Annotated in this window: 56 protein-coding genes, 1 tRNA gene and 1 pseudogene (1 of these 58 running past the window's edge); 30 read left to right on the top strand and 28 right to left on the bottom strand. The window is 63.6% G+C overall.

Annotation, left to right across the window (positions count from 1 at the left end):
* On the bottom strand, window positions 1–423 hold the beginning of the coding sequence (locus NJU76_RS02400; protein ID WP_254531215.1) for an AAA domain-containing protein. It extends 2,460 nt beyond the left edge of the window; 423 of the gene's 2,883 nt are visible here — the first part of the coding sequence; it begins with the start codon at window positions 421–423; the stop codon falls past the left edge of the window.
* A 205-nt stretch (window positions 424–628) separates the two neighbouring features.
* Here NJU76_RS02400 and NJU76_RS02405 point away from each other — a divergent pair, with 205 nt between their 5' ends.
* Window positions 629–1,204, top strand: coding sequence for an SPW repeat domain-containing protein (locus NJU76_RS02405; RefSeq protein ID WP_254531216.1), 576 nt, complete (start codon window positions 629–631; stop codon window positions 1,202–1,204).
* Window positions 1,205–1,421: 217 nt separating this feature from the next.
* Here NJU76_RS02405 and NJU76_RS02410 read toward each other — a convergent pair whose 3' ends face one another.
* Window positions 1,422–1,676: a hypothetical protein gene (locus NJU76_RS02410; RefSeq protein ID WP_254531217.1), complete on the bottom strand. Its 255-nt coding sequence runs from the start codon at window positions 1,674–1,676 to the stop codon at window positions 1,422–1,424.
* A gap of 142 nt (window positions 1,677–1,818) precedes the next feature.
* Here NJU76_RS02410 and NJU76_RS02415 point away from each other — a divergent pair, with 142 nt between their 5' ends.
* From NJU76_RS02415 to NJU76_RS02425, 3 genes are all read left to right on the top strand, one after another.
* Complete coding sequence (locus NJU76_RS02415) at window positions 1,819–2,370, top strand: hypothetical protein (protein ID WP_254531218.1); 552 nt, start codon at window positions 1,819–1,821, stop codon at window positions 2,368–2,370.
* A gap of 104 nt (window positions 2,371–2,474) precedes the next feature.
* Complete coding sequence (locus tag NJU76_RS02420) at window positions 2,475–2,888, top strand: DUF3225 domain-containing protein (protein ID WP_254531219.1); 414 nt, start codon at window positions 2,475–2,477, stop codon at window positions 2,886–2,888.
* A complete protein-coding gene (locus NJU76_RS02425) occupies window positions 2,885–3,112 on the top strand; it encodes a hypothetical protein (protein WP_254531220.1) in 228 nt (75 codons plus the stop codon). Before NJU76_RS02420 ends, NJU76_RS02425 begins: the two co-directional genes overlap by 4 nt.
* Before the next feature lie 88 nt (window positions 3,113–3,200).
* Here the strand turns inward: NJU76_RS02425 and NJU76_RS02430 are convergent, their stop codons facing one another.
* On the bottom strand, window positions 3,201–4,157 hold the full coding sequence (locus NJU76_RS02430) for a zinc-dependent metalloprotease (RefSeq protein ID WP_254531221.1): 957 nt from the start codon (window positions 4,155–4,157) through the stop codon (window positions 3,201–3,203).
* A 183-nt stretch (window positions 4,158–4,340) separates the two neighbouring features.
* Window positions 4,341–4,646, bottom strand: coding sequence for a hypothetical protein (locus NJU76_RS02435; protein ID WP_254531222.1), 306 nt, complete (start codon window positions 4,644–4,646; stop codon window positions 4,341–4,343).
* A gap of 314 nt (window positions 4,647–4,960) precedes the next feature.
* On the opposite strand from NJU76_RS02435, the gene NJU76_RS02440 reads away from it, so the two are divergent.
* The 3 genes from NJU76_RS02440 to NJU76_RS02450 all read left to right on the top strand — a co-directional run bounded on the left by NJU76_RS02440 (window position 4,961) and on the right by NJU76_RS02450 (window position 6,695).
* Window positions 4,961–5,188: an LSM domain-containing protein gene (locus NJU76_RS02440; protein WP_254531223.1), complete on the top strand. Its 228-nt coding sequence runs from the start codon at window positions 4,961–4,963 to the stop codon at window positions 5,186–5,188.
* A complete protein-coding gene (locus NJU76_RS02445; protein ID WP_254531224.1) occupies window positions 5,185–5,361 on the top strand; it encodes a 50S ribosomal protein L37e in 177 nt (58 codons plus the stop codon). The genes NJU76_RS02440 and NJU76_RS02445 overlap by 4 nt, the downstream gene beginning before the upstream one ends.
* A 140-nt stretch (window positions 5,362–5,501) precedes the next feature.
* Window positions 5,502–6,695, top strand: a complete 1,194-nt coding sequence (locus NJU76_RS02450; RefSeq protein WP_254531225.1) for a threonine synthase — start codon at window positions 5,502–5,504, stop codon at window positions 6,693–6,695.
* A gap of 40 nt (window positions 6,696–6,735) precedes the next feature.
* On the opposite strand, the gene NJU76_RS02455 is transcribed toward NJU76_RS02450, so the two are convergent.
* On the bottom strand, window positions 6,736–8,013 hold the full coding sequence (locus tag NJU76_RS02455; RefSeq protein ID WP_254531226.1) for an RNA-guided endonuclease InsQ/TnpB family protein: 1,278 nt from the start codon (window positions 8,011–8,013) through the stop codon (window positions 6,736–6,738).
* Window positions 8,014–8,257: 244 nt separating this feature from the next.
* Between NJU76_RS02455 and NJU76_RS02460 the strand changes: the two genes are divergently transcribed.
* The gene (locus NJU76_RS02460) at window positions 8,258–8,431 is read left to right on the top strand and encodes a hypothetical protein (RefSeq protein ID WP_254531227.1); all 174 of its coding nucleotides are present in this window, start codon (window positions 8,258–8,260) and stop codon (window positions 8,429–8,431) included.
* 250 nt (window positions 8,432–8,681) lie between these two features.
* On the top strand, window positions 8,682–9,383 hold the full coding sequence (locus tag NJU76_RS02465) for a phosphoglycerol geranylgeranyltransferase (protein WP_254531228.1): 702 nt from the start codon (window positions 8,682–8,684) through the stop codon (window positions 9,381–9,383).
* 368 nt (window positions 9,384–9,751) lie between these two features.
* Here NJU76_RS02465 and NJU76_RS02470 read toward each other — a convergent pair whose 3' ends face one another.
* Window positions 9,752–10,573 carry an SIR2 family NAD-dependent protein deacylase gene (locus tag NJU76_RS02470; protein WP_254531229.1) on the bottom strand — a complete coding sequence of 274 codons (822 nt, stop codon included), beginning with the start codon at window positions 10,571–10,573 and terminating at the stop codon, window positions 9,752–9,754.
* A gap of 61 nt (window positions 10,574–10,634) precedes the next feature.
* Between NJU76_RS02470 and NJU76_RS02475 the strand changes: the two genes are divergently transcribed.
* From NJU76_RS02475 to NJU76_RS02485, 3 genes are all read left to right on the top strand, one after another.
* Entirely contained in the window at window positions 10,635–11,012 is a 378-nt protein-coding gene (locus NJU76_RS02475) for an antitoxin VapB family protein (protein ID WP_254531230.1), read from the top strand.
* 212 nt (window positions 11,013–11,224) lie between these two features.
* The gene (aspS, locus tag NJU76_RS02480) at window positions 11,225–12,529 is read left to right on the top strand and encodes an aspartate--tRNA(Asn) ligase (RefSeq protein ID WP_254531231.1); all 1,305 of its coding nucleotides are present in this window, start codon (window positions 11,225–11,227) and stop codon (window positions 12,527–12,529) included.
* A 140-nt stretch (window positions 12,530–12,669) separates the two neighbouring features.
* Window positions 12,670–13,503 carry a pantoate kinase gene (locus NJU76_RS02485; protein WP_254531232.1) on the top strand — a complete coding sequence of 278 codons (834 nt, stop codon included), beginning with the start codon at window positions 12,670–12,672 and terminating at the stop codon, window positions 13,501–13,503.
* A gap of 393 nt (window positions 13,504–13,896) precedes the next feature.
* Here the strand turns inward: NJU76_RS02485 and NJU76_RS02490 are convergent, their stop codons facing one another.
* Window positions 13,897–14,595: a class I SAM-dependent methyltransferase gene (locus NJU76_RS02490; protein ID WP_254531233.1), complete on the bottom strand. Its 699-nt coding sequence runs from the start codon at window positions 14,593–14,595 to the stop codon at window positions 13,897–13,899.
* A 165-nt stretch (window positions 14,596–14,760) separates the two neighbouring features.
* Between NJU76_RS02490 and NJU76_RS02495 the strand changes: the two genes are divergently transcribed.
* From NJU76_RS02495 to NJU76_RS02510, 4 genes are all read left to right on the top strand, one after another.
* The gene (locus NJU76_RS02495) at window positions 14,761–15,540 is read left to right on the top strand and encodes a 4-phosphopantoate--beta-alanine ligase (RefSeq protein WP_254531234.1); all 780 of its coding nucleotides are present in this window, start codon (window positions 14,761–14,763) and stop codon (window positions 15,538–15,540) included.
* Between the two features lie 228 nt (window positions 15,541–15,768).
* Window positions 15,769–16,815 (top strand): hypothetical protein, encoded by a 1,047-nt coding sequence (locus NJU76_RS02500; protein ID WP_254531235.1) that lies wholly within the window; start codon window positions 15,769–15,771, stop codon window positions 16,813–16,815.
* 26 nt (window positions 16,816–16,841) lie between these two features.
* Complete coding sequence (locus NJU76_RS02505; protein WP_254532543.1) at window positions 16,842–17,822, top strand: tyrosine--tRNA ligase; 981 nt, start codon at window positions 16,842–16,844, stop codon at window positions 17,820–17,822.
* Between the two features lie 217 nt (window positions 17,823–18,039).
* The gene (locus tag NJU76_RS02510; RefSeq protein WP_254531236.1) at window positions 18,040–18,978 is read left to right on the top strand and encodes a biotin--[acetyl-CoA-carboxylase] ligase; all 939 of its coding nucleotides are present in this window, start codon (window positions 18,040–18,042) and stop codon (window positions 18,976–18,978) included.
* A gap of 198 nt (window positions 18,979–19,176) precedes the next feature.
* Here the strand turns inward: NJU76_RS02510 and NJU76_RS02515 are convergent, their stop codons facing one another.
* The 5 genes from NJU76_RS02515 to NJU76_RS26685 form a co-directional block, all read right to left on the bottom strand.
* Entirely contained in the window at window positions 19,177–19,557 is a 381-nt protein-coding gene (locus tag NJU76_RS02515; RefSeq protein WP_254531237.1) for a DUF7268 family protein, read from the bottom strand.
* The gene (locus NJU76_RS02520; protein WP_254531238.1) at window positions 19,544–20,467 is read right to left on the bottom strand and encodes an ABC transporter permease; all 924 of its coding nucleotides are present in this window, start codon (window positions 20,465–20,467) and stop codon (window positions 19,544–19,546) included. Before NJU76_RS02520 ends, NJU76_RS02515 begins: the two co-directional genes overlap by 14 nt.
* Complete coding sequence (locus tag NJU76_RS02525; RefSeq protein ID WP_254531239.1) at window positions 20,464–21,477, bottom strand: ABC transporter permease; 1,014 nt, start codon at window positions 21,475–21,477, stop codon at window positions 20,464–20,466. Before NJU76_RS02525 ends, NJU76_RS02520 begins: the two co-directional genes overlap by 4 nt.
* Before the next feature lie 50 nt (window positions 21,478–21,527).
* Entirely contained in the window at window positions 21,528–23,159 is a 1,632-nt protein-coding gene (locus tag NJU76_RS02530; RefSeq protein ID WP_254531240.1) for an ABC transporter substrate-binding protein, read from the bottom strand.
* Window positions 23,160–23,326: 167 nt separating this feature from the next.
* Complete coding sequence (locus tag NJU76_RS26685; RefSeq protein WP_278002476.1) at window positions 23,327–26,053, bottom strand: ABC transporter ATP-binding protein; 2,727 nt, start codon at window positions 26,051–26,053, stop codon at window positions 23,327–23,329.
* A gap of 81 nt (window positions 26,054–26,134) precedes the next feature.
* On the opposite strand from NJU76_RS26685, the gene NJU76_RS02550 reads away from it, so the two are divergent.
* On the top strand, window positions 26,135–26,626 hold the full coding sequence (locus NJU76_RS02550) for a DUF7529 family protein (protein ID WP_254531241.1): 492 nt from the start codon (window positions 26,135–26,137) through the stop codon (window positions 26,624–26,626).
* Between the two features lie 99 nt (window positions 26,627–26,725).
* Here the strand turns inward: NJU76_RS02550 and NJU76_RS02555 are convergent, their stop codons facing one another.
* Window positions 26,726–27,202: a universal stress protein gene (locus tag NJU76_RS02555; RefSeq protein WP_254531242.1), complete on the bottom strand. Its 477-nt coding sequence runs from the start codon at window positions 27,200–27,202 to the stop codon at window positions 26,726–26,728.
* A 162-nt stretch (window positions 27,203–27,364) separates the two neighbouring features.
* On the opposite strand from NJU76_RS02555, the gene NJU76_RS02560 reads away from it, so the two are divergent.
* Together NJU76_RS02560 and NJU76_RS02565 are read left to right on the top strand one after the other, a co-directional pair.
* Window positions 27,365–27,829, top strand: a complete 465-nt coding sequence (locus NJU76_RS02560) for a DUF5799 family protein (RefSeq protein WP_254531243.1) — start codon at window positions 27,365–27,367, stop codon at window positions 27,827–27,829.
* 148 nt (window positions 27,830–27,977) lie between these two features.
* Entirely contained in the window at window positions 27,978–28,268 is a 291-nt protein-coding gene (locus tag NJU76_RS02565; protein ID WP_254531244.1) for a DUF7545 family protein, read from the top strand.
* Window positions 28,269–28,397: 129 nt separating this feature from the next.
* On the opposite strand, the pseudogene NJU76_RS02570 reads toward NJU76_RS02565, so the two are convergent.
* Window positions 28,398–31,703: pseudogene (locus tag NJU76_RS02570) on the bottom strand (DUF7282 domain-containing protein); the annotation flags it as partial.
* 426 nt (window positions 31,704–32,129) lie between these two features.
* Here NJU76_RS02570 and NJU76_RS02575 point away from each other — a divergent pair.
* Genes NJU76_RS02575 through NJU76_RS02585 form a run of 3 tightly spaced genes read left to right on the top strand, consistent with a single transcriptional unit; the run spans window position 32,130 to window position 34,151 of the window.
* Window positions 32,130–32,714 carry a biotin transporter BioY gene (locus NJU76_RS02575; protein ID WP_254531246.1) on the top strand — a complete coding sequence of 195 codons (585 nt, stop codon included), beginning with the start codon at window positions 32,130–32,132 and terminating at the stop codon, window positions 32,712–32,714.
* 25 nt (window positions 32,715–32,739) lie between these two features.
* Window positions 32,740–33,453, top strand: coding sequence for an energy-coupling factor ABC transporter ATP-binding protein (locus tag NJU76_RS02580; protein ID WP_254531247.1), 714 nt, complete (start codon window positions 32,740–32,742; stop codon window positions 33,451–33,453).
* Complete coding sequence (locus NJU76_RS02585) at window positions 33,447–34,151, top strand: energy-coupling factor transporter transmembrane component T family protein (protein WP_254531248.1); 705 nt, start codon at window positions 33,447–33,449, stop codon at window positions 34,149–34,151. Before NJU76_RS02580 ends, NJU76_RS02585 begins: the two co-directional genes overlap by 7 nt.
* Window positions 34,152–34,696: 545 nt before the next feature.
* Here the strand turns inward: NJU76_RS02585 and NJU76_RS02590 are convergent.
* Together NJU76_RS02590 and NJU76_RS02595 are read right to left on the bottom strand one after the other, a co-directional pair.
* Window positions 34,697–34,770 (bottom strand) — tRNA-Thr (locus NJU76_RS02590).
* 125 nt (window positions 34,771–34,895) lie between these two features.
* Window positions 34,896–35,885: a class I SAM-dependent methyltransferase gene (locus tag NJU76_RS02595; protein ID WP_254531249.1), complete on the bottom strand. Its 990-nt coding sequence runs from the start codon at window positions 35,883–35,885 to the stop codon at window positions 34,896–34,898.
* Window positions 35,886–36,031: 146 nt separating this feature from the next.
* On the opposite strand from NJU76_RS02595, the gene NJU76_RS02600 reads away from it, so the two are divergent.
* The 4 genes from NJU76_RS02600 (at window position 36,032) to dph5 (ending at window position 38,628) form a co-directional block, all read left to right on the top strand.
* A complete protein-coding gene (locus NJU76_RS02600) occupies window positions 36,032–36,235 on the top strand; it encodes a heavy-metal-associated domain-containing protein (RefSeq protein ID WP_254531250.1) in 204 nt (67 codons plus the stop codon).
* 111 nt (window positions 36,236–36,346) lie between these two features.
* On the top strand, window positions 36,347–37,192 hold the full coding sequence (locus NJU76_RS02605; protein WP_254531251.1) for a DUF2182 domain-containing protein: 846 nt from the start codon (window positions 36,347–36,349) through the stop codon (window positions 37,190–37,192).
* Window positions 37,193–37,288: 96 nt separating this feature from the next.
* Entirely contained in the window at window positions 37,289–37,702 is a 414-nt protein-coding gene (locus tag NJU76_RS02610) for a Rieske (2Fe-2S) protein (RefSeq protein ID WP_254531252.1), read from the top strand.
* Between the two features lie 152 nt (window positions 37,703–37,854).
* The gene (dph5, locus tag NJU76_RS02615; RefSeq protein WP_254531253.1) at window positions 37,855–38,628 is read left to right on the top strand and encodes a diphthine synthase; all 774 of its coding nucleotides are present in this window, start codon (window positions 37,855–37,857) and stop codon (window positions 38,626–38,628) included.
* 30 nt (window positions 38,629–38,658) lie between these two features.
* Here the strand turns inward: dph5 and NJU76_RS02620 are convergent, their stop codons facing one another.
* The 10 genes from NJU76_RS02620 to NJU76_RS02665 form a co-directional block, all read right to left on the bottom strand.
* Window positions 38,659–39,768 carry an alpha/beta hydrolase gene (locus tag NJU76_RS02620; protein WP_254531254.1) on the bottom strand — a complete coding sequence of 370 codons (1,110 nt, stop codon included), beginning with the start codon at window positions 39,766–39,768 and terminating at the stop codon, window positions 38,659–38,661.
* 103 nt (window positions 39,769–39,871) lie between these two features.
* Window positions 39,872–40,852, bottom strand: a complete 981-nt coding sequence (locus NJU76_RS02625; protein WP_254531255.1) for an isocitrate/isopropylmalate dehydrogenase family protein — start codon at window positions 40,850–40,852, stop codon at window positions 39,872–39,874.
* 136 nt (window positions 40,853–40,988) lie between these two features.
* Entirely contained in the window at window positions 40,989–41,903 is a 915-nt protein-coding gene (locus NJU76_RS02630; RefSeq protein ID WP_254531256.1) for a DMT family transporter, read from the bottom strand.
* Between the two features lie 283 nt (window positions 41,904–42,186).
* Complete coding sequence (leuD, locus tag NJU76_RS02635; protein ID WP_254531257.1) at window positions 42,187–42,873, bottom strand: 3-isopropylmalate dehydratase small subunit; 687 nt, start codon at window positions 42,871–42,873, stop codon at window positions 42,187–42,189.
* Complete coding sequence (gene leuC / locus NJU76_RS02640) at window positions 42,870–44,291, bottom strand: 3-isopropylmalate dehydratase large subunit (RefSeq protein ID WP_254531258.1); 1,422 nt, start codon at window positions 44,289–44,291, stop codon at window positions 42,870–42,872. The genes leuD and leuC overlap by 4 nt, the downstream gene beginning before the upstream one ends.
* The gene (locus NJU76_RS02645; RefSeq protein ID WP_254531259.1) at window positions 44,288–44,584 is read right to left on the bottom strand and encodes a DUF7989 family protein; all 297 of its coding nucleotides are present in this window, start codon (window positions 44,582–44,584) and stop codon (window positions 44,288–44,290) included. The genes leuC and NJU76_RS02645 overlap by 4 nt, the downstream gene beginning before the upstream one ends.
* Before the next feature lie 15 nt (window positions 44,585–44,599).
* Window positions 44,600–45,664, bottom strand: a complete 1,065-nt coding sequence (gene ilvC / locus NJU76_RS02650) for a ketol-acid reductoisomerase (RefSeq protein WP_254531260.1) — start codon at window positions 45,662–45,664, stop codon at window positions 44,600–44,602.
* Window positions 45,657–46,319 carry an acetolactate synthase small subunit gene (ilvN, locus tag NJU76_RS02655; RefSeq protein WP_254531261.1) on the bottom strand — a complete coding sequence of 221 codons (663 nt, stop codon included), beginning with the start codon at window positions 46,317–46,319 and terminating at the stop codon, window positions 45,657–45,659. The genes ilvC and ilvN overlap by 8 nt, the downstream gene beginning before the upstream one ends.
* A complete protein-coding gene (gene ilvB / locus NJU76_RS02660; protein ID WP_254531262.1) occupies window positions 46,316–48,133 on the bottom strand; it encodes a biosynthetic-type acetolactate synthase large subunit in 1,818 nt (605 codons plus the stop codon). The genes ilvN and ilvB overlap by 4 nt, the downstream gene beginning before the upstream one ends.
* Before the next feature lie 314 nt (window positions 48,134–48,447).
* On the bottom strand, window positions 48,448–49,686 hold the full coding sequence (locus tag NJU76_RS02665; protein WP_425604308.1) for a LeuA family protein: 1,239 nt from the start codon (window positions 49,684–49,686) through the stop codon (window positions 48,448–48,450).
* Window positions 49,687–50,230: 544 nt separating this feature from the next.
* Here NJU76_RS02665 and NJU76_RS02670 point away from each other — a divergent pair.
* Together NJU76_RS02670 and NJU76_RS02675 are read left to right on the top strand one after the other, a co-directional pair.
* Window positions 50,231–50,686, top strand: a complete 456-nt coding sequence (locus tag NJU76_RS02670) for a ferritin-like domain-containing protein (RefSeq protein WP_254531263.1) — start codon at window positions 50,231–50,233, stop codon at window positions 50,684–50,686.
* A gap of 57 nt (window positions 50,687–50,743) precedes the next feature.
* On the top strand, window positions 50,744–51,034 hold the full coding sequence (locus NJU76_RS02675) for a DUF5779 family protein (protein WP_254531264.1): 291 nt from the start codon (window positions 50,744–50,746) through the stop codon (window positions 51,032–51,034).
* 144 nt (window positions 51,035–51,178) lie between these two features.
* On the opposite strand, the gene NJU76_RS02680 is transcribed toward NJU76_RS02675, so the two are convergent.
* Both NJU76_RS02680 and NJU76_RS02685 read right to left on the bottom strand, forming a co-directional pair.
* Window positions 51,179–52,522, bottom strand: a complete 1,344-nt coding sequence (locus NJU76_RS02680; RefSeq protein WP_254531265.1) for an arylsulfotransferase family protein — start codon at window positions 52,520–52,522, stop codon at window positions 51,179–51,181.
* A 172-nt stretch (window positions 52,523–52,694) separates the two neighbouring features.
* The gene (locus tag NJU76_RS02685) at window positions 52,695–53,387 is read right to left on the bottom strand and encodes a VOC family protein (protein WP_254531266.1); all 693 of its coding nucleotides are present in this window, start codon (window positions 53,385–53,387) and stop codon (window positions 52,695–52,697) included.
* Between the two features lie 206 nt (window positions 53,388–53,593).
* Between NJU76_RS02685 and NJU76_RS02690 the strand changes: the two genes are divergently transcribed.
* Together NJU76_RS02690 and NJU76_RS02695 are read left to right on the top strand one after the other, a co-directional pair.
* Complete coding sequence (locus NJU76_RS02690) at window positions 53,594–54,277, top strand: hypothetical protein (protein ID WP_254531267.1); 684 nt, start codon at window positions 53,594–53,596, stop codon at window positions 54,275–54,277.
* Window positions 54,278–54,346: 69 nt separating this feature from the next.
* Window positions 54,347–54,769, top strand: a complete 423-nt coding sequence (locus tag NJU76_RS02695; RefSeq protein WP_254531268.1) for a JAB/MPN domain protein-containing protein — start codon at window positions 54,347–54,349, stop codon at window positions 54,767–54,769.
* Window positions 54,770–54,825 lie beyond the last annotated feature (56 nt).

The raw sequence follows: 54,825 nt of genomic DNA on the forward strand, positions 1-54,825 counted from the left end.
GGGATAATTCAACGGCACCCCGGAGAGCTTGTTCAGGTAGTACAGCCGGGGGCACTGGACCCAGTTCCGGATCGACGTCACGTTGACGAGAAACGAGGGCTCCACGACGACGTAGGAGTCGCCCGTCGTCGCGAACTTCGTTTCACCCTGATACTCCTCTTCGCTCGCGTTCGTCACGACCAATTCCATCCCCGGTTCGAGCAACTCGGCCGACTCGGTCCACTTGTTCCAGAGTGTCACCGTCGTCGTCTCGCGACCGTCGACGACCGCTGACGCCCCCCCGTTTCCTCGAGTGGGGGGTGTGGGATCGGTTCGTGCGTCGTCGGCCAGCCGAAGCGGGACGTCGGCGAGGTCGGTTTCGCCGTAGCTCGTCGATACCGTCCGCACCTCGATCTCTCCCGCAACGGTTCCGCGTACGTACACAGCATACCGTCACGAGCGAGCGATCAAAAATGCTATCGGTCGCCGGAGAGCGCCCGAACGCGTTCCGTTAGACCCCAGATCGCGTCCGTTCGCATCGTCTCGGCCTGGTAACTCCGTCTTACCACCGTTTCGGAGGCACTCAACAGATTACGAGCACTGCAACGGACAGGGTGTTTTTGAGCGCGTAAAACGTATGCTCGGTGCCATGAGTGACCCCAACGGCGACGATCATCGGACGGGGGGCGGGTCCGAGACCGAACCCAATACTGGGGCTGAAACCGAGGACGGACCGACCAGCCGACCCGAGGAGGCGGCCGCCGAGATGGACTCCGGAGCCGGGTTCGGAGATCGAGCCGACGTCGGTCGCGATCCGCGCGACGAGTCGACACAGATCGCGATCGAGGAACGCCGGCGAAAGACGTCGGTTCTCAGCCTGCTCGTCGTCGGCCTCGGCGCGTGGGTCGTCCTGTCGGTCCTCGTTTTCGAGGCCATAGCAGCGCCGCTGTGGAACGACGTCCTCGTCGGCCTCGTCGTGATGGCGGCTTCCGGCTATAACTATTACCGGTTGACCAACGACATCCCGATCAGCACCGCTATCGCGTCGCTGATCGCCATACTCGGCATCTGGCTGGTCGTTTCGACCGCGTTGCTCGGGATGACCGGCGGACTGTTCTGGAGTACGCTCGCCGCCGGTCTGTTGATCACCGGCATAGCGGGATACAACGCCTACGAGGCACGCGAAGCGCGGACGGTTGCGACCGAACCCGGGCCGGGCGCGTAGTCTCCCTCGAGCCGGCTACACGGCAGTAGCGTCCCTTCGAGCCAGATGCACGGCAAGAGTAAGGGCGACCGTCTGTACGCTCGGCGAGCCGTCCGTCTGGATATCGCGTGCTCCTCGAACACTGATACGGTCTGCTGTACCGATGTCCCAGTGCAACCACAGGACAGTCGCGGTTGCACCGGCAATGACTTACAGTAGTCCGTATGATACCGTAGCCTCAGGCTTGCTCGACTCCGTGATCGGCCTCGAGCAAGCGAATACGGAGTTCCGCGGCGTGGTGTCTCATCGCGACGACGGCAAACGTCACCATGACGACGGCAAAGCCGATCGCGATGGCTGGCGAAACGCCGTTGACGTAACTGTTGCATAACTGGCCGAGAGCCAGCACGATCGGTGCGAGCGTCAGCAGCGAACTCTTCGCTGGTGCGGCGCGAAACAGTTCGACGAACGAGAGTTTGTGGCGGCCGGACATGGGGAAAGCGACTGTTACGTCACCTGGTGGGGGCCGTCGTATTCCTTTTGGTTCGAGCGCCCCGAGGCGGGCGTACAATTCGCCCGCGACATCTTTCGGGTCAATCGATACGTTCTTTCACCCGGCGTCCCAATCGACCCTTATGCGGATTCGCGAGTGGCAGGACATACTCGAGGACGTCACCGAACGGGACGTCGATCCCGAGGACTGGCGTGCAGTCGCGGGCGACCGAGCGGGCGGTGTCGGGGAAGACATGTACCTCGCGCATCCACGGGCCGGCGTCTTCTTCCTGAAAACGTACGCGAAAAACCCCTTCGAGGTTCGCGGCGTCGGGACGCACGTCGCACGCAACCTTGACGACGAGATCGGCTCGTTCCTTCCGGCACGGGACTCGGGCGGCCGCTTTGCGGTCCAGTCCCCGCCCGAGGACGAAACGCAGGCCGAGACGGTCTCGAAGCGTCTCCAGACCGTCCTCGAGACCCACGCGGACGCGCCGACCCGTCCGCAGGACCTGTTCGACGACGTGATGGAGGCCGTCGAGAGTCCCGCATTCGGCCCGATGGAGTACGATCAGTACGATCGACCGGACGAACTCGACGACCTCTCGGAGCGGTTCGAGGAGGCCGAGGAATTGCTGAATACGGAACTCGAGGACCTGATCGAGACCGACGAGGTCGATCGAGGGTTCATGTAAATCGGGACACGTCCCCCGAATCCGCCCCGGACGGGCGTGTTTGCGAAACGGTCCATGCGTCTGCGCCCGATGACTCTTTGCAATCGGCCTCCGACCACACGGCCATGGCACCGACCGAACGCGCCGAGGAGGTCGTCCACGACTACTACGACGCACTTCGCGACGGCGACCCGCTCGAGCCCTACTTTCTCCAGGACGAATCGACCGTCAAGTTCGGCATCAGCGAATCCCTGTTCGGTGGTGCGGACGTGGCCAACGCCCTCGAGGAGCAGACTGAAACGACCGAGAGCTGGACGGTCGTGAGCAGGCACCTCGTAACGAAGGAATGGGACGGGTTCGCGACGTTCGCCGACGAGGTAACGATGGCCTGGACGGACGCGGAGCGCGGCGATCAAAACCGATTCGATAGCCGATGGAGCGGCACGCTGATCGAGCGACTGTCGGACCCCGATAGTCAGAACGGTGGTCCGAACTGGCAATTTGCATTGATGCACGTTAGCGCCCCGCACGAACTATGAGCCGCGGTTCCGGTCCCCGTCGCGGTCCCTCACGATGGCGGAATCGAACGGACGGGGCCGATCAACTCAAAGCTGCGTTCGTCCTGCTGGTTGGTCTGTCGGGCGGGCTAATCGCCCTCCAGAGTGACGCCTCGCTGACGGTCATCGGCGCGGCGATACTAGGAGGTGTCGTCGCCGGTGGCGCGTTGCTGTGGTATCTGCTCAGAACTTCTACATATCGGTGATCGGATTTCGACACGGCACTCTTCGCACCGACGTCTCGGCACCGAGCGGTCGTCTCGAGAATCGAGTATCCGAGTATCCGAGTATCCGTTATCGGTCGACGCGCTGGATCCACGTCTCCGGCGCTTCGAGTTCGTCCTGTGACGGGAGGTTCTCCGGGTGCGCCCAGACCAGACTCGCCGTCTCGAGGCCTCGGACGGTGACGACGTGTTCGAAGAAGGTTTTACCGCGTTCGTACTGACGCTCTTTGAGGCCGAGACCGAGCAGGCGACGGACCAGACGCTGGAGCGGACCCCGTCCCTTGCGACGCTGGTCGAGTTTGCGTCGGAGGTCCTCGTACTCGTCGTCGAAGGCGTGATCCATCAGGAGTTCCGCGTACCCTTCCACGACGGTCATCGCCGCATCGAGGTCCCGGAACGCCTCCCGGTTGAAAGACCCCTCAGAAAGCGTCGCGATCCCGTCTTCCATGCGTTGCTCGAGGTGACCGGAAAGCCACGGTGCGGCGCCGAATTCGGCGGCGTGGGTCACCTCGTGGAACGCGATCCAGCGGCGGAACCGATCGGAATCGACGTCGAGTTTCTGGGCGGCCGCGAGGATGTTCGGCCGGACGAAGTACAGCGCGTGGTCGTCCGCTGGCGTCTCGGCGAGCAGCAGCGGGTCGTACTGGCCGAGAACGTTCCGTCCGAGAAAGGCGAGCATGATGGTCATCGTGCCGGTGTTGATCGTCCGGGCGATGCCGGGGAAGGTTCCGGTGTGGGTCTCGAGGGCGCTCATGACCCGCTCGAACGTGACGACGTTGGCGTCGATCCAATGGTGGCGATTCTGAATTTCGACGGTCTCGGGGACGTCGAAATCTACGCCCGAAACGGTCCGTACTGCGTCTCGAGCCTCCCGGACATCGCGGGCGTAGGCCTCCCGTTCACCGGGCTCGAGAGCGAGCGACCCGGGATTCGTGGCCGCCTTGGCGGCGTCGGCGGCCGACTGCCAGTCGATTGCGTCGGTCCCAGACGCCCCAGCAACGACCCGGGCGCTGCGATAGAGGTTCACGACTATGGATATGGGAAGGAAGCGCAAAAGCGTTCGGCTCGGTTCCCTCGCGTACGATGCCCCGACGCCGTCGGTCAGCTGGAGGTCGATACGTTCCTCGTCCAGGGCTGACTCTCGCGTCGATGGTGTGAGGAGTGCCGTTCGGCCCGACGTTGAGCCGGTCTCCCCTCGGACCGACGGGGCTCAGTTGACGATGACGTCCGGCTCCTCTTCGGTCTCGAGGCCCGGTTGTTCGTCGTCGCTGCGGTACTTTCTGGCGGCAACGGCGATGCCGACGAGAACGGCGAGCGCGACCAGCGCACCGACGGCACTCGTGCCAGTGCCGCCCGATTCTTCGTCCGCGACCGCGGTCTTCTCGGTGTCGGGTTTGCGTTCCGCGTCCGTGGATTCCGTGCCGCCGATCGGCAACGCGTTACCAATCGATCCCAGCTCGAACTCTGCCTCGCCGTCGAAGTGTAACTCGATGAGGGTGAATTTCCTGTCGCCCATGGGCCGACGGTCAACGAGTGCCTACTTAGCCGTTTGGTTGGTTCGATGGAACGTGAGACGGCCTTCGTGGAGTGGCGACTGTCGACGAGCGAGGGAGGGGGATTCTCCGGCCCGTCTCCCGCGACGGCTACTAGTATACCAATATTATTTCCGTTACAACCCGAGCCGTTCCGCCCGTCACGTTTCCAGTCTCCGTCCTCGTTCGCCCCCGCACAGTTCGACCCCGTGTAGCCGGTTCCTGACGTTCGCCGTGACCGACCGAGGCCGGATGCCGGACCGGTACGATTAAGTGTCCATCACCTGCGGTGTTTCGTATGAGTGGACGACCGCTGGATGTACTCGAGGCGTCACTCGGCGAACGAGTTACGGTACGACTTAAAAGTGGCGACGAGTACGTCGGCGACCTCGCTGGCTATGATCAGCACATGAATCTAGTGCTCGAAGACGTGACGATTCCCATCGAGAGCGGTGTCGAAGCGGAAGCGCCGGTCGAAGACACAACCATTATACGCGGCGATAACGTCGTTTCGATCACTCCATGACTGGTGCAGGAACCCCATCACAAGGAAAGAAGAACAAGACGACACACGTCAAGTGTCGTCGCTGCGGTGAGAAGTCCTATCACGTGAAGAAAAAGCAGTGTTCGTCGTGTGGGTTCGGCAAGTCCGCCAAACGACGCGACTACGAGTGGCAGTCGAAGACCGGCGACAACTGATCTCTCCGTTCTCTCGTTCGTATCCGTCGGTTGCCCGTCGCTTCTCGCACCCAGCGAAGCCGCTGGGTTGGGCCAACCGACTCGGCGGATGACCATTCGGCGATGGACAGCCATTAGTTCCGAGCCGCGAACAATCGCATATGGAGACGACAGACGCGTTCGCCGGACTCGAGTGTGTCGACTGCGGGGCCGTCGTCGACGCCATCGAAGAATCCCACCGCTGTCCGGACTGTGGGGGGGCACTCGAGCCGACCTACGAGTACGACGCGATCGTCATCGATCGCGAGGCACTCGCCGATCGCCCGTTCGACTCGCAGTGGCGCTACGCGGAGCTGCTGCCGTTTTCACGTGAGTCGGCCGTGACGACGAACGAAGGAGCGACTCCGCTCGTCGAGTGCCCACAACTGGCCGACGAACTCGGCGTCGGTCGCGTTCTCGTCAAAGACGAGGGCCGAAATTCGACGGGGACGAGCAAAGACCGTGGGGCATCAGTAGCCGTCACGGCGGCCACTCAGAGGGGCGCGACGGACGTTGCACTCCCGTCGACCGGGAACGGCGGTCAGGCCGTCGCGGCGTACGCCGGTCGAGCAGGGCTCAACGCGCACGTGTATCTCCCCTCCCGGTCCGGGTTTACGAACAAGGCGATGGTCAACGTCCACGGTGGCGACATGAACGTCGTTGGCGGCCGATTCGATGCGGCGGTCGGTGCCTTCGAAGAGGGACTGGCTGAACACGACGATTGGTACTCCCTCCGTGCGTCCGAGACCCCGTACCGCCACGAGGGTGCGAAGACGATTTTCTACGAGATCGTCGAACAACTCGAGTGGACCGTACCGGACGTGATCGCGTATCCCACCGGAGCCGGAACCGGGATCGTCGGACTCGCGAAGGGCGCGACCGAGTTCCGGGAACTGGGCCTGATCGACGACCGCCCCGCACTATATGCTGCCCAGGCGTCCGGTTGTGCGCCGATCGTGACGGCGTTCGACGACGACCGCGACGATCACGATTCCGTCGAGCACCCCGATACGATCTGCGGGGAACTCGAGATCCCAGATCCCGGCGCGAGTTCGCGCGTCCTCGAGGCGATCCGCCGGACCGACGGCGGTGCGGTCGCGACGGACGATCCGGACGTTCTCGAGGCCGCGGTACGGGTCGCCCAGGCGACCGGACTCGAGATGATTCCGAGCGCCGCTGCGGCGGCCAGCGGTGCGTGGAAACTCGCCGAGCAGGGGACGTTCGAGGGCGACGAGACGGTCGTCATCGTCAATACGGGGGCGGGAAACAAGGAGGCGGACGTGCTGCGCAGCCACCTGATGGGACAGGGTGTCTGAGTGTGCAGTCGGTGGTATCCCCCAGTGTACCGTGTGTGAACTACCCCGCCCTACTCGTCGCCTTCGGCGACTCCTTGAGGGCGGGGCTTCCTGCTTCGACGACGCGACTTGCAGATACGGGAACTGTATCCACAGCGGTCGCAGTCTCCACAGGCGTTGTTTCGGAGTGAACCACTCCTAGGTTCTCCAGACCACGCGACTGGATATTCAACGCCGCGTTCCAATCCCTGTCCAATTCGAACCCACACGACGGACACGAGTGTTCGCGGACCCACACCGGTTTCGCCGTCTCCACGCCACACGATGCACACTCTTTCGTCGTGCCACTCGGTTCGACTTCGATGACGTGACACTCGTTCTTCCGCCCGTGATGTTTCAGAATCGTACTGAAGTTTCGCCAGCCGACTTCGGCCTTGTTCCGCGCGTTGCCACTGCCTTCAAGCAGTGACGTCACGTTCAGGTCTTCGACGAACACGGCATCGTGCTCGGTCGTGTAATAGTGCGCGAGTTTGTGCTTATAATCTCGCTTCTTGTTCGACATGCGAGCATGGACCGTCGCGACTCGCCGCCGTTGCGTCTCCCAGTTGTTCGACTCGTATTGCTTGCGAGAAAGCGAACGCTGCTCGCGCTCGAGGCGCTCACGCTCCGCAGACAGGTCAAGACGTCCGACGGAGCGTCCGTCCGAATCGTGGACGAAGGTGAGAACGCCAAGGTCGATTCCGACGGTATCCTCCGCGTCGATGTCTGCTGGGTCTGGTTGCTCTGGTTCCTCAGTGGCGATACAGAACGAGGCGTACCACGCTCCTGTGGGTTCTTTCTTCACTGCGACTTCTTTGATAGCATCGTGGTCAGGAAGGTCGCGGTGAAGTCGAAGTGGGATTTCAAGGGTTTCGCCGCGTACTTTTGTGAGGCGGAGTATCGCTCGGTCTCTCGGGCCACTCTTCGTGTCGAGTTCGAAGCCCGATTGCCGGTACGTAAAACTCCGGTACTCACGCGGTGACTTCCAGTTCAACGAGCCAACATCGTAGCCCTTGGCTTTGAGTGTGCCAAGGTTGTTGATGTTGGTGCGGATACGCTCAACAGCTTTCTGCAAGACGGTGGAGTAGACCTGTTTGAGGTCAGTCCACTGTTGCTTGAGTTGTGGGAGTTCGTCGCGGACGTGCCAGACGCGCTGTCGAAGCGTCCCCTCGTCTTCTGGTATCTTGGTGAATTCGTGGAGGGCGTGGTTGTAGAGTTGTCGCACGGTGTCACGAGTCCAGTCGAGACTCTCCCGTTGGGTGGTCGTGGGAAAGAGCCGGTATCGTGGACTGTACTTCATGCGACTTATTCTCTACTAGTGGTTGTGTTTAGTTAACTGTTCTGGCTAGAGTAATTCGACACTCGTGCGGACGCTGTATCCCCGCCCTACTCGCTCGCGGCTAACGCCGTTCGCTCCTTGAGGACGGGGGCTTAGCGCCCCCTCTTTTAGCTAATCGATAGCAGGGCTGGCTGTCGCCCGCGTCGGCCGAACCTGTCCACCGACAAAGCCTTGACTGCGAGCCGAGTAGAGGAAACGAGCACCAATGTGTGAACATTCACCAGAGTGTTCGAACGGGGCCACGTGCCAGCTCGTCCTCGAGAACGGCAACACCGGGCTCGAGACCGCGGAGTACTACTGCAAGGCCCACCTCGTCCTGCGGATCTGGGAAGTCGAAAACGACAGTTCGCTCAAGGCTGTTAGCGCCGAACAACTCTGATCACCAGTCCGCACGACAGACTCACAGCGCGCTGGTCCCGTTAGGAACCAGCCGCTCCGCGCACCGGTTGCGTTGGGCGCCGATCCTCGGTCACGGCGGCCGATCGAATCGGTCCGATCGCGAACCGTCGTTGCCGTGAACACCAATCCGAACGGTCCTCGAGCCCACTCAGTTACGGTGAGCGATCGTGAGCGATCAGAGACGGGGCTGTTCCGTAGCGCTTTTGCTGGTTGTCGGGAAACGACGCGGTATGACTACCCCCTGGGAGGACTGGAATCACATTCTCAAGATCGACCCCGACAAGGAGTTACCCGAGGATGTGACCTACGGCGACCTCTGTTCGACAGGTACTGACGCGATCGAAGTCGGCGGCACCATGGGCATCACCCGGGAAAACATGAGAGCCGTTATCGACGCCTGTGCCGAACACGACGTCGCGCTCTATCTAGAGCCCTCGAGTCCGGACGTCGTCCTCGACGACGACGTAATAGACGGCTACCTCGTCCCAACCGTGTTAAACGCCGGTTCGCCGTTCTGGATCACCGAAGCACACAAGGAGTGGATCCGACTCGAGGGCGACCTCGACTGGGAGCGAACGACGACCGAGGCGTACATCGTGTTGAATCCCGAGGCTGACGTGGCGACGTTGACGGAAGCGAACTGCGACCTCGGCGCCGACGACGTCGCTGCCTACGCGACGGTCGCCGAGCGGATGTTCGGACAGGAAATCGTCTACGTCGAGTACTCCGGTATGCTCGGCGACGAGGGAGTCGTCGAGGCGGCTGCAAACGCGACCGACGAAGCGACGGTATTCTACGGCGGTGGCATCCACGACTACGATTCCGCGTATTCGATGGCCCAGTACGCAGACGTCATCGTCGTCGGCGATCTCGCACATGACGAGGGAATCCAAGCGGTTCGAGAAACCGTCGACGCGGCAAACGACGCCTAGATCCCAATCGGTCGTTCCGGTCCAGCACCCGGAACTGTTCTATCTCTTCTTGCTACGCCACCATGCACGAGGCTCCTCGCAGCGTCCGAGGCGTCGTCGCCGGCGCTCGTATTCGAACTGATCCTCAAGGCGACGAAGGAGGTTCCAGACGGGGCCGCGGGGTCTCGTTGATGGACGTCCAGTGAGAGACACTCACTCTGGCGTACGAATACGGATTCTTCGAGGTTCCCCGCGAAACGGGAGACGGCATCGCCGAACGGCTCGAAACTCGACACAGGTCGTCAACGAACGATTGCGTCGCGGTCAGTCACAGGTGATCCAAACCCGGTTACTCGAGAGAGCCGTCCGACCGGGGGGCGCGGTCCCGTTCACTCGCTCAGCCGCTCGAGGCGGTCTCGGAGCCGCGGGAGAACGGTCGTCACGTCATCGTGGATGACCACGTCGGCGGTATCGTCACACGGGGTCGACTCGAGATTGACGAGTCCGACTGTCGCCCCCGAGGTCGCGGCGAGTCGCGGTAGCGAGGCGGCAGGTTCGACGACGAGCGAGGAGCCAATCGCGAGGAAGACGTCGCTCTCGCGGGCGAGCGAGCGGGCGCGCTGGAAGACTGCTCCCGGTAGTTGCTCCCCGAAGAGGACGACGTCGGGTTTGAGCACGCCGCCACACTCGCACATCGGCGGGCGTTCGCCCCCGACAACGCGCTCGAAGATCGGATCGAAGTCTCTGCGGGTCCCACACTCGATACAGCGTACCCGTTGGGCGTTACCGTGAATCTCGAGGATGGTCGCCTCCTGTCCGTCTGCGGTGTCTGTGTCTATCCCGTCCCCCTCCGTCTCCGATCCGTCGCGACCCGACGCCGCGGCCTCGGCGTGTAACCCGTCCGTGTTCTGCGTGAGGATGGCCTCGAGATTGCCGTTTCGCCCCATCGAGGCCAGCGCCTCGTGGGCCGCGTTGGGTCGGTACTCCTCGCCGAACATCTCGCGCTGTAACTCGACGCGATCCACCCAGAATCCCTCGGGGTCGCGCTGGAACCGACCGTAGGCGAATTGCCCTTCGTCGAAGTTCTCCCAGACGCCGTCGTCGCCGCGAAAGGTAGGCACGCCGGAGGGTGCCGAGATGCCCGCGCCGGTGAACGCGACGACCGTCTCCGCGCGCTGTACCTCGGTCGCGAGTCGCTCAAGTTCGTCCATATCGAACGGCTGTCGTCGAAACTCAAATACGGTATGGTCGGTAGAGGGGTAGCAGCGAAATATGCATACGCACAAAAGAGAAACAATAGATGCACAGATAGGAAGCAAGACGGTTAGCCTGAAAGATGAAACCTACCGCCGTCTCGATAGGGAGAAACGAGACGGTGAGAGCTTCAGCGACGCCATCGATCGACTGCTCGCCGACGATGACACGAATCCGCTTCGTGAACTGATCGGTCTCCTCGATGACGACGAAGCAGCGGCCGCAATTTCGAAACCGGATGAATTCGACTGGCGAAGTGCGTCAGTTTCGACGCTCACCGTTTCGGAGGTCGGATTCGGCCTATCAGCCACCGACCAAGACCGATTCAAGTCGATTGCTCAGCAAGTAGATGTCTTTCCGTATGGCCTTGCGGAGTCCCGTCGAGCGATGGAATAACAGCGGGAACTCAGAGACCGGGGCCGACAGATCGGTGCGATCGACGTTATGATCGCGGCGACAGCCATCGAGGTGAATAAACCGGTGGTCACCAGAAACGTCAGCGAGTTCAGGCGGACGAACGCCTCGGTGACGCCGTACTGAACGAACCGTCGGCGAACTCTCGAGTCGGAACGACTGCGCTTAAGTCCCGGCTACGATAACCGGGAGGTATGCAGGACAGAACCTACACTGCCGACGCCGAGCCGGGCGATCAGGTCACCGTCGCCGGCTGGGTCCACGAGATCCGCGACCTCGGGGGCATCGCGTTCCTGATTCTCCGGGATACCACCGGCAAGATCCAGATCAAATTCGAGAAAGACGAGATGGATGACGAGCTAGTCGAGACGGGCCTCGACGTATCCCGCGAAAGCGTCGTGACAGTTTCCGGTTCAGTCGAAGAGGAACCGCGCGCGCCGACGGGCGTCGAAATCACGCCGGAGTCGGTCGAGGTCGTCGCGCCCGCCGATCCCGAACTGCCACTCGACCCGTCTGGAAAGGTCGACGCCGACCTCTCGACGCGTCTGGACAACCGCACACTCGATCTGCGCAAGGACGACGTCCAAGCAGTCTTCGAGGTCCGCGCGGAGATCCTGCGCGCAGTCCGCGAGCGGTTCCGGGAGTTCGACTGTACGGAGATCAACACGCCGAAGATCGTCGCCACCGGGACCGAAGGCGGCACGGAACTCTTCCCGATCACCTACTTCGGCGAAGAAGCGTTCATGAACCAGTCCCCGCAGCTGTTCAAGCAGCTCATCGCGGGCTCGAGCATCGAACGCGTCTTCGAGATCGGACCAATCTTCCGCGCGGAGGAGCACAACACGCCGCGGCACCTGAACGAGGCGACCTCGATCGACTTCGAGGGTGCGTTCTGCGACCAGAACGATGCCATGGACGTCGTCGAGGGTGTCGTGACAGCCGCCTACGAAGCGGTCGAGGAAAATTGCGGCCGCCAACTCGAGGCGATGGGTCTCGAAGACGAGTTCGACGTCCCGGACGAGGCGTTCCCGCGTCTCAGCTACGAGGAGGCGATCGAGCGCATCAACGCCACGGGCGAACTCGACGAGCAACTGGTCTGGGGCGACGACCTCCCGACGGAAGGCGAAAAAGCCCTCGGGCAGGACGTCGGCGGTCACTACTTCATCACGGACTGGCCGAGCGAGATCAAGCCGTTCTACATCAAGGACCACGACGACGATCCGGACCTCTCGACCGGCTTCGACCTGATGCATCCCCGCATGGAACTGGTTTCCGGCGGGCAACGCGAACACCGGTACGAAAACCTCATCGAGGGCTTCGAACAGCAGGGGCTCGATCCAGACCAGTTCGAATACTACACGAAGATGTTCAAGTACGGTATGCCGCCCCACGCTGGCTTCGGCCTCGGCGGCGAGCGACTCGTCATGACGCTTCTCGACCTCGAGAACATCCGGGAAGCCGTCCTCTTCCCGCGAGACCGTCAGCGTCTATCGCCGTAGGCGACAGACCTGAGTGCCAGCAAGACTGCAAGGCTCGAACAGCGCGAGGGTCTTGCGAAATCGCCAGAGACTGGGGCCGCGCGTATTACGGCGCGGAAATCTTCAACGTTATACCGTTCCGGCCGAAACGCGCAGGCGTAATGCGTGAGGAGGCGACGGCGTTCGTACCTGGCCACATCACCGGCTTTTTTAGCGCCCACCCGGACGAGGATCCGACCAGAGCCGGTTCCCGAGGTGCGGGACTGACGTTGACGGATGGTGTCGAATTGACGGTCGAACCAGCGACAGGAGACGAATCGACCGTCGTGCTCGACGGAACGGAAATCGACGTCGATCCGGTAACGACCGTTCTCGAGACGCTCGACGCGACCGCACACGTCGAGGCTGAATCCGAGTTACCGCTGGGGGCCGGATTCGGCGTCTCGGGTGCGTTGGCGCTCGGGACGGCGCTCGCGGCGAACCGGGTGTTCGAGCGCACGCTCGCGATGAACGAACTCGTAACGATCGCCCACGGTGCCGAGGTACGGGCGGGAACGGGACTCGGCGACGTGGTCGCGCAGGCACACGGCGGCATCCCGGTCCGCCTCGAGCCCGGCGGTCCACAGAACAACTACCTGGACGCGATTCCGGAGCGGACGCGCGTGGAATACGTTTCGTTCGGTGGATTATCGACGGCTGACGTCCTCTCTGACGACACAGACCAGCTGACGACGGCCGGAAAGGAGGCCCTCGCCAGGGTCGTCGAGGAGCCGACCCTCCTTTCGTTTATGTACGCCTCACGGCTGTTCGCACGCGATGCGGACCTGCTTACCGAGCGCGTCACGGAGACGATCGCCGACGTGTCGGCCGTCGACGGCCAGGCCTCGATGGCCATGCTTGGAGAGACCGTGTTCGCGCTCGGGACGGGACTATCCGACGCCGGCTATGACCCGTCCGTCTGTACGACTCATCCGGCCGGTGCCATGCTGCGATAGGGACGGTCCTCCGTCGTATATCAGTTAGTGTATGAGTGTCGCAGTCGAACCACCGGACAGCAACGTATTTTCGGCTCGTTCGACATACTGTTCGTGGGACGACTTCTGATGGGGGCGCCTCACTCCACAAACTCTATCACGGGTACGACACGTTCGCTCGTTAGAAAGCCAATCTCGGAGGGTCGAGCCCGTTGCCGGCTGAAACCGTCTTCTGCAGTCGCTGAAGATCCGAACACCCACCCGACGCAAGACGCTGCTCGCGAGGCGATGAACGACGTGACGGCACAGGCCCCCGAGGGCTGGATCACGTTCACGGAATGCGGAACTCGTCCGTCGCGTCGAAGCGAACGCGGTCGAACGAGTACTCGAGGCTGGGCCGAAGAACGGTTCCGATCAGTCTGCGTCTCGTTTCGTACAGATTGCCGCGTATGCGGTGCCAGCGAAGGCGGTGTCGACAATCTCGAAGTCGTCGAAAACGGCCGCGATCGATTCCGTGACGTCGCCGTCGGGGTTCGAGTTCGCGTACCAGCGAAAGAACCGCCATACGAGCGGATTCAGAACTCGAGCGGGGCCGCTCGGAACCGGCCGGACGTCGACGACTGCGACCCGTGCGCCAGGGACGAGCGACCGGTGGACGGTCTCCGTGGCACGGCGGATGTCGGGCATGACGGACAGCGAAAGCATCGCGAGTGCCGCATCGAACGGCTCGTCGAACGTGACCGTCGTCGCGTCGGCCCGACGCACCCGAACGTTCTCCCAGCCGTGAGCCTCGAAGCGTTCACGTGCGTTTGCGATCATCCCTGGACTGTAATCGACGGCGACGAGTTCGCCGTCCGCGCCGATTTCGCCGCGCACTCGCTCGAAGTTGACGCCCGGACCGCAGCCAATCTCGAGCACGCGGTCTCCCGGTTCGAGGGCCAGTCGATCGATAGCCCGCTCTCGAATCGGTTCAAAGTCTTTTTCGCTCAGCCCGTAGTGGTCGCTCCAGCGATCCCACACCGTCTGACTGCGCTTGAGATGTTCCTCGCGCTGGCTGTTTTCCGTCGGCGAATCATCCTTTGTCGGGTCTCGGCCCCCGCGTTCCGTGTCCAAAGTGGTCTGTTACCAGACACGATCAAATAGGTATACGCGAACGGTCTCGGGGAATCATATAGCGCCATCGAGTTCGTCCGGACGCGGGGGCCGATCCGTCGGACCGGTAGACCCGCTCGGCGACCGATCGGGCCGTTTTTTATCGACCGAATCCAGTGACCGATCGTGAGCGATTACGACACCGTCTCCGCCGACGTCGAGCACGAGGAGGAAATTCCGGAGGATCACCCTAGATACCAGGACCTGCTTACCCGCCACCGTATCGAAGCAGGCGTTGAGAAGGGAATCACGCACCTTCAGGGAATGCACGCCGAAGGTCGGGGCAGCGCATTCGATTACCTGCTGGGCGAGGAGACGATCCCCAGTGCCGACGAGGCCGAACGAACGGCCGCAGCCCATCTCCTTCTCGCGGATCACCCCGTCCTCTCGATCAATGGCAACGTCGCGGCGCTCGTTCCCGGCGAGATGGTCGAACTCGCCGCGGCGACGGGTGCCGACCTCGAGGTGAATCTCTTCAATCGCACTCCCGAGCGGATCGAGGCCATCGCCGACCACCTGCGTGAGCACGGCGCAGACGAGGTGAAGGGGCGCGAGGCCGACGCCCACATTCCGAATCTGGACCACGAACGGTCGAAGGTCGACGCCGACGGAATCTACGAGGCGGACGTGGTGCTCGTCCCGCTCGAGGACGGCGACCGCGCCGAAGCGTTAGACGAGATGGGCAAGACCGAGATCGTGATCGACCTCAACCCGCTGTCGCGCTCGCCGCGGGTGGCCGACGTCCCGATCGTGGACAACATTATCCGTGCAGTGCCGAACATGACCGAGCATGCCCGAGAACTGGTCGACACCAACGAGGCCGAACTCGAGGCGATCGTCGCGAACTTCGACCGGGACCGCGCACTCGAAGACGCCGAGGATCGGATCCGGTCGGGCGACCTATGAACGCCCGTCGCCCTGTCTCGAGCCGTCGTCCGTCGTCGGACCGGAATCACGCGTGTGGTATCGTTCGATATCGGTGACTCCATCGCGGCGGTGACCTCGAATGCGTCGGATTCGCCGCCACCTCGACGTCGGTCCGACTGGTCACGAGTGTCATCGTCCCAACCGGGCTGTTCCTCCGTGAGAATTCCCCGATCGTTTTATCCGATACGAAGTGGATAGCATCGGCAGATGCCACCGTTCGGCAGAACCCTGAGAAACGCATATCGGGAACTTCGATCGAACTACGACGACCCGAGGTGGCGCCGTGGGCGGATTCGCGACCGGATCATCACCCCCGTCCACGAGCACATCTATCCCACCTACGACGGTGCGATCGACGTGATGGCCGAAGACTGGGATACGCTGATCGTGCTCGACGCGTGTCGAGCGGATCTGTTCGAAGCGTATGCCGACGTCTCGACGTTCGATTCGTACCGTCGGGTGACGAGTAACGCCAGTGCCACGATGGAGTGGGCCGAACGGACCTTTTCGACGGGGCGATTCGGGGATACCGTCTGTGTAACCGCAAATCCGTTCATCTCGAAACGAGCCGGCGACTCATTTCACGACCTCATCGAGGTCTGGCGGGATTCGTTCGACGAGGATGAACGAACCGTCTTGCCGGGTGATGTCGCAGTGGCCGCAGAGCGAGCCCATCGCGAGTATCCGCACAAGCGGATCGTCGTCCACTTCATGCAACCGCATTACCCCTTTATCGGGTCAGACCTCAGGTTCGAGGGGTGGGATCCAGATGGATTCGCGGACGGCTCGGGTCGGAAAACGATTCACACCCCGTGGGACGCGCTCCAACACGGTCTCGTCGATCTGGACTCGGTGTGGACGGCGTACGGGGAAAATCTAGCGCACGCACTGCCGGCCGTGACTGATCTCGTTGCGACCATCGAGGGCCGCTGCGTAATCACGTCGGATCATGGCAATGGTATCGGTGAGCGTGCGTGGCCGATACCAATCCGGGTCTATGGCCATCCAGAAGGAATTCGAACGCGGGGACTCACGACGGTCCCGTGGGCCGTCGTCGAAAACAGCTCTCGGCGAGCGATTACGGACGGCCCCATCAACGCAGCCGGGTCAGTCAGCGAGCAAGCCGCCGAGCGACTGGCCGCTCTCGGATATGGAGAGTACATCGCCCGTTGTGCACCGACCCATATCGTGTCCGCGAGCGGTTTTTCGACGCGTCCAACTCGAGCCGGGACGAACGCCTTTCAGGAGGTATAAATTCCTCCTCCGGTTTGAGTCCACACATGGACGCCTACGAGTTGATTATGCGAAACGCCGAGGAGGTCGTTACCGACGAGGAGGTCCGTGACCTCGCGGCAGAGCCCGCGGGGAAACGGGTCTACGTCGGCTACGAGCCCTCCGGCGTACTCCATCTGGGCCATTTACTGACGGCGAACAAACTCATCGATCTCCAGGACGCTGGACTAGAGGTCGTGATTCTGCTGGCGGACGTCCACGCCTACCTCAACGGGAAGGGGACCTTCGAGGAGATTCGCGACACCGCAGAGCAAATGAAAGCCCAGTTCCTCGCGTACGGTCTCGAGGAAGCGACCACGGAGTTCGTCTACGGCTCCGAGTTCCAACTCGACGAGGACTACGTACTCGACCTCCACACCCTCGAGGTCGAGACGACGATGAATCGTGCACAGCGCGCGATGGCGGAGATTCAGGGCGGCGAGACGGCCAAGGTGAGCCACCTTGTCTACCCGCTGATGCAGACGCTGGACATCGAGTATCTCGATCTCGATCTGGCCGTCGGTGGCTTAGACCAGCGCAAGGTTCACATGCTCGCCCGCGAAAAGCTCCCCGAACTCGGGTACGAGGTTCGGCCGGCCCTTCACACGCCCATCATCGCTGACCTCACCAGCGGCGACGGGAAGATGTCCTCGAGCGAGGGCGTCACCATCTCGATGGAGGACGCCACCGAGGACATCGAAGAGAAGGTCAACTCGGCGTTTTGCCCGCCGGCCCGCGATCCGGAGGGCGACCTCGAGAACCCCGTCCTCGAACTCTTCGAGTACCACGTCTTCCCGCGGTTCGACGAGGTCGTCGTCGAACGGCCCGAGAAGTACGGCGGCGACCTGACCTACCACGCGTACGAGGAGCTGGCCGCGGACCTCGAGTCGGGCGAACTCCACCCCGCCGACGCGAAGGGGACGCTCGCGAGCACTCTCGACGAGCTGATTGCGCCGGGCCGCGAGAAGTTGCGCGAACTGCGAGATTGATGCCGGTCTTCGGTCGAATCGCCTCTCTCCCGCGTTTCGCCCCCCACGGTTTGACGGCCTCTACCGAGACACTCGGATCACAAGGTCGACGACGGGACGTGCGAAATACGGACGAACATCATCGCTGATCACCGTCTCTAGTGTCGAGAGGGAGTACTCACATCGGTAGGCGATTGGACCATGTCGATTGAAGTACGAGCGCTCCCCTTTCGAGGCCATGAACGAGACGCGACGGGCGATCCTCGAGGCGTTGGCAGACGGACCGGCGTCGGGCCCGGAGCTGGCCGCCACCCTCGATATCTCGCGGGCGGCCGTCTGGAAGCACATCGAGGCGCTGCGCGAGGCGGAGTTCGAGATCGAGAGCGGTCCAACCGGCTACGAACTCACCGACGTCACGGCGTACAACGCTCTGGCGGTCGAATTCGGACTCGAGGCGCCGTTTTCGATCGAGTATCACGACGTCGTCAATAGCACAAATAATCGAGCGCGAGCGCTGGCGGCAGACGGTGCGGCGAACGTGGCCGTTATCGCGAACGAGCAGACCGGCGGGCGCGGCCGCCTCGAGCGCGAGTGGACCGCGCCGGTCGGCGGGGTCTGGGTGAGCATCCTCACTCGACCGACGATCACAGCCGCACAGGCGCCGCTGTACACGCTCGCAGCGGCGGTCGCGACGGCGACGGTCGCTCGAGAGGCCGGCGTCGACGCCCGGATCAAGTGGCCGAACGACGTGGTCGTCCCGGTCGGGGACGACGGTGACTACCGGAAACTCGCGGGAATCCTCACGGAGATGGAAGGACAGCCGGATCGAGTCGATTGGGTCGTTCCTGGTATCGGCGTCAACGCCAACATAGACGCCGCAGACCTCCCGGAGGGGGCGACCAGTATCCGCGAGGAGGCAGGCGACGTCGATCGGCGACGCTTCGTCCAGCGGCTCCTCGAGGAATTCGAGCGCTATCGGACCGACCTTGAGGCCGTGGTCCCCGCCTGGCGCGACCTGGCGCTGACGCTTGGCCAGCGCGTCAGGGTCGATCGCCCGGCTGGCGAAATTGTCGGGGAGGCGGTCGACATCACTGAGTCAGGCGCGCTCGAGGTCGAGACAGACGACGGGCGGGTGACGGTTTCTGCGGGCGACTGTGAACACTTGCGGCCGGTCTGAGCGGTACGACACCTGATGGTTCGGGGATGAGTGCGGAACTCGCGACCGATTCGCGAGTTCGATCGCTACCCGAAGAGAGGAATTCGGTGGAGAATTTCGGTTGCGGTGGTCGGGTTTCATACGGACTACTGTACGTCATTGCCGGTACAACCGCGACCGTTCTGCGGTTGCACCGGTAAAACGTTACAGCAGACCGTATCAGACGCCGAGCGCAATCGAACTGGCGGTCGCGGCGACGACCCAGCCCGCGCCCGTCCACGATAGCACGAAAAACGCCTCGCGAGCCCCGGCCTCCGTCCAGCCGGAACTCACGTCGAGGTGATCCCGCATCCCTTCGATGGTTCGTCCGAGGCCGACCGCCGCCGACCACGCGGTGACGCCGAACCCGAGGACGAGCGCGCCGAGCGCAAACGCCATGTCAGTCGCAGCCCGTGGCGTCCAGACCAGCAGTAGCCCCAGCGAGACGGCCACTCCGAGCGCGGCTCCGACGGCCGCCCAGCGGGCGGCAGCGATTGCGAGTCGACGGATGTGCCCGAGGGCGGTCCTCGGGACGCGGTCATCGGAATCAGTCGACGGCATCTCGCATACGGGGATCGAGGGCATCCCGCATCCCGTCGCCGAGAAGGTTGAAGCCGAGCACCGTGAGAGCGAGGAAGAGGCCGGGGAAGAACGACCACCACCACGCGCCCGAGAACAGGCCACGCTCGACGCCCTCGGAGAGCATCATCCCCCACGACGGATCGCCGGGGCTCGCGCCGAACCCGAGGAACGACAGCGCCGCGATGTCGATGATGGCCAGGCCGTAGTTCAGCGTCGACTGAACGGTGATCGGCGCTAGGCAGTTCGGCAGGACGTGGCGAACCAGCAGTCGCAGGTCGTTCGCACCGAGCGCACGCGTCGCCTCGATGTACTCGTCCTCGAGGACTTTCAGCGCGGCGCCGCGGACGACACGAGCAAACCGCGGCGTGTATACGAGCGTGAGGGCGGCGACCGCGCTCCACAGCCCCAGCGACTGGGGGAAGATGGTGACGAGCGCGAGCGCGAGCAGCAGCGACGGGAACGACAGGAGTACGTCCATCGTCCGCATGACGACGTTGTCCGTGAGGTCGCCGTAGTACGCGGCGACGATGCCGGCGGTGATGCCGAGTACCGTGGACGCGAGGACGGTCACGGTTCCGAACTTCAGCGCGTACCACGCGCCGTACAGTACGCGCGGGAAGATATCGCGAGCCTGCCCGTCGGTACCGAACCAGAACTGGCTGCTCGGCGGCGCTAGCGTTGGGTTCGACCCGAAGCTGGTGCTGACGATGGCGCCGAGGTCGTACGCGAGTCGGGCGTAGACGGCGATGGCGACCATTCCGAGGATGATGCCGAGGCCGACGACGGCGATGCGGTTCGACAGCAGTTCCGTGAGGAACGGGTTCGCGCGGATGCGCTCGACGGTGCTTCGCTCGATGTCTGACGATTGGGTTTGTGTTTCCGTGCTCATTGGTCGATCCGTGGGTCGAGAATCGAGTAGGTGATGTCGACGAGGAGATTGACGACCGTGTACATGAACGCGAACACGAGGACGGTCGCCTGCACCACCGGATAGTCGCTCTTGTTGATGGCTTCGACGAGCAACGTTCCGATACCGTTGATCTGGAAGACGGTCTCGGTCAACACGGAACCGCCGAGCATCGATCCAAACTGGATTCCGATGATGGTGATGACGGGGATGAACGCGTTCCTGAGCCCGTGTTTCATGATCGTCGTCTTCGCGCCCTGTCCCTTCGCGCGCGCCGTTCGCATGTAGTCCTGTCGAACGACCTCGAGCATCGACGACCGCATCATCCGAGAGATAAAGGCCATCGAGTAGATGCCGAGGACGGCGATGGGCATGGCCAGGTGACTGACGGCGGACTGAAACGCCGCCATATCGCCGGCCAGCAGTGTGTCGACGAGGATGAACCCGGTTTTCGAGTCGATGAAGTGCGTTGACCCGATGCGACCGCTCGTCGGAAAAATCCCCAGGATCTGTGCGAACAACAGTATGAGGAGTGGGCCGCTCCAGTAGATCGGGATGCTGATACCCGCGAGTGCGCCAACCCGGGAGAGGTGATCGGTCAGGGTGTCCTGCTTCACAGCGCTGATGATTCCGAGCGGCAACCCAAACAGCAGCCCCGCGATCGCGCCGAGAATCGCGAGTTCGATGGTGATGGGGAGCCGGTTGGCGAGTATCGCACTGACGTCGGCGCCGCGCCGGATCTGGTAGGACTCTCCGAACTCGAGCGTCGCGGTGTCAGCGAGGAATCGGAGGTACTGCTGCCAGAGAGGGTCGTTGAGTCCGAGATCGGTTCGGATCTGTTCGACGAATTCCTGACTCGCGCGCTGACCCGCGATGGCGACTGCAGGGTCCCCTGGCGAGAGGTGGAGGATAGCGAAGACTACCGTCGCCACTCCGAACAGCACCGGACCGAGCAACAGCAGTCGTTTGACGACGAACCGCTTTGATATCATCGTTCGGATGTGTGCGTAGATTCTTAAAAATCTCTCGTCACGGAGGTGCTTTACTCGAGTTCGACCAGGTGGAGGTGGGGGCCGCCGATGGCAGATACTGTGTAATTACTGACATTATTGCGAACACCGCGGATCTCGTCGGCGTAGTCGATGTAGACCCAGGGCGCCTCGTCGCGGGCGATCTGTGCCGCCTCGTGGTAGAGTTCGGCGCGCTCGTTCTCGTCCGCCGTTCGCTGGGCCTCTTCGATGAGATCCATGTACTCCTGGTTCGCCCACGCGCCACGATTGGACGTGTTGTAGCCCTCCGTACTCCACTCGACCCAGTCCTGTCCGCTGGGGGACTCGACTTGCGGGTGGAGCAGGACGTAATAGAAGTTGTCCGGGTCGGCGTTGTCCGTGTACCAACCGGCCAGGGACGCATCGTGACGGCCCTCGGACGTGTAAGTGAGGTAGTCCGAGAACTGCCGCTCGTCGATCGTGACGTCGATGCCGATTTCTCCGAGGTTCGTCCGAATGGTCTCCGCCGTCGGGAGTGGAGCCGGGTTGTAACCGCGTGCGTTCTGGAAGGTCGTCAGCTCGAAGGCGAAACCATCGCCGTATCCGGCCTCCTCCAGCAGGGACTGGGCCTGGTCGGGATCGTACGAGTACGGACTGAGGTCGTCGTTGTGTCCGAAGAGCGCCGGCGGGCATGGCTGATCGGCCTGCTCGGCGATACCGGAGTAGACCTCGTTGACGATCGATTCGGTGTCGATGGCGTGACTGATGGCCTGTCGAACCTGGGGATCACGGAACTCCTCAACGCGGGACTGGTTGAACACCATGTATCCAATGTTGATGCCTTGCCCGGATTTGATCTCGGCGGCGTCGGAGTCCTCGACCGTCCCGATGTTGTCGGGTCCGAGGTTGTCGATGATCTCGAGTTCACCCTCGACGAGGGCCTGGGTACGCGTGGAGTTCTGCCCACGCTCGATGAACAGGAGTTCGTCCACGTTCGGCCCGTCACCCCAGTAGTTATCGTTCGGGGTGAGCAGGATGCGGCCGTTCGAGTTGTCGAGTTCCTCGAGTTGGAACGGGCCGGTGCCGTTGGCGTCCGCGTTGAAGTCGAAGTCACCTTCGATGCCATCCTTCGGCAGGACGACGGCGGCGAACATCGCGAGGTTGCGCATGAACGGCGCGTACTGCTGCGTGAGCGTGATGTTCAGCGTGTAGTCGCCGTCGGCTTCGACGGAGTCGATCCAGCTCCCGAGCGTGAATGGGCCGTACGCGGAGGCCTCCTCGAAATAGTACTCGTACTCCTCGTCGACGAACCGTCGGTAGGTCGCAACGAAGTCGTCGGCAGTGAAGTCGGTTCCGTCGTCGAACTGCGCGTCCTCGCGCAGTTGGATCGTGACGTTTTCGCCGTCCATCGTCCAATCGGTCGCGAGGCTCTCCGTGATCGCCGCCTCGCCGGGCTCGAAGCCAATGAGCCCGTCGTAGATCTGGTTCGTGACCTTCGCGACTTCGCCGCTGGTCGTATTCTGCGGGTCGAGGGTGTCCGAGTGCGAGCTGCGCCCGTACCGGAGCGCAGCGCCACCGTCGCCACCACCCCCGAGACACCCGGAGAGAGAACTCGCTGCGGTCGCGATGACCGTTGTGCTACCGGCAGCCTTCAGGAAGCTTCGTCTGGAAGCGTGATGTGGCATAACACTATCCCTTGCCTCCGCATACATAATATTAACGAGAACGATTTAGACGAAGCCATAGTTGTATCCGGTGTCTTAGTCAAGGTATCAAAATTCCGCACCATCTGCCCGGGGTTTGGGCAGCGTGACCGAAAACAGATTCCAGATCCCGCCGATAGCGCACCTGTCTACTCGGCGTCGGTGAAGAGATGACAGGCGGCCGGGTGTTCGCTGCCGCCGAGTTCGGGATCCCTCCTCTCGCAGACGCTCTCGAACGCCTCCTCGAGGACGGCCTCGGCAGCCTCCCAGTCGTCGTCGTCGAGGTGGCGATAGGATTCGTCGACGGCCTCGCGGGCGCGACCCGTCAACGGACCGTCGAAGAATTGCGCATCGAGCGCGGCGGAGAGATCACTGCCCCCGTCGGCGACCGCGCGTGCTGCTGGGGTCTCGCCGGCGGTCACCTCCCTGGCTGCCTCGAGGTCGATGTCGCGGGACGCCACGCGCTGTCGGTAGAACATGACCTCGCGGTAGCGCTCCTGCTCGATGTCGAGATCGTCGGGCGGGATGATCGACGGACACCGCGTCCGGAAGTGACAACCAGACGGTGGGTCGATTGGGGACGGCACGTCGCCTTGCAGAATGGTCCGGTCGTCGGTGTCCGCCAGCGGATCCGGCTCGGGGATCGCGGACAGCAACGCGTTCGTGTACGGATGCTTTGGTTCCGCGAACAGTTCGTCGGTTTCCGCGCTCTCGACGATTTCGCCGAGGTACATCACCGCCACGCGGTCCGAGATGTGCCGGACGACCGAGAGGTCGTGGGCGATGAACAGGTACGTCAACCCGAACTCCTCCTGTAGGTCCTCCAGGAGATTGATGATCTGTGCCTGCACGGAAACGTCGAGAGCCGACACCGGCTCGTCGGCGACGATGAAATCCGGGTCCACTGCGAGGGCGCGAGCGATACCGACGCGCTGGCGCTGCCCGCCGGAGAGTTCGTGCGGGTAGCGATCGTACTGGCTCTCGTCGAGTCCAACCTCCTCCAAGAGTTCGACGACGCGCCGTCGACGTCCCCCCTTCGCGAGCCCGTGAATCTTCAGCGGCTCCATGACGATCTGGCCGACGGTCATCCGCGGATCGAGGCTCGACATCGGATCCTGGAACACCATCTGCATATCCTTTCGCTTCTCCCGGAGCTCCGACTTCGAGAGGTCGCCGAGGTCCTCGCCAGCGAACACCACCGTTCCGTCTGTCGGCGGGTTGAGGTGGAGGATCGCGCGGCCCGCGGTCGACTTGCCGCAGCCAGACTCGCCGACCAGACCGAGCGTCTCGCCCTCGTGAACGTCGAAGCTCACACCGTCGACGGCCTTCACGCTAGGCTTCCCGCCGACGAATCGGTCGAGGAGCCCATCCGCCTGCGCGTAGTACTTGCGCATCTCGCGGAGTTCGACCAGTGGTTCGCCGACGTCGTGGTCGGTCACGGTCGCGACTCCCTCGTCACCGTATTCGCTTTCGTCGAAGTCCTCGAGGATGCACTTCGACCGGTGGTCGACGTCGTCCGGGCCGTGCTGGCGGAACGAAATCTCACCCTCGCGACACTCGGGCTGGGCCCACGGACAGCGGTCCGCGAAGTGGCAGCCGTCGGGCAGGTCGATGAGGTCTGGAACGTTACCCTCGATGGGGGTCAGGCGGTCCTTCTCTTCCGACGGAATCGACTCGAGGAGCGTGTACGTGTACGGGTGGCTCGGGTTGGTGAAAATTTCCTCCACGGGACCCTCTTCGACGATTTCGCCGGCGTACATCACCGCGACTCGGTCGCAGGTCTCCGCGACCACCCCGAGGTCGTGGGTGATCATCAGCACCGACATTCCGAACTCCTCTTGCAGGTCGTCGATGAGCTCGAGTATCTGCGCCTGGATGGTCACGTCGAGGGCGGTCGTCGGCTCGTCGGCGATGAGGAGACTCGGTCGACACGCGAGCGCGATGGCGATGAGGACGCGCTGGCGCATGCCGCCGGAGAACTCGTGAGGGTACTCCTCGAGGCGGGTGGTCGCCTCCGGAATCCCGACCTCGGTGAGGATCTCGACGACGTCCGCCACGACTGCCTCGTCGTGTTCGTTCCCGCCGATCTTCGGGAGGATCTCCCGGACGGCGTTCAGCCACGTGTCCCGTTTCCGTTTGCCGTACCGGTGGAGTCGCAGGGACTCCGCGACCTGTTCGCCGACGGTCACGGCGGGATTCAGGGACGTCATCGGGTCCTGAAAGATCATTCCCATTTCGCCGCCGCGGACCTTTCGCATCGCCTCCCTGGGCGCGTCCGTCAGGTCGACGACGCCGTCATCGACCGCGACCTCGTCGGCGCTCGCACCGCGCTCGAACTGCTCGCGCGCTGCATCGTCCATGTAGACGAACCCCTCGTCGGCATCGTCGACGGCGGTCTCGAGCGTGTCCGCGACCACGAATTCCGTCGTATTGTCCTCGAGTCGATCGGCGACGTCCCGGAGAGACGGTGCGAGCCCTGCGGGATCGTCGCGGTCGGCGAGGTCGGCGGCCATGCCGCGCAGTTCCGACGCGGCCGAGTCGCCCCCGTCGCCGGCGCGGAGGTCCGCCACGATCGATCGGATCGCGTCCACGAGTTCGAAGGGGTACGGGACGACGGCGTCGTCGAACTCGTCCGCGAGTTCCGCAGCCAGGTCCGCGCGCCGCAGGGACACGCGTCCGTCCACGACCTCGCCGGGATCATCGACGAGATCCATCGCTGAGAGTGCGGTCACGCTCTTACCGGAACCGGACTCGCCGACGAGGCCGACGGTCTCGCCTTCCTCGATGGTGAGGTCGATGCCGTCGACGGCTTTCACCGCACCACGGTTGGTGTCGAACTGCGTTCGGAGTCCGGAGAGGGACAGGAGGTCAGTCACTGGCAGCAGTTCTCGACCCAGCGATCAAATACCTTGCGGGACTTGACAACGCTTATCTCCGATGACACCTGCGGTGCAGACATGGGCGAGAATCCAGCGGGCTCCGCGCCCGGCGACACCGAAACCCGATCCGGCTGGCGATCTGTCGTCCAGGACATGGCGGCGACCGCCGGCGAGTATCGCAACCGCGGCTGGACGACACTCGAGCTCCACCCCGGGGACTCCGTGCTCGTGAATTCTGATACGCGGACGGGCCTCGACGTGGTCCTGCCGGGCCCAGAGTACGAGGATCTCGAATCGCTGACCGAGAACCGGGCGTTCACGGACGTGGATGTCTTCCGCGGGGAGCACAGCGGCACGGTCTACCTGCTCGTCGTCGAGAAAGATCCGGACAGCGAGACAGCCGTCTTCGTTCCAGCCTACTACGATGCCGGATCCAGCCGCGAGAAACTCGAGACCGTCCGGGCTGACGGCCAGCTCCGATTGTTCTGTAGGCGGCTGAACGACGACTACGTCGAGTTCGTCCACGGTGACGTGACGCCGTTCCTCCCCGAATCGTTACGGGACGAGTAAGTCTCGGCACGCGGATCTGTGTCTCGCTGAGATTGCAGTGAGCGTCGTTGGCACACGTCATTCCCTACGCCGTCCGGCCGGCGGTCGAGAACGGTTCGGTCACTCCGCGGCGAGTCGCGGCTCTCCGGATCGATCGTCGGCGCCCTCTGGATCGACTTGTACTGTCAGGACAGGTACCGACGCACGACGGATGACTCGCTCGGTGACGCTGCCGAGTAACAGCCGGTTGATCCCACCGCGGCCGTGGGTACCCATCACCACCAGGTCGCACTCGTCGGGGTCGGCTTCGTCGACGATGACGTGGCTCGGGGAGCCTTCGCGTATCTCGCGTTCGACCGCGACGTCGTCCGGTGCGAGTTCTTCGACGCGGTCGACCGCCGACCGTCCCTTTCCGTGGAGCGCGTCGGTGATCCCCTCGAGCGCGGTTTCCATTGGCAGCCCGCTGTAGCCGGCCGCATTGACGACGTAGAGCGTACGAAGGGTCGCGTCGTGGGTCTGCGCGAGCTCGAACGCATACTCGAGGGCGTCTTCGACCTCTGGCGAGCCGTCAGTCGGAACGAGGATGCGGTCATACATTGCGATACATGATAACATACAACAATCGCGTATAAGAGCGTTATCCCGCTGCGAGCGACCGTCAGTTCGATGAACGAATTTCGGCGGTGGCTCTGCCACGAACCGCAAGGAAACCGTCTGAGGAGGGAAACGCTGATACAGCCACCGACCGAACCGGGGGGCATGAGCGACAACCCGTGGACAGATCGGATCGTCGGAGAGCGGATGACCGTCGATCAGGAGTTTTCGACGCGGATCGAGGAGTCGCGGTTTTCCAACCAGCAGTGGAGCCTGATCATGACCGCGACGGAGTTCGAGATCGATCATCCCGACGACCCCGATAAGGCCCGGATCGTCGCCAACACGGACAAAATCGACGGTATCATTCCCGAACTCGAAAATATTCAGTCAGGAATGGGCCAGATGGCGGGCCAGGGAGCAGGCGGCAGCTCGGATTCCTCGAGCGGCGGCATCGTCGATTCGATCATGGGCGCACTCGGAATGGGCGGAAACGGCGGGTCGTCGGAGGCGAAACAACGCGAAGCCGCCGAACGCCTCACCCAGGAGTACGCCGACGAACTGCAATCACACCTCGAGACGAAAGGGCGATGGGAGTCAGTTCGACGCAGTGCCGCCGACGGCGGGTAACCCGGTCCTCGGATCGCCAGTCGACGCCGCGCCAGACGACACGGGGTACCTCAACGGTGTGGGTCGACCGTCTCGGGGAACGTCGTCGCTGACGACGTATCCGACGCAAGCCACAGCATCTATAGGGTCGGTTACCGAGCGTAAGAGTATGAGCGACGAAGTCAAGACGACGACCTTCTCGATCAGTTCCGAAGACGACGCGACAGACGACGTGACCATCCCGGCCGGTCTCGTCGACCTCGTCGCCGAAGGTGACCAGACCGACGCCGAAACGATCGGCGATGTCGTGCTGCTCTCGTTCGCCAGCCGCGCCCACCACATCGTTCACCACGGTGATTCCGCCGACGACGAACTCGAGGCCCAGGAATCGAAAGTGATGGACCTGTTCGAGGAACGATTCGGTGTCACGTTCGGCGAAGCGACCGGACATCAGCACTGACGCCAGACGCGTCGCGAACCGTAACCGTAGACGTCGAAGCAGAAACGGAAGCAAGCGTTCTTGCGGATGGAGAGAGCAAACGTGGGCGACCGGCATCTCCGGTTCGACCACCTAGTCCGACGCGGGGATGCTCGCCTCGATCGTCACCGATTCCCGATCGTCGTCGGTCGTGATCGTGTGCGTCGACGTCCCGGCCGGGAGTTGCGAGGAAACCGAGAGCGTCGTCGCTTGCCCACCGGCCAGCGTTACCGACGTCTCCGCGACCGGCTCATCGTCGATACTGTACGTCACCGTCTGCGTTCCCTCGCGGTCACCCTGATTCTCGATTGTCACGTCAACTGATACTTCCTCGCCCGCCAGCCCGCTCTCGGGAGCTGACACGTCAGTGATCGCGAACGAAGCCGGCTCACCGGTCGGCTCGACTGTGACTGTCGTCTCCGCGGTCTCGTTCGCAGTCGACATTTCGATCAGGTATTCGCCCGGCTCGAGGTCCGACGTCTCGTAATTCAGTGTGACCGACCGAGACGCTCCGGGCTCGAGCGAGACCGACGTCTCGTTGACGGGAGTCCCGCCGATCGCGAGCGTGACGTTCTGGGTTCCGTTCGCGACGCCGACGTTCTCGACTTCGGCCTCGACTGCGATGGGGTCGCCCCGCTCGACCGGACTGTTCGTATCCGTGATCGAGACGCCGAAATCCGTCGGTCGGTCAGGGGTTCGTTCCTCGAGGCCGTAGGCGATCGTCTCGTTCGCGAGTACCGCGTCGTCGTCCGCAGCGACGACCGCCACCTCGAGGGTCGCGTTCTCGGCGAGCGGCGGCTCGAGTTCGATCGTCTCGTTCACGACCGTTTCGTCGGCTCCGAACGTTTCCGTCACCGCGAGTTGCGTCCCGTTCTCGTGGGTGACCGCGAGCGCGTACTCGACGGTCGCGCTCGCCTCGTCCACCGTCAGCGTCGAGCCGTTGCCTGTCTGGTTCGACACAGACAGCGTCGCATCGGGCACCTCGTCCGGTGCCGCTACGACGCCGTATTCGATCGTCTCGTTCGCGAGCGTCGCACCGTCTTCGCCGACGACCGAGACGTCGACCGTCACGTTCTCCTCGATAGGCGGTTCGAGCGCGAGCGAGCGGTTCGCGACCGCTTCGCCGGCCGAGAACGTCTCGCTCTCGACCGTCTCGCCGTCGTAGGTCGCGGTCACGGTGTACGGAACGGACGCGTTCGCTGCGTCGATCGAGAGGGTCGAGCCGTTGCCGGTCTGATCGGCCACCGACAGCGTCGCGCTCGCGTTTTCGGTCTCCGCCGTCTCGTTCGTGTCTTCGGGCTCCGCCGTCTCGTTCGCGTCTTCGGGCTCCGCCGTCTCGTTCGCGTCTTCGGGCCCCGCCGTAACCGTCACGAACGCGCCGCCGAGGACCGGCGCGCCGGCACCGGTGACGTACGGCGCGTCCGTCTCTCCGCCGGAGTCGACGTACCCGAACGTCTCGTCCCCGTCCGTGTCGTGGTGGGGGACGGCCACGAACGCACCGCTCCCCGCGAGCGGGTCGTCGAGTTCGATCGTGACGTTTTCGTGCGTTCCTGGTTCGAGGTAGCTCGAGACTCCGATCACGCCCGTCGGATCGATGTCGAGGGCACCCCCCTCGTAGACGGCCACGAAGCCACCCTCGGAGAGCGAGACGTCCTCGATCGCAACCTGCTGTCCGTCGGACGTCTGGTCCGAGACGTCGACCGACGCAGTTCCCTCGAGCCGATCGACCGTCTCGATCTGTTGATCGGCGATGACCTCGACGCGCTGGCCGATGACCGTGGCGTCGTCGGTCTCCTCCTGAACCGCGTAGGCAGTCGCATCCGCCGCGGTCTCCGCGGTCACGCGCTGGAGCTGCTGGACGCTGATCCGCTGGGACTGCACGACTTGCGCCGTTTCCTTGCAAGTGAGTCGCGCCGCGGTCTGTATCTGTTCCACCGTCGCCGTCTGGGCCTGTGTGAGCGCGCCGCTCGCCCCACCCCACGCGAGGGACTGCACCTGCGTCACCTCGACGAGTTGCGTCTGGGTCACGGAGCCCTCACCGGCACCGAAGGCGGCGGCCTGAATCTGCTCCACGGACACCGTCTGTCGCTGGACTGCAGACGTCACCGCGCCCTCCGCCGCCCCGATCGCAGCGTACTGGATCTGCGTGATCGAGACGGTCTGCCGCTGGACTAGCACGCCGCTCGCGCTTCCGGTCGCGGCGGCGTGGATCTGCTCGACGGTCGCCTCCTGGCTCTGCGCGATCGCGCCCTTCGCCGCGCCGAAGGAGGCCTCCTGGACCTGTGTGATTGAGACACGCTGTATCTGCTCGATGCGGATCGACTGGACCTGTGTTAGCGCGCCTCGGCTCGCGCCGCGGGCCGCGGCCTGAGTCTGGCGAACCGACACCCGCTGTTTCTGGACGAGCGCGCCCTTCGCCGCGCCGGCGGCAGCCTTCTGAATCTGTTTTATTGTCACCCGCTGGCGCTGCTCGATCTCGACGCGCTGTTCCTGACTGACGTTCGTGCGCGTTCCCCCGTCGATCGCGCCTGCGGCCGCACCCGCCGCCGCGTGCTGGACGTGCTCGAGCGTCACCCGCTGGCGCTGTTCGACGGTGACGCGCTGGTACTGCGTCAGCGCGCCGTAGGCCGATCCCTGCGCTGCCTCCTGAATCTTCGGCACCTTCTTCACTGCTTTCTCGCCTGCCTCCTTCGCGGCGCCCGCGGCCGCACCCCTGGACGCGACCTGTATCTGTTCGGCGGAGACCTTCTGACTCTGGGCAAGCGCGCCGTGTGCCGCGCCCCAGGTCGCGCCCTGGAGCTGCGTCGCGTTCGCCGATTGCGACTGCGAGAGCCCACCGTCGGTCGCTCCGGCGACGGCGTGTTGAATTTGCGTCACGTTCACTGACTGTTTCTGTATCAGCGCCCCATGAACTGCCCCCGTCGTCGCCGCCTGCACCTGTTCGGCGTCGATCGTCTGGGTCTGCGAGACGGACGCGCGAGCGCCCTCGAGCGCTGCCGCCCGCTGTTCCTGCGTCACGTCGATCCCCTGTGCCTGAACGAGTTCGATCCCCTCCTCGACGCCGGCTTCGACGGCTTGCTCGCGGTCTCCCTGAAGCGGTATCTGCTCGTCCCCGTCGCCGTCAACCGCCGTCGGGCCATCGAAGGTCACCAGTTCGAAATCGATCTCCGCACCCGGCTGCGAGTCCTCTTGAGCGACGGCCGTCTCGAGCGCGGTTGACGATTCACCTCCGATCATCGTCCCATCAACGGCGGCCGAAGTGTCGCCTGCGCCGGCGGTCGCAGCGATCCCAGCGGTTGCCCCGTCGCCGGCGGTGCCCCCTCCGACGTTTTCGCCGAGCGTCGGGAGCGCGACGACGCTTCCGACCAGTACGGCCGCGAGCACCACGGCGGCCGCGGTGTTCCGACGCCGTCTCATCTGTCGAGGCCTCCCCCGTCGGCGTCCGCAACCGTCGTCTCCCTTCTCGCTCGACTCACCCCTGATTTCGGTCCGTGATAGCTCTCGTCGCCAGCCTTCGGACTATTCGGTTTCATTTCCCACCATCGAGGTGAAAGTTTGCATAAGACCGTCGGCCGTTTCGGTTAGCGAGCCGACACAATTCGTTGTTACCACAGCTTCTCGAGCGGGTTAACGACTGCAGTGGCACACCGACGTGCCACTGCGACCGTCTTCCAGACGCTCCGTTTTGACCGGGTTCTTCATCGAAACTGAAAGGAAGCGGTCTGTTTCGCGTCGCCCACGCGACGGGACTCGAAATGCGATGGCTCGAGACGTTCTCTCAGCGACGTTCCGTTCCGACTCGGAAACCGAAGTTTTGATCTCGGTTTACGAGAGAGCGGAGGTATGGCAACGGATCAAAACGAAATCGAACTCGTCGACGACGACGTTATCAGGCCGTTCGCTCGAGCGGCGATGCTCGCGGCGATGCTTGGTGCGGCCGCGCTCGTCGGATCGATTCCCATCCCGTTCTCGCCGGTCCCAGTGACGTTACAGGTGCTCGTCATCTATCTCGCCGGTCTCTACCTCGGTCCCTACTGGGGTCCGTTCTCGGTCGTACTCTATCTGACCGCCGGCGCGGTCGGCCTTCCCGTCTTCGCCAACGGTACCGCCGGCTTCGGCGTCCTCGTCGGCAACAGCGCGGGGTACCTCTGGTCGTATCCGATCGCGGCCCTACTGGTCGGCGCTGTCGTTCACTGGCGGAGCGAATTCGGAAACCCTGCGGAGCTATCGAGGCCGGTCCTCGTCGTGACGCTGCTTACGGCACTGGCCGTTATCTATCTGCTTGGGGCCGCCTGGCTCGGATACGTCCTCGAACTCAGCGCGGTCAAAGCGGTCGAACTCGGCGTCGTTCCGTTCGTCCCGGGCGACATCGTCAAGATCGCAGCTGCGATCGCCATCGTCGAGGGCGGACGCATCGCGAGGACATGACCTCCGAACGGCAGATTCGGGTTCGATGATAGAATTTCGATCGGTCTCGTACGGGTTCGAGGACGTCCCCGTCCTCGAGGACGTCTCGCTGACGATCGACGACGGCGAGTTCGTCCTCCTGGCAGGGGCAAACGGCAGCGGGAAGACCACGCTACTGCGCCACTGCAACGGCCTTCTGGAACCCGATTCCGGCGAGGTTCTGGTCGATGGGACGCCCGTTGCGGCGAATCTCATCGCCGCCCGCTCGAGCGTTGGCATGGTTTTCCAGCACCCCCGGGACCAGTTCGTCGCCGCCACCGTCGGCGCGGACGTCGCGTTCGGCCCCGAGAACCTCGGTCTTCCGCGAGCGGAGATCGACCGCCGCGTGGCGACCGCGCTCGAAGCGGTGAACATGGCCGGCCGAGCTGATGCCCGGATCGATGCACTTTCGGGCGGCGAGCAGTCTCGGGTGGCGATCGCGGGCGCGCTCGCGATGGAACCCACCCATCTCGTCCTCGACGAGCCGTTCACCGGACTGGATGAGCCCTCCAGGCGGTCGGTTCTCGACCGCCTGGAGTCCCTGTCGAGAGACGGGACTGGGCTCCTCCTCGCGACACACGACCTCCGGGACGTCTGTCAACTCGCAGACCGCGTCATCGCCATGCAAGACGGCCAGATCGCAATCGATGGCCCTACTGAACGGACGCTCGCGGAGCTCGAGGGGCTCGAGGTACGAGTGCCGGACGCCCCACGATGTTGACCTACGACCCAGGCGATAGCCTCGCGCACCGGCTCGATCCGCGGACCAAGTTGGCGGTCCAGATCGGGTTCGCCGCCACCGCGCTATCGCACACGACCCCGCGCGCGCTCGTCGCTTTTTCGGGTCTGACGGCGGTCGCGATGGCCGCGGCGCGGCTGTCGCTCCGCCGGACTATCGTTGCATACCGGTTTGCGCTCCTCGTCCTCGCGGTCGCGCCGCTGCTCGCAGGCGTCACGCTCGGTTCGCCCTGGTTCGATCGTTCGGCTGCTGTCACCTCGGGGCTGGCGACCTATCGCGTGTTGCTCATCCTACTCGTCAGCGCCGCCTACGTCCGGTCGACGCCGGTGCGAGATTCTCGAGCCGCGATCCAGCGGACGGTTCCCGGAAAGCCGGGCGACCTTCTCGGCGTCGGCGTCGGACTCGTGTTTCGGTTTCTGCCCGTGCTTCGAGGCGACCTCCGGACGATTCGCGAGGCGATGGCCGCTCGGCTGGGGACCGAACGAAGCGCGGTCGACCGTGCCAGCACGATCGGTGTTCTCGGTCTCACGCGCGCGTTCAGCCGAGCCGATCGACTCTCGCTCGCACTCCGGGCGCGGTGTTTCGCGTGGAACCCGACGCTGCCGCCGCTCGCCTTTTCACGGATCGACTATCCCGCGCTCGGCCTGGCCGTCGTACTCGCCGTTTCTGCCCTTTATTAGCGCCCAGAAGACGCCGACCGTCGACCCTTCTCCAACGGACCCGGACGGCGGTCGGACGCGGTATCGCCGCTGACTCCCGGACCGCCAGTCCCGTCGGGGGCGAACGCATCGTCAGATAGCCCCGGATCGTTCGGAGTACTGTCTGTCCTCCTTCTGGAGCATCGTCGGTCAGCACCTCCAGGGTAGCGAAAGACGACTCATCGCCGCTGCCATTCCGGAATCCGCCGACGCCGAGACTGGTTCTGCAGACGTCGTGTGATCCATCGGTTCTCTCCCAGGTCACAGCTCCCAAAATTGGCATTCACCGGTTCGACGTCCTCCACATGGCTGAAACTGAAAGATTCCACGCGCTCGAGATCGATCACTGCAATCAACTCTCGTCAGTAGCACGTTCCGACCGCGGCCTCAGTCCGTGCACTCCGAGGACGGTGCGTCGAACGCGTGACGATACCGAGTCGGTCCGCAACGGTGCCGAAGCAAGCGCATTCGTAATTCAAATCCCACCAGTTGCTCGTCCGCTTGTCGCGTTTGCTTGTTGCAGAAAGAGCCGGTGGAGGGATTTGAACCCTCGACCTAATCCTTACGAAGGATTCGCTCTGCCAGTCTGAGCTACACCGGCGCCGTGCGTTTATTCGTAGGGCCGATACCGGGCATAAGGATTGCGAATCGAGGCGCTCGTGTGAGGGCGTCTCAGTACTTAACCGGGATGTTCCAGTCGACGGAGTATCGATCCGAATCGCCGGATCAACGCTCGAGTCGCACGTCGAGACAGACGTTCAGCTCGTGGGGGGCGTACGATCGGACGGTATGCCGGGTTTCGACGCTGACGACGTACTCGGGTTCTGCAGCCGCGCGGATCGCACGCTCGCCCGGTCCGAAGGGGTCGTCCTCGTGCTGGATGTCGTAGTAGTGGACGACGCAGTCGTCGCCGGCGATAGTCACAGCTGACTCGAGAAAATCGTCGGCGCTGTGGGGAAGGTTCATCACAATCCGGTCGGCCCAGCCGTCGTACTCGTCTGCGAGGTCGCGGACGTCACCGTTGACGGCGGTGACGCGGTCCGCGACCCCGTTTCGACGCGCGTTCTCGCGCAGGTACTCGATCGCCTCGGCGTTGATGTCCACGCCGACACACTCTGCGCCGCGTTTCGCGAACGGGATCACGAAAGGACCGACGCCCGCGAACATGTCGAAGGCACGTTCGCGGGACTCGACCTGCTTCGTGACCCGGTGGCGCTCGGTTGCGAGCCGTGGCGAAAAGTACACCGCTGCGAGATCCAGTGCGAACTCGCAGCCGTATTCTCGGTGAACGACCTCGGTAGTTTCGCCCGCCAGCAACTCCCAGTCGCGTACGCGTGTCTCGCCTTTGACTTTCGAGGCTTTGTTCAGCACCGTGTCGACGGGGAGATCCGACTCGACGATGGCGTCCGCGATTGCTCGAGCGCGTTCGGGATCGTCCTCGTCGATGAGCGCCGCCTCGCCGAGTCGCTCGTAGGAGGGTTCGAACGCGAGGAGATCCGCGGGCGACGTCTGCGTGTCACGCTCGGTAACCGTGTGCGAGACGACGTCACCGTTCTCGAGGGCCGTTCGCACGGTGTCGGGGTCCGTCACCGGGATGTAGAGTCGGCCATCCTCGACGGTGATCCCGTACCGATCGTCGATCAGATCTGCGTCGGCGAGCATCGTTCGCGTCGCTTCTCCGGCCTCGAGCGCGACGCGGACGCACGGCACTTCCATACACGAACTGGCCGATGAGTCGCCGTAACGCTGACGCTTCTGTGGTAGTGCTTCGATCCCCGACAATAGTCTTCTGTACCGTTCACTCCAATAAATATCAGTATTTGATCAATTTATGGCCTTTCGACTCGTGGTCCGGGTGCAGCATGGACGAATACATCCTCAAGGTTCCAGAGATGACGTGCGAAGGCTGTGAGATAGGTATCACCGGCGCAGTGACGGTCCTCTCCGGCGTGGTCAAGGTCGACGCCGACGCTACGGCCGGTAGAGTGACTGTTTTCGGGGATCTGTCTGCGAAACCCCGGGTCCGTGAGGCGATCGAAAATGCCGGCTACGACGTGCTCGAATAGACTTCGTCGATCACCGATCACAATGGACACGCATACGAGATACGCGATGAGTGGTTCCTGTACTGCCCCGGCGTCGTCGATTCATCCCGCCTTCGAGCGTGAGGTCTCGCAATGAGTACCTCGCTTCGCTCCGCGGTAGAACGCGTTACTGATCTCTGCACCGTCGATCCCGATCGTACGACCGCCGTCGTCGTCACCTTGCTCTGTCTCGACGTCGTCTGGTGGCTGCTTCTGTACGGAGGGCTCGTCCCGATGCCGGGGATGAGGTGGCTGATGATGACGGCCGACATTCCGATAGCGGCTCCCGGTGCGATGGAACGGGCCGTCTTCCACGTCGGAACGCTCGAAGCCGTCGTCAAATACATGATCATGTGGGGGGTGATGATGTGGGCGATGATGCAGCCCGCGATGACGCGCTTCACGCGGGAGTACGCCGCCGCGTATCGGGGATCGGCTACCGGCTCGATTTGGGCGCTCGCTTCGTTTCTCGTCAGTTATTACGCTGTCTGGATGGTCTCCGCGTGCGTCCCTCTCCTCTTTAACGCGGCCCTTCCCGGCGGTATTTACGGTTTCACCCGAGAGTACACGCATTTCGTCATCGGATGCGCCCTCGTTCTCACTGGGATCTACCAGCTCTCGCGGTTCAAACGGTCGCTCCTGCGGACGTGCTGTGAATCGGTCGCCCCGCACGTGGATGCGCCGCTACGGGCGGCCAGCAAGGGTCTCGACCACGGAGTACGGTGTGTCCTCACCTGTTTCGGCGTCTTCTTCCTGGTGATGGTCTTCTTCGGCGAGATGAACCTCGTCTGGATGGTCGCATTGACCGGCGTCGTGACGATAGAGCGGCTCCCGATCTGGGGCGAAGAGATTGCTGTCGGGACCGGCCTCGTCTCGATTCTCTCGGGGCTCCTCGTCTTCATCATCCGACCCGATCTACCGATCCCCATCGTCCTCTAATCGAGTTCGATCGTCGGGGACATCGATTCGACCGCCGACAACGGGCGGTTCAGTGGTCGATAGCGTTTTTCCGTGCGAGGCACGTACCACAGGGAGATGACCGAGCGAACGGAGCTCACGACGCTCGAGACGGTCCACGCGGACCGATCGTGGTTGTTTACGATCAAAGACGAGTACGGCGAACCGGACGAAGTCCTCCTCGTACCCTGTGAGGACGGCGTCGAAGCGTGGGTCAACCGCTGTACGCACGAAGCCCAGCGGTTAGACACTGGCCGGGGCGCGGCGATGCGCGACGGCCAGATCATCTGCCCGAAACACGGCTCGATGTTCGACTCCTGTTCGGGCTACTGTGACAACGGCGAGGCAGCCGACACGACGCTCCCGTCTATCGACGTCACCGTAGACGAGGACGCCGTCTACCTCACCGACGACGACGTGACCTTCGCCCACGAGGGTGGTATCGACGACGATGACGAGAGCCCCGAATCGACCTCGCACATCGGGTTTTGATCGACTCGCTCCCAGCCCGTTCGACGAGGACGCGCCGCGTTCCGGCCGACGAGTCGACCGCGACCGTCGGCGGCGAACGACGCGACCGTTCGAGCACGAGTTGGGGGGATCCGTCTCGAAAGCGTATTCCCGATGGTGCGAGTATCACGGCCATGCTCACCTTCATCGGCCTCGGGCTCTACGACGAACGGTCGATCACCCTCGAGGGCCGGGACGTACTCCGAGCGGCGGACCGCGTCTACGCGGAATTCTACACCAGTACGCTCGTCGGGACGACGATCGATGACCTCGAGTCCTATCACGACATCGAGATCGAGGTTCGCGACCGCGCGGGCGTCGAGCAGCGTCCCGAGGACATCCTCGCGGCCGCCGAGTCCGAGGACGTGGCCTTCCTGACTGCCGGCGATACGATGATCTCGACGACCCACGTCGACCTCCGGTTACGAGCCCACGAGCGCGGTATCGAGACGCGGCTGATCCACGGCGTCACCGCCCAGACGGCCACCAGCGCGCTGACCGGACTCCAGAACTACCGCTTCGGCAAAGCAACGACCCTCCCGTTCCCCTACGCCCACGGCGCCGACGGTCTCCCTGCGAGCGTGACCGAAACGATCGACCACAACCGATCTGACGGGCTTCACACGGTCGTTTACCTCGATATAAAAGCGGAACGGGACGAATTCATGACCGCTGACGTCGGCGCCGAACTCCTCGCCGAGGCGTATCCCGACCTCGTCGGCGTCGTCGTCGCCCGCGCAGGCAGTCCCGATCCGCTCGTCGAGGCCGGGACGATGACCGAACTCGCAACGCGGGCGTTCGGCGATCCGCTCCATCTGCTCGTCGTTCCGGGTGAGTGTCACCTCCTCGAGGCCGACGCGCTGGTCGAACTCGCCGGTGCCGATCGGGAGATGCTCGATATCGCCTGAGCGGCACGGTCATCCTCTCAGTAACCCCGATCACTGGAGGGCCGCCACGACCCGTTCCAGGAATTCACCAGGCGCCTCGACGTGTGGAGTATGGCCTGTCTCGGCGAGGACGACTTCCACGTACTCCCCCCCACGGTCGGCGTAGGTCTCGAAGACGGCACGGGTCTGGTCGACCATCGGCTGCGGCGGGAAGACATCTTCGCCGGGCCAGTCCGGAAGGTGACCCATCCGACCCAACGTGGCGACGTCGAACAGAGAGGCGTTCGAGACGATCTGGTCGGAGTCGCCGCGAATCCACGTGATCGGCGGCTTGCGGTCGGAATCGATCTCGATGATCTCCTCGAGATCACAATACTTCGGTGAGATAGCGTTGTTCACGCCGGTTTCTCCGGGTGCGGTGCCAGGCCAGTTGTCGCTTTCGGTCGTCGATCCTGGATAGTTCTCGTCGCCGGTGGCGGTATCGAGCATTCCGGTCAGGTACGATTCCTCGCGGTCCTCGTCGAAGTCGTGCGTCGGATCGACGTAGTAGGTCCGCAGTATTTTCCGCGGCGAGGCCTCCGTCGCGCCGTCGCGGGCGCGATGCTGGAGGCTCGAGACGAACTCCCAGTTTGCCGTTCCGCCACCGGACCCGGCATAATCGTCGAAAGAGGGCGTTCCGTGGACGTCCTTGGTGCCGCCGAACCCGTACGGTGAGAGCGGATTGACGAGGACGAGGGCTGCGACCGCATCGGGATGGTCGATCGCGTATCGCATCGCGACGCCACCCCCGTTCGACCAGCCGACGAGGACGAACGGCCGTTCGATACCGAGGGCATCGACAAACGCGTGGAGATCGACTTCGAAGTCTCCGAGTCCATTCGTCGCGTCGACTGGTTTCGTCTCCGAATCACCGTACCCGCGGAGATCGGGTGCGATCGCGCGGTGACGATCCGGGAGATCGACCAGTACGTCCTCGAAGAACCGCGAGGAAGAGACGTTCCCGTGGAGAAAGATCACCGTCTCGCTTCCGTCGTCGGCGCGACTAGCTTGTCCCCGATCAGCGTCCTGATCGGACTCACCCGACTCGAGATAGTGCGTCCGGAGTCGGCCGGTGTCGACGATTCGCGAGTCCACGCCAACGAGGGTGTCGTCTCGAGGCATGGCGCCAGGTACCACGAGTGTCCTGATAACTCTCGGGTCGTACCTCGACGCGTCGGAATCGGCCCGTATCCGGCCCGTTCCCGGTCGGACTATGTGGCGTGCGTTAGAGTCGGTCGATGATCGCCTCAGTCACGTCCTCGGTCGAGGCGTCGCCGCCCAGATCGGGCGTGCGGGGACCCTCGGCGAGCGTCGACTCGACGGCTTCGGTGACGGCCGCCCCTTGGTCGTCGTAGCCGAGATACTCGAGCATCATGGCGGCCGAGATGACGGTCGCAGCCGGGTTCGCGACGCCCTCACCGGCGATGTCGGGCGCGGTGCCGTGGACCGGTTCGAACAGGCCGCGGTCGGGGCCGATGTTGGCTGACGGGAGCAGGCCGAGCCCACCGACGAGCCCGGCTGCGAGGTCCGAGAGGACGTCGCCCGCGAGGTTCGGACAGACGACGACGTCGAACTGCTCGGGGTCGAGACAGACGTGCGTCGCGAAGGCGTCCATCAGCACTTCCTCGGTTTCGACGCCGTTGTCCTCGGCGACCGATTTGACGGTATCGCGGAAGCGGCCGTCCGTCTCGCGCATGACGTTCGCCTTGTGAGCGATCGTGAAGCCGTCGTGGTCGTTCCTGGAGACGTAGTCACAGGCGAACTCGGCCAGCCGCTCGGTGGCCGAGTCCGTCACCACGCGCGTCAGCGTCGAGACGTTCTCGTTCAGGCGGTCCTCGTGTCCGGCGTAGACGCCTTCCGTATTCTCTCGGAGGAAGACCAGGTCCGTCTCGGGACGCACTGCCTCGATCCCCGGATACGCCTTCGCCGGGCGAACGTTGACGAACGAATCGACCGCCGTCCGAAGCGGAAGGATGACGTCCGCGGCCGAATCGCCCGCTGCGCCGAACAGCGTCGCGTCAGCCGACGCCGCCAGGTCGTAGGTCTCCTGCGGGAGCGCCTCGCCGGTCGCTTCCTCGACCGCGTCGCCAGCCGCTGCCTCGACGAATTCGAAGCCGACCTCGAGAGACTCGAGGACGTCGACCGCGGCCGGTGTCACTTCCTGCCCGATTCCGTCACCCGGGATGACGGCGATCTCGTGAGTCATGCCGGAACATCGACGGGGAGACGAAAAGAGGGTATCGATACCGTTATTCGAGGACCGGTCAGTGGCCGGAGCGTCGACGCCAGGATCGTGGTGAGGATCGTCGGTCTCGAATCGAGCAGCCGTCGACGCTCCGGGCTCAGTGGCTTCCCACGGCGGTACTGGTTCTGACCGCATCGGTGATCGCGCGCCGCTTGAGCAGGACGAACCCGATGACGATCAGTCCGAATCCGGCGATCGTCATCGTTCCGATCGTCTCGTCGAGCAGGACCGTGCCCGCGACCGCGGCGACGATCGGCACCAGATACCCGATCAGCGACGCCTCGAACGCGCCGTGATCCTCGAGGATTCTGAAGTAGATCAGGAAGGCGATGGCGGTCGCGAAGATACCGAGATAGAGCAGTGCGCCGACCGCTGTTGGGCCGACGACGTCCGACGATGGGAGTTCACCGGCGCCGAAGCTGACGGCGTGCAAGACCACTCCGCCGACGAACATGGACCAGCCGACGAGCACCGGTTGGTCGACGGTCGGGCCGGCGCGCTGGATCAACACGCCGCCGAGCGAGACGCTGCACACCTGCGCGACGATCAACAGTCGACCGGCAGTATCTCCCGCGAAGAGAGTCGCCGGATCCGGCTGAACGACCAGTCCGACACCGAGAAACCCGATTGCTGCTCCGACGGTGCCGACTGGTGACAGTCGCTCCCCCAGGAGAGCGATTGCCCACAGCGCGGTGGCGATGGGAACCAGCCCCTGGATGATCGCGGCGACGCCGCTCGGGACCGTCTGTTGGCCGAGAAAGAGCAATCCGTTACCGCCGACCAGAAACACGCCGCCGCCAGCGACGGCCGCGACGTCGTTCCGGCCGGTCGGTAGCCAGTCGTCCACCCGGACGACGGCGTACGAAAGCAAGAGCAGCGCCGCGATGTCGTACCGGAAGGCCGCAAATAGCAGCGGTGGGAGTGACTCGAGACCGACCGAGATCGCGGGAAACGACAAGCCCCACAGCACGGCGAGCAACAGAAAAAACGGCACATCGAGGGACCTGGACATAGGGTATCGTATCGGGTTGGCGCCGAAATATCTCGCGGTGACGTCGGTCTCCTGCCGCTTCCGGTATGACAGCACGACACAATGCAGGTCGGCAGCTCCCGGTCTGGGCGTAACTCGACGGGCAGCGGCTACCAGGCTGGGCACACATCCAAAGCCAGCGGCTCGTGACACGGTCACGAACCATCGTCGGGTAGCAATCGATCCGGCCGGTCTCGACCGACGAAACAGACGGAACTGAGCGAGTCGAACGGTCGAAAAGGAGCCGTGACGGCGGGTTCTGTCCTTAGTCCGCCTCGGGAATCGCCGTGCTATCGACGTACGGCAGCTTCTGGGCCGTTTTCCGAACTTCACCGGCGTTAGCCTTCATCAGCGCCGTCGTGTCCCAGACGCCTTCGACGAGCGCCTTGCGCTGGGCGTCGTCTACGGATACGTCGATCGTTCGATCGTCGTAGGTGACCGTCTCGGTCTCGACGTCGATGCCGATCTCGCCGTCCGGATTCTCGTCGACCCAGTCCTGTAGTTCTTCGATCGTTTCGCTGTCGGCGGTCACGGTCGGGATACCCAGCGCGAGGCAGTTCCCCGCGAAAATTTCCGCGAAGCTCTCGCCGATGATCGCGTCGATACCCCAGCGCATCAGCGCTTGCGGAGCGTGCTCGCGCGAGGATCCGCAGCCGAAGTTCGAGTTGACGACCATCACCGAGGAGTCCTGATAGCGTTCCTCGTTGAACGGGTGCGCTTTGGGGTCGTCGTTGTCGTCGAACCGCAGATCGAAGAACGCGAACTCGCCCAGTCCGTCGAAGGTGACGACCTTCATGAACCGGGCGGGAATGATCTGGTCGGTGTCGATGTCGTTCCCGCGAATCGGGATGCCGAAGCCGGAGACGGAGTCGACCGCTGGAATCTCCACTTCGTCCTCGCCGCTCGTGGGTCGTTCCTCCCCACTCGCTGGTTCCGAGGACTCGCCGCTCATACCGTGGTCACCTCCTTCAGATCGCGCACGTCAGTGACTTCCCCAGTGATCGCCGCCGCGGCGACCATCCGCGGGTTCATCAGAACGGTCCGTCCATCCTTGCTTCCCTGTCGGCCGACGAAATTGCGGTTCGAGGAGGAGGCACTGGCCTCGTCACCCTCGAGTTGATCCTCGTTCATGCCGAGACACATCGAACAGCCGGCGTTGCGCCACTCGAATCCGGCCTCCTCGAAGATGTCCTTCAGGCCTTCCTTCTCGGCGGCGTCCTGGACGCGCTGGCTGCCGGGGACCACCATCGCGCGAACGTCGTCGTGAACCTGGCGGCCCTCGATGATCCGGGCGGCGCGTCGCAGGTCCGGGAGTCGCGAGTTCGTACAGGAACCGAGGAACGCGACGTCGATGTCGTATCCCCCCATCGTGTCGCCGGGCTCGACGCGCATGTGTTCCTGCGCGCGCCGGGCGGTGTCTTGCTTGTCAGCGGGGAGATCCTCCGGTGCCGGAATTGGCTCGGTGACGCCGACACCCTGCCCAGGTGTCGTGCCCCAGGTGACGACTGGCTCGAGTTCGTTCGCGTCGATTCGGACGATATCGTCGTACTCCGCATCCTCGTCGGAGCGGATCGACTCCCAGTACGGCTTCAGTTCGTCGAATTTCTCCGGATTTTCCTGGAAGTAGTCGGTCTCTTCGAGCCACTCGTAGGTGGTCTCGTCGGGGTTAACGTAGCCCGCGCGAGCGCCGCCCTCGATCGACATGTTGCAAATCGACATCCGACCATCCATGCCGAGGCTCTCGATGGCCTCGCCCGCATATTCGTAGACGTAGCCGACGCCGCCTTCAGTTCCAAGGCGGCGGATGATCTCGAGGATGACGTCCTTCGCTTCGACGCCCTCGCCGAGTTCGCCGTCGATCTGAATCTTGCGGACCTTCTGTTTTTCCATCGCGACGGTGCCCGTCGCGAGCACGTCGCGAATCTGGGAGGTCCCGATGCCGAACGCGAGCGCGCCGAACGCACCGTGGGTCGAAGTGTGGGAGTCACCGCAGACGATCGTTTTGCCGGGCTGGGTGAGTCCCTGCTCCGGTCCGATGACGTGAACGATCCCTTGATCGCCCGACGTCGGATCCGAGAAGTCGATGCCCGCCTCGCGGACGTTTTCCTCGAGTTCGGACATCATCTCTTCGGCCGCGTCCTCCTCGTAGGGCCGGGACTGGTCGGCCGTCGGGACGATGTGGTCGACCGTCGCGTGGGTCAGTTCGGGATAGGCAACCTCGAGGTCGCGCTCGCGGAGCATCCCGAACGCCTGGGGGCTGGTCACTTCGTGGATGAGGTGGAGGCCGACGAACAGCTGATCCTGTCCGGTCGGCAGGCGCGTTACTTTGTGGCGATCCCAGACCTTGTCGTACAGTGTGCCCTCGCTCATTTGTCGTCCTCTACGGTGGCGCTGCGTCCGCCGCGGCGACCGTACTCGGTCCCGCGTTCGAAGACGCGGTTCGCGTCGTCTGCGCTGTTCGGCGGCGTGTGATCGACGTCGCGCATCGTCAGTTTTGCGTCGGTACTCCCCTCGACCGCGTCGGCCTCGGTCTCCGGCATACCGCCGTCTGCGGCAACGGTCGGACCGCGGCTGAACAGCTGCCCAGCAACCTCCCCGGTGTAGGGGTTCGTGTGGCTGACGTCGGCCATCGTCTCGTTCGGTGTGTCGTCGTTTGCTGTCATCGTCTCCGTTCTCCGTTAGTCGTCCGCCTGGACCGGGACGGACTCGTCTTCGGTCTCTTCGTCTTCGGTCTCTTCGTCCTCGGCCCAGGCGAACAGATCGCGCAGGCGCTCGCCGACCTGCTCGATCTCGTGATTCTTCTCGGCCTCTCGGAGCTGGTGGTAGCTCGGACGGCCGGCCTGGTTCTCGAGGATCCACTCGCGGGTGAATTCGCCGTTTTGAATCTCCGCTAAGGTCTCTTCCATGTTCTCGCGGACGGTCTCGTCGACGATCCGGTCGCCGCGACTCAGACCGCCGTATTCAGCCGTATCGGAGACCGAGTCCCACATCTCGGCGTGGCCGCCTTCGTACATCAGGTCCACGATCAGCTTGAGTTCGTTGAGGCACTCGAAGTAGGCAATTTCGGGCGAGTAACCGGCGTCGACAAGCGTCTCGTAGCCGTGTTTGACCAGCGAGGTAACGCCGCCACAGAGGACGGCCTGCTCCCCGAAGAGGTCGGATTCGACTTCCTCCTGGAACGTCGTCTCGATGACGCCCGCGCGAGTACAGCCGATTCCCTTCGCGTACGCGAGGGCGCGTTCCTGAGCGTCGCCCGTAGTGTCCTGATAGACCGCCAGCAGGCCGGGCGTCCCCTCGTCGTTCTCGTAGTTTCGCCGGACGAGGTGGCCCGGGCTCTTGGGTGCAACCATCGTCACGTCGACGTCTGCCGGGGGCTCGATCTGGTTGTAGTGAATGTTCAGCCCGTGGGCGAACTGCAGCGTGTCGCCTGCCTCGAGGTTCGGTTCGATATCGTTCTCGTAGACCGAAGCCTGGACGGTATCGGGCACGAGTACGGAGACGTAGGCGGCCCGAGAGACCGCCTCATCGGGCGTCGTCACCGTGAGGCCGTCGGCCTCGGCGGCCGATCGCGAGGACGAGTCCTCGCGCAGGCCGACGACAACGTCGACCCCGCTGTCGTGAAGGTTCAGCGCGTGTGCGTGGCCCTGGCTGCCGTAGCCGAGGACGGCAACGGTGTCGTCTTCGAGCGTCGATACATCGGCGTCGTCGTCGTAGTAGATGTCGGTGGTGAATTCGTCAGTCATCGTCAGCTGATTGTGTGTGTTGTCGGTCGTGGTTCGCCTCGGTGGCGGGCCGTGCCGTGCCGAACGCGGCGGTCTGGTCGGTGCCGCGTGCCAGTGCCGTGGTTCCCGTTCTGGAGATCTCCCGAATCCCGAACTGGCTGAAGGTATCGATCGCGGCCTCGATTTTCTGGCGCGCGCCCGTCACTTCGACCGTCGCCGTCTCCGGGCTCGAGTCGACGGTATTGCCGTCGTACATGTCCGCGACAGCGGCGACCTGGTCGGGTCGGTCCGCCTGGACTTTGATCAGTGCGAGTTCGCGGCGCATCGCGTCGGGTTCGAGTTCGCGCACCGAGATCACCGGAACCAGCTTCCGCAACTGTTTTTCGACCTGATCGATCCCGGGATCGGGCTCCTCGACGACGATCGTGATGCGTGCGAGGTCCTCGTCTTCCGTGGGGCCCACGGTCAGGCTCTCGATGTTGAACTGCCGCCGAGAGAACAACCCAGAGACGTCCGAGAGGACGCCGGGTTCGTGCTCGACCAGCGCGGAGATGACGGTGCGTCGCGGGTCGTGGGTTGCTTCGACCTCCGGGTCGACTCGAATGCCCTGCTTGTTCCGTCGACCTGCTGGAGTGGGCCGTTCTTCCGGTGCCGGGCCGTCGAGTCCGCGTTTCATAGGTGATCCTCCGTCAGCGCGAACTGACCGTTGTCGCCCCCGCTCGGCACCATCGGGTAGACGTTGGCGTCGGGATCGATGTGTACGTCGATCACCGAGGGGCCGTCGTAGGCGATCGCGGCGTCGATCGACTCCGCGACGTCGTCGTAGTCGTCGATCCGAAAGCCCTTCGCGCCGAAGGCCTCGGCGAGTTTGTCGAACTCGGGCATCCAGTGGTAGTCCGACGCCGAGTGGCGCCCGTCGAAGAAGGCGTCTTGCCACTGCCGGACCATGCCGATGTATTCGTTGTTGAGGACGGCGACCGTGATGTCCAGGTTCTCGCGGACGGCGACCGAGAGACCCTGGAGCGTCATCAGGAACGATCCGTCGCCGTCGATACAGACGACCTCCTGGTCGTCGTCGGCCGCCAACCGCGCGCCGATCGCCGACGGGAGGCCGTATCCCATCGTACCGAGGCCGTGACTCGAGACCCAGGTGCGAGGCTCGGTGAACGTCCAGTACTGGCAGGCCCACATCTGGTGTTGACCGACGCCGGTGGTGACGATGGCGCGGTCGCCTGTGGCCTCGTCCAGCGCTTCGACGACGAATTCCGGCTGAACCGGTCCGTCCGTGGGCGCGTCGTAGGCCATCGAGTAGTCGGATTTCCACTGCTGGCACTGCGCGCGCCACTTCGTCGCTTCCGGCGACGAGTCGATGGCGTCGGAAAGCTGGTCAACGACGGTTTCGGCGTCGCCGACCAGCGGGTAGTCCGCGTGGATGTTCTTCGAAATCTCGGCGGGGTCGATGTCGACGTGGATGAGCTCCGCGTCCGGCGCGAAGGTCTCGATTCCGCCGGTCAGTCGGTCGTCGAACCGTGTGCCGATGCCGATCAACGTGTCGCAGTGGGTGATCGCCATGTTGGCGTATCCGGTCCCGTGCATCCCCGCCATTTCGAGGGAGAGCTCGTGGTCCTCGGGGAACGAGCCGAGGCCGGGCATCGTGGTGATGACTGGAATGTCGTGTTCGATCGCGAACTCGCGACAGGCCTCGCTTGCGCCTCCCTTGATGACCCCGCCGCCGAGCAGCATCACCGGCCGTGCGGCGGTTTCGATTCGCTCGGCAGCAGCCGCGACGATGTCGGGATCGGCCCGCTCTTGCACCTCGTAGGTATCGGGCACCTTCGGTGCGTCGGGTTCGCGGTCGGTCTCGCCGTTGGTGACGTCCTTGGGGAGGTCGACCAGGGTCGGCCCCGGTCGGCCTTCACGGGCGAGCGCGAACGCTTCGCCGACGTCGGTTCCGACCCGGTCCGAATCGCTCGAGAAGGTGTTGTCCTTCGTGATCGGGGTCGTCACGCCCGTGGTATCGGTTTCCTGGAAGGCGTCGTTGCCGACGAATTCCGTGGGGACCTGTCCGGTCAACGCCACGAGGGGGTCAGAATCCATGTCGGCGTCCGCGAGGCCGGTGACCAGATTGGTCGCCCCCGGCCCCGACGTCGCGAGGCAGACGCCGGGGTCGCCCGAGACGATGCCGTAGGCGTCTGCCGCGTGGGCCGCTCCCTGTTCGTGGGCCATCGTCACGTGGGTGATGTCCGAATCGTAGAGCGCGTCGTACACGGGCATGATCGCGCCGCCTTGCACGCCGAATGCGTATTCGACGCCCGCGTTCTCGAGCGCGCGGACGACCGCTTCAGCACCCGTCGTGACGGGCGTCCGTTCCGATTCGGCATCGGGGACCGAGTCGGTCTCGGTCGCTGCGTCGGGGGCAGCGCCGTCGGCGATCTGATCGTCGTGCTGTTCGTCGTCCGCTGGTGTGATCTTTGTTGCGCGTTCGCTCATCGATTACCTCCTGCCGACGTGCGGCGATCGGGTGGTGTGCAGTAGTGTGTCATCTGCTGGGGTACTGATCGCTCGGAGAACGATACGGGTTCGAATCCGAAGCTACGAGGTGCTGAAGAAGGGGCTAGGACGCCCCTACAATACGAATCAGGGCGAGCGCGCTGTTGCCGACCGTGCGAGCGGATGCGGACAGGGAAGCGCGGACCGTCATTACTCACAATATAGCTCTCTCGAGGGTCATAACCCTTACGAGTGCGATCGTTCGAACGCGATAGCTGATGCTCGCGAGCGGTGGCAAGCGGGGGAGACATTCCTCAGGCGCGCACCTCCTCCTGCTCCTGCTGACGTTCGACGCCAGCCTCCTCGGCGAAGCGCTCCAGGACGTCGACAGTGACGCGGCGCTTCTCTGCTCCGTAGTCTTTGACGCGGCGGGTGACCGCTCTGACCTGATCGTCGGTAGGGTCGAACCCGCACTCGACGAGTCGTTCCTGGACGGAGTGGGTGCCGGTGTGCTTGCCCATGACGAGCTTGCGTTCGGCACCGACCATCTCGGGGGTCATGACGCCTGGTTCGAAGGTGTCGGAGTTTTCGATAACGCCGGCGGCGTGGATGCCGCTCTCGTGGGAGAACGCGTTGTCGCCGACGACGGGCTTGTTGCCTGGTGTCGGCATCTCGCTTTTCTCCTCGACGATCTCAGAGACGTCGGTAATGCGCGTCGTGTCGATGCCGATGTCGGTCTGGTAGAGCGACTCGACAGCCATTACGAACTCCTCGTAGGCGGCGTTCCCGGCCCGCTCCCCGATGGAGTTGACCGACACTTGCGCCTGCGATGCGCCCGCTTCGATGCCCGCCAGTGCGTTGGCCGTGGCGAGTCCGAAGTCGTCGTGGGTGTGGACGTCGATCTTCGCATCGGTGTGGTCACAGACCTTCTCGATCATGGCCCGGAACCTGGTCGGCGTGGCAACGCCGCAGGTGTCGGGGATGTTGATCCAGTCGGTTCCAGCCTCGGAAACCGCTTCGATGACTTCGATCAGGTAATCCTCGTCAGTTCGCGTCGAATCCATGGGCGAGAACATGCAGGTCACGCCCGCCTCCTTGACGCGTTCGACCGACTCGACTGCGCGCTGTACTACTTCCTCCCGGGTGGCATGCATCGAATCCTCTATCTGGACGTCGCTGGTGCTAACGAACACGTGCACCATCTCGACGCCGGAATCGAGTGCCGCTTCGATGTCCTGGTCGACGACGCGGGCGAGGCCAGCGGTCGTCGAACTGGTTGACGAAGCGATATCACGAACGGCCTCGAACTCGGCGTCCGAGTTGACGGGGAACCCAGCCTCTATAACGTGGGTCCCCATGTCGTCCAGAACGGACGCGATCTGCCGTTTGTCGTCGTAGGAAAACGAAGTGCCGGGCGACTGTTCGCCGTCCCGGAGGGTCGTATCGAAGACACGTGCTGACTCTATTTCGTCAGTGGAATCTAACGTGCCCTGGAAGAACTCGACCCCCCTGACTGGTGTCAGAGGACGGGTTGTCTTGTGAAGACATTGTATCTGAACCCGAGGCGCGACGAAATATATAAATCTACCGCTGTCCGAGCTGGCCACCGCACTTCGAACTGACGTCAATTCCGCATTACAGCGGAAAACCGCACGACTGCGGCGCCCTATAAGTAAGACATACGTCCTAATACAGTATGGATATCAGCGCCCCGTCGATCCCGACAACGGCGTGTGATCCCGAGCTATTCAGCCGATCGACCCGCATCTGTCCGCTCGGTGCGCTGGCGCGCGCATCCGGATGGTCGTTTGGTCGGTTTCGGTCACGAAATGTCGTCTAAAATAAACGGATGTATTCTGTGGGCGGGTGAAATATCGATTTCGCGCGGTGAGATCGCGGAAATAGTTCGTGAATTACGACCGTGTCTGTGGCGGTGGCCGACCGTCGGAACGACGTGATCCCGGCCCCGAATCGGTCGGATCTCGCCGTCCGGACGGCGTCCGCTCTCCTCGACCGGTCGTCGTTCGAGTCGCCAGTTCACGTGATCGCAGATGCACGTGTCAGGACTTTATGTTCGGTCGTGGGACGTCCACGCGCATGACGACTGACGAGATTACTGACCTGCTGACGGAAGCGTACATCGACGAACTCGAGACCGTAATGAATTATCTCACCAATGCGACCGTCCTCGACGGTATCCACGCCGAAGAGGTCAAAGAGAGCCTTCAGGAGGACATTCAGGAGGAACTCGACCACGCACAGATCCTGGGCGAGCGCCTGAAGCAACTCGACGAGTCCCCGCCCGGCTCGGAATCGTTCGAGGCCAATCAGCACAGTCTCCAGCCGCCGGCGGACACGACGGACGTCCAGTCGGTCATCGAAGGCGTCCTCGAGGCCGAGGACGACGCGATCGGGACGTACCGCTCGCTGATCGAGGCTGCCGAGGACGCAAACGACCCCGTCACCGAGGACGTTGCGGTGACGATTCTCGCCGACGAGGAGGCTCACCACACGGAATTCCGCGGGTTCCAGAAGGAGTTCCCGTCGAACTAGTCCCGCAGAACCTCGGGGGAGAGGAACGTTTTTCTCATCGTAGTTCGACCCATCCATATGAGCGATTTCGACCTCGACCTTCGGGCCGTCGAGGAACACATGGACGAGGAACTGGAACTCGAGGGCAGCATCGTCCTCGGCGTTCTGGACGGGACGACTCCCGCCGACGAGTGGACCGAGGCGATCTCGAAGGGAAACGTCCTCGTTCTCGACGTCGATGGCGACGTCAACGAACTGGCCGCCGGGTTCGCACGCGAAATCAAGGAATCAGGCGGCACTCTCGTTCACTTCCGGGGCTTTCTGCTGGTGACGCCGCCCGACATCGACGTGAGCAAGGAGCGGCTGTGACTGTCCCGTCATCTGACCGACAGTCCCGTCCTGTCCAGCGTTCCGCCAAGCGACTGGCCGCGACCGATTTCGACTGCGGCAGGTGACGGCGAGCGAACGGACGGGGCGATTTACTTTTCGCGGCGATCGACGGGCCAGCGGTTATCAGATCCCGCGAGCGCGGAGGTACCACCAGAGTTCGACGAGTCCCCACGTCATCCCGGTACCGAGAACGACGATCGCAGGTCCGAGATCGGACGGGGACAGCCACGTCGGACTCGCCTGTACGAGAGGGTGCACGACACGGGGTGGCAGGACGGTTTTAATTGCGTCGAGAAACGGTCCGACAAGCCGCGGTTCGTCGGTTCTGTCGCCCTCGTCGTCGGCGTCGCTCACACGCGACTCGAGGCCGAGCGCAGCCGCGCTCCGTCCGCCAGCGCTCTCGTCGCCCGTCTCCAGCCGTTCGGCGTCGTACGGATGGGGGAGTTCGACCTGCCAGACGACACGCCCGCTCCGGTTCACCTCGAGCACTCGCTCCCCGTCGGTGTCCGTGATGAGCGTGTTGCCGTTCGGGAGCCGATCGGCGTCCCGTGGCCACTCCATTCGATCGTCGGACCAGACCCACGAGCGGCTCCATTCGCCGTTTTCTCGCTGGAACTCCTGTATGCGTCCGTTCTCGGAATCCGCGACGACGACGGCCGGGCCGCCGCGAGTCGCCGGAATGTAGTCCGGATTGTGTTGCTCGTACAGGATTGAGTGGTCGTCTTCCGCGCCGAGCGTCCGATTCTCGATCATCCCGGTCTCCGGATCGATGAAGACGACCTGATCCTGATTTCGGAGACTGGCCATCACGCGCCCGTTCTCGAGCACTTCCACGTCGTTCAAATGTACCCAGTTACCGGGATACGAACCGCCACCATCGACGGGGAAATCGCTCTGGGCGTCCCACGTCCATTCGATCATTTCCGTCTCGGTATCGACCATGAACACCTGATCGGCGGCGATATCGGCGACGACGAGGTGTCGGTCGTCGATTCGATCGGCATCGTGCCACTCGCCGGCCGATTCCCGGTATACGTACTGGGCGTAAATTTCAGTCACTTCGCCGGTCGAGAGGTTCGCCCGTTCGATGACGTTTCGAGCGCAGGGCGGATCTCGACACTGCGGACTTTTCTCGACCAGCGTGTCAGTCGCGGCGTACTCGACGGTCATCGATTCGTTCGCCACAGGGTCCACGTCGTAGTATTTGGTATGCGTGTCGTTCTCGTAGATGAGGCTTCCGTTCGGCGCGTACGCCGCTATCATGCCGATCCGCCCCGATTGCGTGATGACCGTGTGATTGTCGGTCGGCGGCACGGATTGAACAGTGCTGCCGGTGCCCGTCGTGGAATCGACGACTGCGCCGTAGGCGGTCCACGCACCGCTCCCGACGAGCAGGAGCAGAAATACGGTTCGGACCCGCCGACGAGTCGTTCGTTCCGCGACCGACTCCAGTGTCGGACCTACCATTCGGATACAGTCGTTTGCAGTCTCCAATGGGGACGGTATTAGGATACCAGGGTACGTTCTCCCACCGACAACTCTCTGCTCGAACGACTGGTTTGAGTACAATAACGATCACTCGAGGATCGACACCGGAGAACCTGAAGCGACGAGCGGAAGGCGATGATCGGCGGGGACGCTACGGAGAAGACGTGACGAACGTCAGGAAGTGACCGTCGGGATCCCGAACGACGATTTCGTCGGTCGTCTCCCGCTCGAGCGATCGGATCCGGTCGCCGATCGCCTCGAGGGCAGCGGCGGGCTGGTCGGTTTCGAACCCGAGGTCGACGTGGACGCCCCCGCGGGCGTCGGCGATCCCCAGATGAGGTTCCCAGAGTTCGAGCGCCATCGGGCCCTGAAGTCGGACGCGTTTTCGGTCCTCGCCCTCGTCGACGGCTTCGAAGCCCAACTCCTCGTAGAACGCGCGTGAGCGACCGATATCTTCGACCTCGAGAACGACCTCGAAAATCCCGTCGATGCCCGGTCCAGCTACGTCCTGCTGGCCGAGTTCGACGCAGTTGCCGTCGGGATCGTACACGTACAGCGATCGGGCGGGACCGAACTGCGCCTCCTCGAGAACGTGCACTTCCGAGAGTCGATCCCACCAGTCGCCGTACTCGGCATCGGGAATAGCGAACGCGAAGTGCGTGTGCAATCCCCCGCGCGGGAGGGCATCGGGCCGCCGTAACACGAAGTCGGTCTCGCCCGCTGCGAGGACTAGTTCCGTGTCTCGACGCTCGCGGACGGACAGTCCCAGTTCCTCCTCGTAGAACGCGCCCGCCTGCTCCAGGTACTTAGTCTCGAGCGCCAGCCAGGATAGCGCGGATACCATGGACTGCCGTATGTGGAGTAGCGGCATAGAAGCGTCGCCGACCGCCGGCGGTTCGTGCCCGCAGTTCGACGGTTCGGCACCTACTGTGAAGTCGTGGGCTTTCTCCTTGAGTTTCTGTAACTGCCCCGTCCACACCGGGACAACGCGCAGTCCGGGTACGCGGTGTGTACCTACGTTTATGGATCGAGGCGCCATAGGACACTCGTATGAGCTTTCGCGCTGACGAACGAGCGACCGAGTACCGCGAGATCGATCGGTTCGACGACGGCGTCGGCTGGATCGCCCACCCCGACGAAACGATGCAACGCGCAAGTCACGCGATCGCGGTCGACGGCGAGGTCTGGGTCCTCGACCCGGTCGACGCGGATGGAATCGACGATCTGTTCGCGGAGTTCGGCGACGTCGCCGGCGTCGTCGTGATGCTCGACCGGCACAAACGCGACGCTGCCGCCGTCGCCGATCGTCACGACGTTCCCGTCTATCTCCCCGAGTTTTTCGAGGGCGTCACCGAGGACATCGACGCTGCGGTCGCCCGGTTCGACGACGAACTCTCCGGTACCGGAATCCGATCCCTGAGGGTGGTCGACAACCGTTTCTGGCAGGAGGTCGCTCTCTATAATCCGGCCAACGGAACCCTCGTCGTCCCCGAAACGGTCGGGACGGTCGACTACTTCCTGGCCGGCGACGAGAAACTCGGCGTTCACCCGATGCTGCGACTGACGCCGCCCCAATCAGCTCTCCGCAGCGTTGTACCCGAACGCGTGCTCGTCGGCCACGGCGCCGGCGTGATGGAAGACGCAGCGAGAGCACTCGATGACGCCCTCGATCAGTCCCGTCGCGGTGCGCCCAGACTGTACGCATCGACGATTTGGGAGATGCTCCCGGTCTGACAGACGGAAAGAGTGGAAACGTCGATCGTGGTGGCATACATCTAACTACCACGCATCCGAAGTAGCGGTGTGGTCTACGTCACTCGAGCGCTCGTCGACGTGCTGGTGAACCTGGCCAGCGACGCCGATCCGACGTCCCTGACGACCGGCGTCTCGGTCACCGCCGCAAGTGAACTCGAGGGCGCGAGCGGACTCCCTCCCGATACCCCCGTCTTTACGGACTTCTTCTTCCCGACCACCGACAATCCGGTCAATGCCGTCTTCGGCGTCGACCTGTCGACGCCCGCACGCCAGGCCCAGGGCCGATTCGTCTCTCACCCCATCGGCAAACTCGAGGTCACGAGACGGGACGATCTGGCCGAAGTCATCTTCGTCGCCGTCCCGCCGTGGGGGATCGACGAGCGCTCGTTCGCCGCGTTCGACCGAAGCGGCGCCCGCCAGCCCCTCGAGATCGTCGACGCTACACCGCCGGGGCAATCGTTGACGGACTGATCGGGCGGACGATCGCCGACGGTCGAGTCCACGCTTCGCCGTCGGATTGAGCGGGA

The organism is Natrinema gelatinilyticum (assembly GCF_024266705.1).
Classification (GTDB): Archaea; Halobacteriota; Halobacteria; order Halobacteriales; family Natrialbaceae; genus Natrinema; species Natrinema gelatinilyticum.

Bases quoted from the DNA above. Each gene is read 5' to 3' on its own strand.
- NJU76_RS02405 (WP_254531216.1), top strand. From the start codon at position 629: ATGAGTGACCCCAACGGCGACGATCATCGGACGGGGGGCGGGTCCGAG.
- NJU76_RS02410 (WP_254531217.1), bottom strand. From the start codon at position 1,676: ATGTCCGGCCGCCACAAACTCTCGTTCGTCGAACTGTTTCGCGCCGCA.
- NJU76_RS02415 (WP_254531218.1), top strand. From the start codon at position 1,819: ATGCGGATTCGCGAGTGGCAGGACATACTCGAGGACGTCACCGAACGG.
- NJU76_RS02420 (WP_254531219.1), top strand. From the start codon at position 2,475: ATGGCACCGACCGAACGCGCCGAGGAGGTCGTCCACGACTACTACGAC.
- NJU76_RS02425 (WP_254531220.1), top strand. From the start codon at position 2,885: ATGAGCCGCGGTTCCGGTCCCCGTCGCGGTCCCTCACGATGGCGGAAT.
- NJU76_RS02435 (WP_254531222.1), bottom strand. From the start codon at position 4,646: ATGGGCGACAGGAAATTCACCCTCATCGAGTTACACTTCGACGGCGAG.
- NJU76_RS02440 (WP_254531223.1), top strand. From the start codon at position 4,961: ATGAGTGGACGACCGCTGGATGTACTCGAGGCGTCACTCGGCGAACGA.
- NJU76_RS02445 (WP_254531224.1), top strand. From the start codon at position 5,185: ATGACTGGTGCAGGAACCCCATCACAAGGAAAGAAGAACAAGACGACA.
- NJU76_RS02450 (WP_254531225.1), top strand. From the start codon at position 5,502: ATGGAGACGACAGACGCGTTCGCCGGACTCGAGTGTGTCGACTGCGGG.
- NJU76_RS02455 (WP_254531226.1), bottom strand. From the start codon at position 8,013: ATGAAGTACAGTCCACGATACCGGCTCTTTCCCACGACCACCCAACGG.
- NJU76_RS02460 (WP_254531227.1), top strand. From the start codon at position 8,258: ATGTGTGAACATTCACCAGAGTGTTCGAACGGGGCCACGTGCCAGCTC.
- NJU76_RS02465 (WP_254531228.1), top strand. From the start codon at position 8,682: ATGACTACCCCCTGGGAGGACTGGAATCACATTCTCAAGATCGACCCC.
- NJU76_RS02470 (WP_254531229.1), bottom strand. From the start codon at position 10,573: ATGGACGAACTTGAGCGACTCGCGACCGAGGTACAGCGCGCGGAGACG.
- NJU76_RS02475 (WP_254531230.1), top strand. From the start codon at position 10,635: ATGCATACGCACAAAAGAGAAACAATAGATGCACAGATAGGAAGCAAG.
- aspS (WP_254531231.1), top strand. From the start codon at position 11,225: ATGCAGGACAGAACCTACACTGCCGACGCCGAGCCGGGCGATCAGGTC.
- NJU76_RS02485 (WP_254531232.1), top strand. From the start codon at position 12,670: ATGCGTGAGGAGGCGACGGCGTTCGTACCTGGCCACATCACCGGCTTT.
- NJU76_RS02500 (WP_254531235.1), top strand. From the start codon at position 15,769: ATGCCACCGTTCGGCAGAACCCTGAGAAACGCATATCGGGAACTTCGA.
- NJU76_RS02505 (WP_254532543.1), top strand. From the start codon at position 16,842: ATGGACGCCTACGAGTTGATTATGCGAAACGCCGAGGAGGTCGTTACC.
- NJU76_RS02510 (WP_254531236.1), top strand. From the start codon at position 18,040: ATGAACGAGACGCGACGGGCGATCCTCGAGGCGTTGGCAGACGGACCG.
- NJU76_RS02515 (WP_254531237.1), bottom strand. From the start codon at position 19,557: ATGCCGTCGACTGATTCCGATGACCGCGTCCCGAGGACCGCCCTCGGG.
- NJU76_RS02520 (WP_254531238.1), bottom strand. From the start codon at position 20,467: ATGAGCACGGAAACACAAACCCAATCGTCAGACATCGAGCGAAGCACC.
- NJU76_RS02525 (WP_254531239.1), bottom strand. From the start codon at position 21,477: ATGATATCAAAGCGGTTCGTCGTCAAACGACTGCTGTTGCTCGGTCCG.
- NJU76_RS02530 (WP_254531240.1), bottom strand. From the start codon at position 23,159: ATGCCACATCACGCTTCCAGACGAAGCTTCCTGAAGGCTGCCGGTAGC.
- NJU76_RS02550 (WP_254531241.1), top strand. From the start codon at position 26,135: ATGGGCGAGAATCCAGCGGGCTCCGCGCCCGGCGACACCGAAACCCGA.
- NJU76_RS02555 (WP_254531242.1), bottom strand. From the start codon at position 27,202: ATGTATGACCGCATCCTCGTTCCGACTGACGGCTCGCCAGAGGTCGAA.
- NJU76_RS02560 (WP_254531243.1), top strand. From the start codon at position 27,365: ATGAGCGACAACCCGTGGACAGATCGGATCGTCGGAGAGCGGATGACC.
- NJU76_RS02565 (WP_254531244.1), top strand. From the start codon at position 27,978: ATGAGCGACGAAGTCAAGACGACGACCTTCTCGATCAGTTCCGAAGAC.
- NJU76_RS02575 (WP_254531246.1), top strand. From the start codon at position 32,130: ATGGCAACGGATCAAAACGAAATCGAACTCGTCGACGACGACGTTATC.
- NJU76_RS02580 (WP_254531247.1), top strand. From the start codon at position 32,740: ATGATAGAATTTCGATCGGTCTCGTACGGGTTCGAGGACGTCCCCGTC.
- NJU76_RS02585 (WP_254531248.1), top strand. From the start codon at position 33,447: ATGTTGACCTACGACCCAGGCGATAGCCTCGCGCACCGGCTCGATCCG.
- NJU76_RS02595 (WP_254531249.1), bottom strand. From the start codon at position 35,885: ATGGAAGTGCCGTGCGTCCGCGTCGCGCTCGAGGCCGGAGAAGCGACG.
- NJU76_RS02600 (WP_254531250.1), top strand. From the start codon at position 36,032: ATGGACGAATACATCCTCAAGGTTCCAGAGATGACGTGCGAAGGCTGT.
- NJU76_RS02605 (WP_254531251.1), top strand. From the start codon at position 36,347: ATGAGTACCTCGCTTCGCTCCGCGGTAGAACGCGTTACTGATCTCTGC.
- NJU76_RS02610 (WP_254531252.1), top strand. From the start codon at position 37,289: ATGACCGAGCGAACGGAGCTCACGACGCTCGAGACGGTCCACGCGGAC.
- dph5 (WP_254531253.1), top strand. From the start codon at position 37,855: ATGCTCACCTTCATCGGCCTCGGGCTCTACGACGAACGGTCGATCACC.
- NJU76_RS02620 (WP_254531254.1), bottom strand. From the start codon at position 39,768: ATGCCTCGAGACGACACCCTCGTTGGCGTGGACTCGCGAATCGTCGAC.
- NJU76_RS02625 (WP_254531255.1), bottom strand. From the start codon at position 40,852: ATGACTCACGAGATCGCCGTCATCCCGGGTGACGGAATCGGGCAGGAA.
- NJU76_RS02630 (WP_254531256.1), bottom strand. From the start codon at position 41,903: ATGTCCAGGTCCCTCGATGTGCCGTTTTTTCTGTTGCTCGCCGTGCTG.
- leuD (WP_254531257.1), bottom strand. From the start codon at position 42,873: ATGAGCGGCGAGTCCTCGGAACCAGCGAGTGGGGAGGAACGACCCACG.
- leuC (WP_254531258.1), bottom strand. From the start codon at position 44,291: ATGAGCGAGGGCACACTGTACGACAAGGTCTGGGATCGCCACAAAGTA.
- NJU76_RS02645 (WP_254531259.1), bottom strand. From the start codon at position 44,584: ATGACAGCAAACGACGACACACCGAACGAGACGATGGCCGACGTCAGC.
- ilvC (WP_254531260.1), bottom strand. From the start codon at position 45,664: ATGACTGACGAATTCACCACCGACATCTACTACGACGACGACGCCGAT.
- ilvN (WP_254531261.1), bottom strand. From the start codon at position 46,319: ATGAAACGCGGACTCGACGGCCCGGCACCGGAAGAACGGCCCACTCCA.
- ilvB (WP_254531262.1), bottom strand. From the start codon at position 48,133: ATGAGCGAACGCGCAACAAAGATCACACCAGCGGACGACGAACAGCAC.
- NJU76_RS02670 (WP_254531263.1), top strand. From the start codon at position 50,231: ATGACGACTGACGAGATTACTGACCTGCTGACGGAAGCGTACATCGAC.
- NJU76_RS02675 (WP_254531264.1), top strand. From the start codon at position 50,744: ATGAGCGATTTCGACCTCGACCTTCGGGCCGTCGAGGAACACATGGAC.
- NJU76_RS02680 (WP_254531265.1), bottom strand. From the start codon at position 52,522: ATGGTAGGTCCGACACTGGAGTCGGTCGCGGAACGAACGACTCGTCGG.
- NJU76_RS02685 (WP_254531266.1), bottom strand. From the start codon at position 53,387: ATGGTATCCGCGCTATCCTGGCTGGCGCTCGAGACTAAGTACCTGGAG.
- NJU76_RS02690 (WP_254531267.1), top strand. From the start codon at position 53,594: ATGAGCTTTCGCGCTGACGAACGAGCGACCGAGTACCGCGAGATCGAT.